This window comes from Chitinimonas viridis (assembly GCF_030409555.1).
Classification (GTDB): Bacteria; Pseudomonadota; Gammaproteobacteria; order Burkholderiales; family Chitinimonadaceae; genus Chitinimonas; species Chitinimonas viridis.
Genome location: NZ_JAUFPU010000005.1, coordinates 169,039 through 226,080 on the forward strand (window position 1 = coordinate 169,039; position 57,042 = coordinate 226,080).

Below are 57,042 nucleotides of genomic sequence, written 5' to 3' on the forward strand. Positions count from 1 at the left end.
GCGTCTCTTCGCTGCAGGCAACACCGTAGCGAAGCCCGAAGTGGGGGTATAGCTCAGCTGGGAGAGCGCTTGCATGGCATGCAAGAGGTCATCGGTTCGATCCCGTTTACCTCCACCAAAGAATACGATGTGTTGGTTCGCCAGCAGATCAAACGGCCAAAGTCCCCATCGTCTAGAGGCCTAGGACACCACCCTTTCACGGTGACTACCGGGGTTCGAATCCCCGTGGGGACGCCAGCTAAACCAGCTTGGCGTTAGTTAGCCAGGTTGGCACGATCAGATTGATCCACCAGGTTCTCTCTGATCGCAACGCCAGCGTTGCATGCAGTATAAAGCAGTAACTTGGGGGTATAGCTCAGCTGGGAGAGCGCTTGCATGGCATGCAAGAGGTCATCGGTTCGATCCCGTTTACCTCCACCAAGGAATACGATGTGCCGGTTCGCCGGTAGATCAAACGGCCATAGTCCCCATCGTCTAGAGGCCTAGGACACCACCCTTTCACGGTGACTACCGGGGTTCGAATCCCCGTGGGGACGCCACTACGGCAAGCAAAAGGACATCTTAGGATGTCCTTTTGCTTTTTCTGCTGCCGCTATCCGGCATGCTTACCCTGGCGCACGAACGGCAGGCTATCCTCCCACGCACACGATAGCCGCAACGGAGCCCTGCATGCCGCAACCCTCACTAAGTACCGCCATACAACTGCTGGCTCAACGCCGTCGACACGGCCACCAAGGCAGCGTGCTGCCAGCAGCCTGCCGCCCAAGCGACATCGACACCGCCCTCGCCATCCAGGCCGGCGTGGTTGCCGAGCTGGGCGACACCATAGGCGGCTGGAAATGCGGCATGCCCAGCGAGCACAAACTGGTAGTCGCGCCTATTCTGGGCAGCAGCCGACACCAGGCATCCCCCTGCCCCGTCTGGGCACCGCAAGGCCAACTCAAGATAGAAGCCGAACTGGCCTTCATACTGGCCACCGATCTACCCGCCCGCAGCCAGCCCTACAGCCCGGCCGAAATCGACACGACCATCGGCAGCGCCCATCTGGCACTGGAACTGATAGGCACCCGCTACACCGCCGACAGCGGCGCCAGCTACCTGGACCAACTGGCCGACGGCCTGTTCAATCAAGGCCTGCTGCTCGGCCCCGCCCTGCCCCTGGCAAGCGCCTATCAGGCCAGCACCCTGGCCCTGCAACTACAGATAGGCGACGCCACACCACAAGCCCATGCCGGCCAGCACCCCGCTGGCACCCCCTTGGCGCCGCTGTATTGGCTGATAGAGTGGCTACGCAGCCAAGGCCGGGGCTTGGTGGCTGGCGAGGCCATCATCACCGGCGCCTATGCCGGCGCCTGGACCGTCCCCCTAGATACGCCCATTACCGTCCAGTACGGCGACCTAGGCAGCATGGCCGTCACGTTCTATACAGCCCATGCAGGTTAGGCCTGCAGCAGCGCCCAACCCATTGCCCTAAGTACTGCTGTGAGCACTTCTATCAAACATCAGGACCCAACAATGGCATTCGACCTTGTCGTAGGCACGAGCATCGAGCACAAGGGGGCATCAGCCATCGTGGGCAGCATCGAGTTCAACGAGCTTCCCGCGATATCGCGACTCATAGCGCGAGTGGACTCCTTCTTTCTGCACCGTATTTCCAACCTTTTTGAAGACCAATCCTTCTCGCCAGAAGAAGTCGATCAAGCGCTGACGCATCTGCTGCCATTGCTAACCTCGGGGCAACTGCATCCGGATGAGAGAAGCATGCTGCACAAGCTGGTTGCCGCGCTGTCATACGCAAGATGGAAGCAACAGCCGCTCCACGGAATCGCGGACTAAGAGCCGCCAACAAAACCCGGCGCAGCGCTTCTAACCCATCATCCGTCGCTGAGCCTAGCCATCATAGGCTCAGCCGCATATGCCACCGATCACCCGCATAAGGCTTTATCGGATGCGCATAACCCCCAGCCAAGCACCATCACAGCAACCCATCACCCCCGCTGAAAACCCCGCCGATACTGCTCCGGCGTCGTCCCCGCCAAGCGCTGGAACATGGCGATAAAGGCCGAAGCCGTGCTGTAGCCGAGATCGAATGCGATCTGCTGTATGGTGCGGCCCGCCTCCAGCGCCTCGATGGCCCGCAGAAAGCGCAATCGCTGGCGCCATTCGCCCAGGCTCATGCCCAGCTCACGCTGGCAATGCCGGGCCAGGGTGCGCTCGGTGGCATGCACCTGGCGCGCCCATTCAGCCAATGAGCGGTTATCGCCGGGCTCGGCCTGCAGGCCATCCAGCACGGCGGCCAGTGCCGGCGTTTCAGCAAATGGCAGGTAGCGCACCTCGCTCCGCGCCAGCGCCAGCTGGTCCACCAGCACCTGGGCCAGCCGCAGGTCGGCATCGTCTACCGGCACTTTCACATCGCGCTCGGCAAAGTCTGCCAGTATCGCCTTCAGTATGGGGCTGATCACCAGGGTACAGGCCTGCTCGGGCAGGCCTACGCAATGAGGCAGCGCCAGGTAGACCGAGCGGTAGACCACGGCGTAGCGGTTGTAGCAACTATGCAGGGCATTTGGCGGTATCCAGACCGCGTATTGCGGCGGCGATAGAAAGCGGCGGCCGGCGATTTCCAGCTGCATCACCCCGTGGGCTACATAGTTGAGCTGCCCCCAATCATGGCTATGCGGCGCCGAATGAGTTTCAGCACCGAACTCATCATGGCGGAAATAAACCGGCGCAGGCAGCTCGGCAAAATCCGGCACCCGCAGATACTGACGCGTCATCACCCCACCCAACCGCATGGTCTGTCTTGAAATCATTGTATCCATCTACTCAGACACCATCGACCGGCTACAAATCCACACTCACTTAGTACCGTACAAACATATTACAAATAAATTAGAGTACAAGCTCAACGCTGAGCAGCCGTAGCAAACGTAGCCACGCTATACGACCACCACCACCTCAGCGCCATAAACTCAAAAATCATCTAAAAACATAGAAATACGTCAAACACAGCCGCCCAACGGTACCCTAATCGGGTATTTTTTGCGTCTATTTAGCAACAATCATAAATAACAGTACGAAAATTCCTCCACTGCGCTAGGGATATCCCATATATTCGCCCCGCATTGCGGGCACCGGATTTCCTAAGGTCATCAGGTAGCAGGCAGCAAAAGCCACAGCAAGTGGTAGCAAAAATGAAGTGCACGGTCTGAAACCAGCCTTGGACAGAATGCTTTCTGTTCATGGATACGTCTCTGATTAGATAGCACAAAAGAACGAATAATATATTCAAGAGGAACGAGGATGCAGTACGATTCCGCTCGCCCTGAGGATGCCATTGCGGCCCTCAGTACGGCTGCGACGGCAGCCGAAGTCTCGTCCAAGGCAACCATGGACCGCCTGGTTGATTGGGCTCAAGCGCCTACCCGATGCGAATTTCCCTATCTCGCCATCGTCGACGCCTACCATTGCGTCGGGAAGCACTTTGTGTCACCGGATTTGCTGGCCGCTCTCAACACTGCCCGCACCGTACTTGACCAACTCGACCCGCCGGCGGCCGCACCTATTCGCGCCTTCCTCAATATGGCGCTGGATAAGTACGACGGCACCTACGACTATCGCTCCTACATCGCGCTAGACCTGCTGCCCCTGCCGCGCGAAACCATCTTGCTGGACGAGCAGATCGATCCTCAGGCAAGGTTGGATCGCCTGGTATTCCTACTAGTGATTGATCTCGCACGCTTCGAGATCGACGCCTTTGAGGGCAAGGCGCGTTGGCTGCCCAAGCTACCGACCAACGAGCAGACCATGCAGACCCGCTGCGCGCGGACACTCAAGGCCTTGCAACCCTACCTCCAGCGCCTGGGCTTGGCCGATTTGGTTGAAAGCATTCCGCCCGCATCCCGGATGGCGACGCTGTGCAACCTCACCCAACAGATGATGAGCCCAGAAGAGCGCCTGTACCTGCAGCTCACCAATGTACCCGTATCACTTGTTCACGACGAGTACATGTTTATCCGCACTCTGCAGACCTTCGAGACCGTCTTTGTCTGGGTGTCGGCCAAATTGCGTCTCGCCATCGAGGTAGGGGTAAACAATCTCGACAGCGCCATCCAGTACCTGGACGATTGCGCGCGCCACCTGCAAGAGGCCGCCCCCTTCTTTCACGTGCTATCCACGCTGAAGGTCGAATCGTTTGCCGATTTCCGCACCTACACCGAGGGCGCCAGCGCCATCCAGTCGCGCAGCTACAAGCGCGTGGAGTCGCTATGCAGCAAACCCAGCCCTGAGCGCCTGCACTCCATCGCCTACGACTCGGTGCCCGATGTACAGCAACAGGTACAGGCAGGCGGCGGCACGCTCAACGACCTCTACCTGGCAATCCAGGCATCAGGCCGGAGCCCCGAAGATGCAACTCGCTTGGCCGATGCCATGCAGCGGTTCGAATCAACCCTGCTGCAATGGCGTCGTTCGCACTACGGTATCGCCCTGACCATGCTGGGCAAGGGTACCGGTACCGGCTACACCGCCGGCACCCCCTACCTCGACGAGGTCCGCAATCTACCCGTATTCACCGCACTCAATGCGGCGGCAAGCATAGAAGGATAAAGGTGGTGACCTTGACTAGCCATACATCGCGCGTGGGCATCGTTGGCGCAGGCCCTGTGGGCCTGACCCTGGCGGCTCGCCTTGCCACGCAGGGCATCCCCAGCATTGTGCTCGACAAATCGCCCCATTTGATGCCCAAGGGGTCCAAGGCTTGCCTGATCCAGGGTGACGTGCTGGAAGTACTCGACAAGATCGGATGCGCAGACCGCATCGCAGAAGAGGGCATCCATTGGAGAGTGGCCCATACCTATATCAAAGATGTAGAAATGATTACCCAAACCTACCCTGAGCGCGTGGGGTTTGGTCAGTTCGTCAATATCTCTCAATACCGCATCGAACAGGAGCTGCTGGCCTATGTCGAGCAGAGTCCGCTAACAGAGGTGCGCTGGTCGCACGAGGTAACCGCAGTAGCGCAGCATGATGGCTACGTTGGCATCTCTGTCACCACGCCCGAGGGAGACCAGACGCTCACCTTTGACTATCTGGTCGCCTGCGATGGCGTACGCAGCAAGCTGCGCGACCTCACCGGAGTCGAGTTCACGGGCTACACCCACCAGGATCGCTTCCTTATCACCGATATCCGCGCCAACATCCCACGCACCAAGGAGCGGCATTTCTTCTTCGACTCACGCTTCAATCCTGGCCGCCAGCTGGTAATGCATCCCCAACCGGACAATATCTGGCGTATCGACTGGCAGCTCGCACCCGGCGCCGACATCGACAAGGAGCAGGCCGATGGGCGCCTCGACGCCCGCATCCGCAAGGTCATCGGCGACATTCCCTACAAGATCGAGTGGCTGAGCACCTACCGCTTCAACCAGCGGGTAGTGGAGCGATTCAAGCTTGGCCGCATCTTTTTTGCCGGCGATGCCGCCCATTCTCTGCCTCCGTATGGCTCACGCGGCATGAACAGCGGCATCCAAGATGCTGACAACCTGTCCTGGAAGCTGGCTTACGTGCTCGATGGCAAGGCCGACGAGCGCCTGCTCGACAGCTATCACGATGAACGCTATCCGGCCGCGGTGGAAAACCTGCGGGTCACCGAGGCCACCATGAGATTCATGGCACCTCCCACGCGCTGGGAGCGCCTGCGCCGCAGCGCCATCTTCCAGTTGGCGGTCCCCTTCAAGGGCATACGCAGACTGGTAGATCACGGGAAGATGGCCGAACCATTTGTGTATGAAAACGGCACACTCTACTCACATGCCGCCAACCACCCTCTGGTTGGGCAGTTCGCCCCCGACGGCAGCATCTACCTGGATGGCACCAGGTCACGCCTACGCAAACTGTTTGGCGATGGGTTCGTTTGCCTGTTCTTCGGCACGCAGGCGGAGTCGGATGCGTTCTCGGCCATGACTCGGCAATTGCCAGTCCCGGTACCGCTAAAGTACGTGCTGACCCATACCAAGGGCACGCCCCCGCCTTCGGCAGACGATGGCACCACCGTAGCGGCTTACGACGACATCCTGTTCTACCGCAAGTTTTACACCGGTGAACCGGCCTGGTACCTGATACGGCCAGATGGCCACATCGCTACACGGGGCGCGCTGAACGACGCCTTGCGACTCAGAGAAGCTGTGCTGCACTCATCAGCTTGCTTGCCGACGACGCACTGACGACTGTTGCCGCACAACACAAACCAATAAATGACTGGAGGAATCCATGAGCGGAAACACCCCCGCTTATGCCTGGCTGAACGGCACCATCGTTCCTTGGGATCAATGCTTGATCCATGCGCGCACTCAAGGCGCGTTCTGGGGAGCGAACGCCTTTGAGGGCGTGCGCGCCTACTGGAACAACAGTGACCGGCAGCTCTATATCTACCGGCTGGAAGACCATATCGCACGCCTGCGTGCCTCCATGCATTGCCTGGACATGCCGCAAACCTATAGCGATACCGAAATCACTGCAGCCATCCTGGAGCTGCTCCGGGCCAATCGTTACGAAGAAGACGTGCATATCGTCATCGTTCCCTACTTCGCCATGGGTCGTAACTTTGATCCACTGTGCCACACCGAAGATACGGGCATGCACATCACCGTCCTGCCCATGCCCCGCTCGCCGCGCTATCACCAGGGGGCAAAGGCAGGTATCTCCAGTTGGCGCCGCATCAGCGACGACACCATGCCACCCCGCATCAAGACTGGGGCTAATTATCACAATAGCCGGCTGGCTCAGCATGAGGCGGTCCGCAATGGCCATGACACGGCGATCCTGCTCAACCACAGGGCAACCGTAGCCGAGTGTCCCGGATCCTGCCTCGCCATCTACCGTGACGGCGTGCTCTCCACGCCGCCGGGTACCAGCGGTGTGCTGGAGGGTATCACCATCAATGCCGTAGCACGGCTGACCGCCGAGCACCTGCCCCTGCGTTTTGAACGACGCGAGATCGACCGCACCGAGCTGTATCTGGCCGACGAGGTACTGACTTGCGGCACCTTGGCTGAGATCCAGCCCATTGTCTCTGTGGACGGCAAGGCCATAGGCAAGGGCCAACCCGGCCCAACCACCAGGATGCTTCAGGAGCTGTACGAGGCCGAGGTCAGGCTGAACCCGACCGAAAAGTACAGCTTGGCTGTGTACTGACCGTCGCCAACCAAGCGAAAGTGCCATGAAAAACGAACCGATACTGACCCAGTTGGCCAGCCAACTGACCCAGAAGCAAATCCGGGTAGTCGACCTGACAGCACCACTGTCTGCCGACACACCCGTCATTCGCCTGCCCGCCGAACGCGGTCAACCCTGGGCCTTCCGCCTTGACGTGATCAGCCGCTACGACGAGAAAGGACAAGAGGTGTATTGGAACAACATCTCCATGTCCGAGCATACCGGAACGCACTTTGACGCTCCGGTGCATTGGATTACCGGACGTGAGTACGCCGATGTATCACAAGTACCCGTACAGGATCTGGTCGCTCCTGCCATCGTGATCGATATGTCTGGGCAGATCGATACACCCGACTTCCTGCTTGAACGCCATCATGTTGAAGCATGGTGTGATAGGCACGGTCCCCTGCCCGAGGGTGGCTGGCTGCTCTACCGTACCGGTTGGGATGCACGGGATCACGACGTGGAAGCCTTCCTCAATGCAGGCCATACGCCGGGAATCAGCGTCGAGTGCGCGCGCTGGCTAGCGCAAGACACACCCATCATGGGCATAGGCGTAGAGACAGTGGGCACCGATGCCGGCCAGGCCAAACACATGAATCCTGCCTACCCCGTTCACTGGTTCATGCATGGCGCCAGGAAATATGGCTTGACCCAGCTCAAGAACCTCAAGCACCTGCCACCCACCGGCGCCGTTGTCGTGGTGTCCCCACTACCCATAGTCGGCGGTTCGGGCAGTCCTTGCCGAGCCTACGCCCTGGTCTCTGCCTAATCCCCTACCCAGATAGCGAATCCACCATGGTTGATCTCACCAAGATTCTAAAACCCGGCGTTCATTTGACCGAGCGCCGCAACTTCCGCGAGAAGCTCGCCACCCGCAAAGACTACCTGCGTCTCGATCTGAACGAGAACCTGAGCGAGCTTAGCCCGGAGTTGTTCAACGACATGATGTCGACAGTCCAGCCCGGCACCTTCACCGCCTATCCGGATCTGGGTCCCATCTATAGCCGTATGGCTACCCATGTCGGCGTCAGCGAAGACCAGATTGTGCTCACCAATGGTTCCGACATGGGTATCAAATCCATCTTCGACGCCTGCATCGAGCGGGGAGACCATATCGTCCTGCACGATCCCTATTTCCTTATGTACGAGCGCTATGCCCAGTTTTTCGAGGCAGAGCTTGAGGCCGTACCGGTCTGCCTGGATTGGCGCCCAGATTGCGAGGCCATGCTAAGCCGGGTGAATGAACGCACCAAGATGGTGGTGGTGGAAGAGCCCAGCGGCAATCTCGGCACAGGTCTGACCGCCGAGGAGCTTGAGCATATGGCCGCCGAACTGGCGCGCAAGAACGTCCTGCTGGTCATTGATGAAGCCTATATGTACTGCGAGCGCCAACACAGCCCTCACCTGCCCCTGTTGGAGAAGTACGGCAACGTCATTCTGGTACGCACCATGTCCAAGGCCTATGGCCTGGCCGGTGCCCGCCTCGGCGTCCTGATCTCCAGCCCGGCCATCGCCCGCGAGTTGTACAAGGTTCGCTCTCTGTACGAGATCAGTGGCATCACCGCCAACGTCACCGAATGGCACCTGAACCACCCCGAGGTATTGGCCGAGTACCAGGCAACCCTACGCGAGGGCAAGCGCTATCTGGAGAAGGAATGTGCCCGCCTGGGCATCAACTTCAAGGATACGCCTGCCAACTTCGTGATCATGGAGGTAGACCCAGGTCAGCACACCGCCGACTACAGCGCGCGCCTCAAGGAAAAACGCATCCTTATCGGCAAGCCTTATTCCTTGCCTCATCTGCTGGGCTGGGCCCGTATTACCGTGGGCACGCCTGCCCAATGCCGCCAGCTGGTAGAAGCCATGGAGGCATTGATACTGGAGCGCGAGGCAGCCTAGGTACCCCGCTTGCGCCCCAGCTATTCCCAATCAAGGGCCGGCCCAGCCGGCTCGAACACCACCTTACGACTGGAAAAAATATGTCCGAAATCAAGCGCTCCAACCCTGTCGGCATCAATCACCTCTCCCTGGAAGTGGGCAATATCGCCGAAGCCATCGCCTTCTACAGCGGCTTTCTGAACCTGAACGTGGTTTACGAAGACCAGGCTTCCACCCCCATCCCCCGTGAAGAACTGGCCTCACTGGAAATGGGTGACCAGTTCATTGCCTTGACGCGTGGCGACACCCGCGCCGCCGACCGCGACCGGCATTTTGGCCTGGTAGTGGACGATAAGGAATTGGTACGCGAAAACCTGGAACGCATGGGTGTGGAGATATTGCCAGGCTCAACCATGAGCTTTCTGGACCCATGGGGTAATCGCATCGAGATCGTCACCTACTCCAAGATTCTGTTCGGTAAGAGCGACCCCATCCTCGAAACCATGGGCCTGGGCGGCCTCGCCAAGAGCGAGCGCACCATCGAGCGCATGCGTGCCAAGGGCTTCCTGCATACCGAACCAACACCGAACTAAGTCCCACAGGGCTGACCACCAGCCCTGTGTCTGTACCAGGCTTACTGCTAGAGGCAGGCCTTGAACTCCTCACCGAATAGATCCGATGGCTAAGAGAATCGCATACATACACCCTTCGTTTTATGTCCCGTATATCTTCGAATCAGCCGAGCGCAACGATGTCGAGTTCGTGGTGATCCTGCCCCCGGGCGAAGTGGTACAGAACGAATATCCTTGCGTGACGGCTTATGAAACCCTGCCGCTCTATACAGACCCCGAAGCTGCCCATCACGGGATAGCCGAGCTACATGCGCGGTGGCAATTCGACGGCATCATGACCATCAAGGAATCCTGCATGGTCTGGACGGCCGAGGCCGCAGGTAGGCTAGGCCTGCCGGGCATCGACCCGGAAGCGGCCAAAGCGGCTCGGGACAAGGGCACAATGCGCCAACGCTTCAAGCAGGCAGGCTTGGTCACGCCGAAATTCGCCGTCATCTCCGGCATGGCGGAAATCGAACTATGCCGCGAGATGGCCTTCCCCTTCATCGTCAAGCCCGCTTCTGGCTATAACAGCGATGGAGTACAGCTGGTTGCCAATCAAGATGAGCTGGAAAAAGCGATCCAGGTTGTCGAGCGGCTCAATGCCGATATCTACCACAAGGTATCCTGGCACGACGGCCAGAACTTCTCCAATGTGGTAGTGGAAGAGTTCATCGAAGGCGGCGAGTACGTGGTTGAACTGTTTGCCCTGGACGGCAACGTGGTTGCACTCAACTGTGGCTACAAGGGCCATCCTGCCGGGCCATATTTCGAGGAGACGGTCTATCTGAGTCCTCCTGCCCTGCCACAGGAGAAAATCCGCGAAATCCAATCAGCTGCCATAGGCGGCATGCGCGCCCTGGGCTTGCAAAACGGCCCCGGTCATTGCGAGCTTCGCCTCAATCACCTGGGCCAGCCTGTCATCCTGGAGATAGGTGCACGCATAGGCGGTTCAGGTTGTGCCCATTTCAATGTCGAAGGCTCCACCGACATCGACTTCTCCAACCTTTGGTTCTCCTATCTTACCGGCGCACCCAAGTCCAGCTACTGGCCACCCATCGCGTCCAACACCGGCAAGGCCGCCAGTAGCTGGATCCTGCCTCTGGGTGGCAACGGGCTGCTGCATTCCATAGACGGGCTCGACCAAGTGCGTCAGCACCCCGACTGCGAACGGGTACTGATGTTCGCCCAGATCGGCAAACATTACCGACCCTACCCCAATTTCGACGGATTCCTGGCCATCGTCTTTGGCCAGCACGCCAGTACCCAGGCCGGTGAGGAGTTCTTCGACTTTCTTGAGCGCACCCTCAAGGTGAACTGGGATCCCGCACCAGCAGTGCAGCCGACCGAGTTGGCCGAGGCCTGAGCCACACCACGCGTACAGAGGAAACACCATGAAAACCATACTACTGCTTGGCGCAGGTACCGGCTCGCCCGACGCTGTGCTCAAGCTCAAGCGCCTGGGCCTCAAGATAGTCATGGTCGAGCTGCGCCATGTGTTCGACTTCAAGAAATGCGAGCCGGCTGACGAGATCATCATCAGCGACTACCGTGCGCCCGACTTCATCGACTTTGCCCTCAGGCTGCGCGAAAGCTGGCACTACGATGTTGCGGTATCCATCACAGAGGCTGGCGTCGCCGTCGCCGCCCGTATCAACGAGCGTATCGGTTCGCGCGGTGCCAACTTGAAGGCCATCGGCTACCTGAATGACAAGGCGGCCATGCGTGCCCTGTTGAAGGAACACGATTTCAGCCCGGTGGCTTCGCAGGTGATCAGACACGAGAGTGACCTGGCCGCAGTGATCGCTGAGGCCGGCTTTCCACTCATCGTCAAACCCGTGGACGGTGGCGGCAGCCATGGCATCCATTTAGCCCACGATACCCATGAGGCCATTACCGCAGTCGCTGCGCTACAGGCCGAGGGGCTGCTTCCACTGGCCGAACAGTACATCGACGGGCAGGAGTACAGCGTCGAATCGTTCAGCTTCAATGGTCACCACGCCATTGTGGCCATTACCGAGAAACTGGTGAACGAGCGCTTCATCGAAATCGGCCATGTGGTACCCGCCCGCTTGGACGAAGCGACAGCCGCCCAGGTCGCCCGCTTCATCGAAGATTTCCTGGGGCTGGTCGGGGTCACCAACGGGCCATGCCACACTGAAATGAAGATCAGCTCCAAGGGCATGAAGATCATTGAGTCACACAACCGTCTTGGTGGAGGCAACATCCCCAAGCTGGTGGAACTGGCGCGCGGCATAGATCTCATCTCCCTGAACGGTCAATGGGCTACCGGCATGGTCGAGGCCAACATACCCAGCATCCGGCCAAAGGGGGCCGCTGCTATTCACTTCTTCGTTTTCCCCGAGGGTGAAGTCATCGATCTTCAGGGCATAGATCAGCTCAGGTCGGATCCGAGCACGGTCGAGTACCGCTGCAGCTATACGAAGGGAGATACCGTCCCCCCCCTCGCCAGCAACAGTAGTCGTGCAGGCTATGTGGTCGTGCATGAGGCAGATGCCAACACGGCCATCGAAAAAGCACGACACCTTGCAAGCGGTGTCGTCGCGCTCACGCGATGAACGTCCCCCAACACGATAGCCCGGAGAATCCATGAACATACTCGTGCTGCAAAGCGTACGTTACGACCTCATATGCTATGACCGCGCCATCGATCACCATCGCCATCAGGTCGTCTACATCGGTACAGCCGAGAAGCACGCGCAGATTCCAGCAGGGCTGCCCTGCGAAAAAATCGAGCGCGAGGGGCGACGCCCTCTTTATGAGGAAGTGAGTGAAATCCTCGAGCGCCTGGACCGGCAGTTCGATTTCCTGATCGCCATATCCGAGCACGAACTGGTCGATGCGGCCCGCCTGCGTGAACGCTTTGGCATCCCCGGCCCCATGCCACTTCAGGCCCGCAAGGTACGCGACAAGACCTTGATGAAGCAATGCATCATCGACGCAGGCATCCGGGCCCCCCGTTACGCCGCGCTCGATCACTGGCTGGCCGGGCAGCAACTAGCGGTAGCCGATGACGCATCCATCATACTCAAACCGGTCGATGGTGCATCCTCGGTGGATGTCCGGCGATTCGACAGCCAGCAGACCCTGGCAGATGCCCTGAAGGCAGGCCGGACCGGCGTAGCCGCCCTGGACGACGGGACAGGCGATACCGCGCGCTACCAGGTGGAAGAGTTCATCGAAGGGCGTGTTGTACACATAGACGGGATCGCCAGACAGGGAACGATACAAATTCTGGTAGCCAGCCGCTACGTTGGCACGCTGATGGGATTCGCTCACGGCAAGCCAGCCGGCTCCATCCAGTTCGACACCACCGACGAGATGCAGCAATGGGTCAGCCGGATTCTGCAAGCTGTTGAAATTCGCGACGGCGCGTTTCACCTCGAGATCATCGAAGGCCAGGACGGTCCCGTCTTCCTCGAGATTGCCCATAGGGTGGGCGGCGCACGTATCACAGAAGCATTCGAGCGCAAGACCGGCATTCACCTTGCGATAGCCGACATCGGCACCATCGTCGACCCGGACTATACCCTACAGCCGAACTGGGATTCGTCAGCCTACTACGGCTGGTTCATCGTCCCTGCACATCAGTTGAACAAGCCCTACTGTCGCGTAAGCGGCTATGACGCGCTGCTGGCGTCAGGAACGGTGGAAACACTGAATGTGCTGGGCACAGACAAACCTGTGCCAAAGAAGATCAGCTACGCCGAAACACTGCTGCCGCTGGCGGGTCTCGTACGCGCCAATAGCTCGCAGGTGCTGCAGGACACCCTTGACACGCTGTTCAACGAGCTGGTGCTGGAAGGCCTGGATGAGTCGGCAGCGGCCTGAGATCGGTGTTGCCCGTAAGGAGGAAATAAACATGAAGAACTATGAAGAGTCAGTGTTGGCCGGTGACGGCCCCAACGACTACGTGAAGTACATGCGCACCAATGCCCTGCTCTCGCTACAGGTGCCGGAAGAACAGCGTCTGCATCGCGACGAACTGCTGTTCCAGATTACCCACCAGTCCACCGAACTGTGGCTCAAACTGGCCTGCAACGAGCTGGATGAAGCGACACGCCGACTCGCGTGCAGCGGCGTGAGCGATGCAACAGCGCTTGTAAGGCGCGCCCAGCGATGCGTTGAATTGATCACCGACCAGCTCGATATCCTCACCCACATGACCCCCTGGGACTTTCATCAGGTGCGTCCTGCACTGGGCAACGGATCAGGGCTGGAATCCCCAGGCTGGCGCGACATGCAGCGTGTCGGCAATGCCCTCTCGCGCGGTTTCGATGCCCTGTGCGAACTGGAGGACGTAGACCTGGTAGACGTCTACAAGGCCCAGCGCAACAGCCCCTTGTTCAATCTGGCCGAAGCCCTGATCGACCTGGATGAAGCGGTGGCGCTCTGGCGGACGCGCCACTACAAGGTCGCAGTGCGCACCATCGGCCATAGCACGGTAGGTACCAAAGGCATGCCTGTGGACAAGCTGGCCCGCTTGCTCAATCACAAGTTCTTCCCAGCACTCTGGGACGTACGCTCCCAGCTGTTTGGCGTCGAAGCGGCGTATTGAGCGATGACGCCTGAACGCTTCCGAGCCACCTACTTTCCTCAGCTGCTAAGCCAGTCCTACCTGGCTTCATGCAGCCTGGCGCCGCATTCACCAGTGCTTGAAGCCGCAATCCATAGCATGTTCGAGGCTATGCGGGGCGACGGACTCGCCTGGCCCATTTTTGAGGAAGAGGTGCATACGCTGCGACAGCGTATCGCCCAATTGATCGGTGCGAAACCGGAACAGATCGCACTGATGCCCAATGCGAGTACCGGCACCTATCAGGTAGCCTCGACTCTGGCTTGGTCTGATCGGCCCGGCCTGGTGCATGCCAGTCATGAATTCCCTTCCATCGCCCATGTCTGGCTGGCGCAGACTGCACGTGGTGCGCAGCCGGTTAGTGTGGATTGCACCGACGGCCACGCAGCGATCCTTGCCAACTACCTCACTGCGATCGGCCCCGACACGCGGCTGGTATCTGTGCCTCTGGCCAGCTATGCCGAGGGCAAGCGTCTACCTGTCACCGAGATCGGCCTCGCCGCGCGCAACGCAGGTGCGCGGCTGTTCGTCGATGCCTATCAGGCACTGGGTGTAGCTGACGTGAATGTCGATGCTCTGGGCTGCGACTACTTGGTCGGTGGCTGCATGAAGTATCTGCTAGGCCTTCCGGGTGTCGCCTTCCTATATGTACGCGAGGCCTGTGGCAATGATATTGACCCGCAGCTTACCGGCTGGCTGGCTCGCCGCGCGCCCTTCGACTTCAACCCAAGCCTACTCGACTATCCAGATACGGCCACCCGTTTCGAGACTGGCACACCACCCATTCCAGCCATCTACGCCGCCAACATCGGTTTGTCTCTATTGTTGCAACTGGAAGTCATGGCCATCGAATCCCACGTGGCCAGCTTGGTGGAGTACGCCACCCGACAGTTGCTGGCCATGGGCGAGTGCCTGACCTATCAGCCTCGGCCGGGCGAGCACGGCGCGCACCTGGCACTGTATGACCCGACACCCACCCGGCTAACTGCCTTCTTGCAGGAACATGCCATCACCGTCAGCCCAAGGGGAAAGGCCGTAAGAATCTCCTTTCACTACTTCAACCTGATGGCAGACGTTGACAGGCTATGCAGTGTCCTACGGCGGTACAGGGCGCAACGAGGAAATGAAGCGACACGCCATACAGAAGCGGTCATGGCCGCCGGAGCCACGAAATGAGTCACCTCTTCTTGCCGCTGAAGTCGGCGCAGTTTCGCAAGTATTCTGCTGCTACGGTGTTGAGCGCCATAGGCAATGGTATGCATTTCGTCGCCATGTCCTGGTTTCTCTATCAGCATACCGGCGCTGTCACCTCCATAGGCCTGATGCTCATCACCAGCATGTTACCGGCCATGTTCCTGTCGCCCATCGCGGGCGTTCTGGTTGATCGTTGGAACGAGAAATGGATATGCGTAGCAGTTGATACACTGCGCGGGCTGATCTTTGCCTGCTTGGTATTGGCGCTCTACTACGACCATTGGGTGTTGCCGGCGATCTATATCTCTGCCTTCCTGGTAGCAACTTGCAATCTGTTCTATTCGCCCGCCTTGAGCGCCATGGTTCGTGACATCTCAACCAAGGAAAACCTGCTCAACGCCAACGTCCTGGGTAGTACCAGCCAACAGGTTGGATTGTTATGCGGTGCCAGCCTCGGCGGTTTCCTCGTAGCGGAAGCAGGCGCAGTTAACGTCATCCTGCTCAACGCCGCCTCCTTTTTTGTCTCGGCCATGCTCATCGCTTGGATACGCAAGACCTCGCATGAGCACAGCAAATCCGCCCCACGTTCGCGCCATGCATGGGGCGAGCTCCGCGAGACATTGGAATATGTGAAACAGCACCGCTTCATCATATGGCTGGCCGTGGTACAGATGCTGGACACCGTCGTCCTGTGCGTCACCAACACCATACTGCCGGTCTTTGTCAGCAAGGAACTGGCAGGCGGGCCCGAAGCCTTCGGTCTCATCGACGCAGCATGGGGCGGTGGAGCCATCCTCGGAGGAATACTGCTTTCCTATCTGGCACGGCATGTTGATCGGCATAAGATCATGATCATCGGGCCAGCAGCCCTGGCTCTGCTACTGATGGTCTTCCTCACATCGCAAAACACGGCCCAGGCCATCGTTGGCTACTTTCTCCTGGGGCTCTGTGTCTGCGCGGTCGGCATCAACACCAATACGGTACTCGTGGCCGATGTGGATCCTGCTTATTTCGGCAAGATCAAGTCGGCCATTGCCATGTTCATCTCCTACATCAGCCTGGCCGTATACGGACTCTTGAGCTTGTTTGGAGACCTCGTCTCCTCTCGATGGATCTATGCAGCGCTAAGTGCGTTTGTCATGGCCGGCGTTGTTGTCAAACTCGTGCGAATGTATCGGCAGGGTAGTCCTGGTCAGCGTGACCTGCAGCCCGCCGCAGAAGACAGCGCCGCCTGAGCGGCTCAACTAGGAAAGCGACATGAAATACGAACAGCTAGACCCCATGGCCGATGACTTCGCGCGCTTGGCCGAAGATGCAGGCATCTTGCCCATCGGCGCAGAGGTGATCATCGACGGCCCGCGTGTCAAGAAAAGTGATGTGGACGAAGCTGCCTACGCGACCTATCGCCTGCTGATCGCCTTGCACGATATTTTCAAGCAACGTTACGGTGGCTCCCTTGAAGCCTTTGGCCACGCCCTGGGCCATACGTCGCACGACCTTGAGGTCTACCTATGGGATCAGGGCACCTTCACGCCCGAAGTCTTCACCCGCGCCGACACCGTACTTACCGATGAAGGCTTCAAGTTTGTCGAGTTCAATGTCGGCAGCTCGGTAGGCGGCATGGTGAACTCATCGCTGGCCTATCTGCTGGGCTTCCCGCAGCAGGATGTCCCGCTGCAGGCCTGGGCCCAGCATGTCGCCAAGCGCATACCGTCCGGCAGCCTGGGCATATTGGTAGAGGACGAAGGGCCGCTGGACAAGATGCGGCGGGACCTCAACGTCATGGCCCAGCAATTGGAGCAGGCAGCGGGTGTCACCGCCATCGTGTGCAGCCAGAAGGAACTGAGCTGGGATGGTGAGCAGTTATGTATAGGTGGTCGCAAGATAGACTGGGTATACCCGCTGTTCTTCCCCAACAACGTGGCCGCCGACCCAGAATCCTATAGTGCGTTGCGTGCTGCCCTGTGCGAAAACCGCGTATTCATGCCCATCACCCGCCGTGCCAACATCTTCGGCAGCAAGATGGCCTTGGCCATGCTGCATGACATTGCTGCCACGGAATCCGTCGACTCCCCTTTCCGCCAACTGGTGGAACGCTGGGTAGCCTGGACCACCCGCTTGGACGAGGGTCGCTTGTCCTTCGCCATAGAACACCAGCAGTATCTGGTACTGAAGCCGGTACTGGGCTTAGGCGGCAAGGGCGTGGTGATTGGTCGCGAGACAGATCCCGATAGCTGGCGCCAGGCGTTGACAGGTGCACTGGTGCAGCAGCAGGAGATGTTCATCCTGCAGCATTTCTACCCCCCCGCGGTGGAAACAGTCACCACCAGCCACAGCCAGCATGGTCGCCGCAGCTATGAGGCCCGATGTGTGTGGGGCATCTATACGCTAGACGGCCACTCTGGCGGCACCCCTTTCATGCGCAGCAGTCCTGTCCTGCGCACGGCCGTCATCAACTATGCCACCGGCGGGTCCGTAGGTGCGCTGCCCATGCGATAGGTCGCTCCACCACGCGGAGCCGCCCCCTGTGTCGGCTCCATGCTTTCTTCGTCTTTTATCCAGTCCCTTTCTATGCCCAATTTCAATGCGCCCGTGCCGAAGGCATTGGCACTCCTCTTTCTGTCTGCGCCCAACCTAGCCTACGCAGAGGCTGCTACCGAACCCGTACCCGCTGAGAGTATCCGTGTCACTGGTTCACAAATCTCCCGCCGCGCCAACGATGTCACCGCCAAGGTCGTGATAGCCCGCGAGGAGCTGCAACGCTATGGTGATGCCAACCTGGCGGATGCGCTGCGTAGGCTGCCGGGCGTCACCGTGTCTGGCGGTATCCGGCTGCGCGGACTGGGCGAGGGCTATACCGAGATCCTTATCAATGGTGACAAGGTACCGCAGGGGTTCTCAATAGAATCACTCTCGCCCGATATGATAGAGCGGGTTGAAATCCTCCGGTCCGCCACTGCCGACAGCAGTGCACAGGCCATAGCCGGCACTATCAATATCCTGCTGCGCAAGTCGGTGTCCAAGAAACAGCAATCATTGAAAGCCAGTGCCGAGCGGATAGGTGAGCGCAATGGCGGCAGCTTGGGCTTCCAACTGGCCGACAAGCAGGATGACCTGTCCTACAGCCTGGTGGGTACGCTTCGCCGCCTGCAGACAGAATCGCTGCCCCGCATAGATCAATCCGGCTTCGATGCCGATGGGCGAGAGAACCTGCGGCGACATATACAACAGATCAACCGCGAGACCACCGACAGCATCTCGCTCACGCCTCAGCTCAATTGGGCGCAGGAAGCGGATAGTACGCTGACTTGGCAAGGCTTCATCGACTACAAGCAAAACCAATACAGCTCGGACAACCGAACGAACACACAATTTGGCGCACCCAGTGTCTACCCGCACTTTCACGAACGTTCCAGCTCGGACACCACGCTACTGCGCAATGATCTGATCTGGTCACGCAGCTTTGAGACGGGCCACAAACTGAATGCCAAACTCTCCCTGAGCCACCTCGACCGCAAGAAGAACTACGATTTCCTTGGTTACGATACGCTGGCTACGCTAAGGGATCTGCGCCATGTCGACTCCACCCTGGCAGAGAGTGGCCTGGGCTCCAACGGCAAATACGCAATGCCCGTCGGTAGCGATCATCAGCTGGCATTTGGCTGGGAGTTGGCCCATGCGGTGCGCAAGGAAAGCCGAAGCGAGACCGATAGGTTGGAATACGGCAGCGTGAAGGAAGAGATTGATGAGCGCTATCGCGCAACGGTACGCAAGGCAGCCGGCTTTATACAAGACGAGTGGCAAGTGACGCCAAACTGGCAAACCTATATGGGTGTGCGCTGGGAAGGACTCTATACCCACAGCGAGAGCAATATCTCGCAGCAGATAGACACGCGCTCGTCCGTCTGGAGTCCTGTATTCCAGACGCTCTGGAAGATTCCGGGCATGCCTAAGGATCGCGTGCGCTTCGCCTTCAACCGCAGCTACAAGGCTCCCACAACGGCCAGCCTGGTACCACGCCGCTACGTGGAATACAACGACAACAGCCCAACCAACCCCAGCCGCCAGGGCAATCCCAAACTGCGGCCCGAACTCTCATGGGGCGGTGAATTCACCTACGAGCATTATTTTGCAGGCAACGGACTGCTTAGCCTCAATGCCTATGCCCGCACCATTGATGATGTGATGGTGCAGCATCTGTTTCAAGATGAGGCTGGCAGCTGGATCAGCACCCTCAACAACAAGGGCAAGGCAGATATCCATGGCGTAGGCCTGGAGTCCAAGCTGCCCCTGAGGACGCTATGGGCCGATGCTGCGGCAGTGGATATCCAACTGGACATGAGCTGGAACTGGTCGCGTGTGCATGAAGTGAAGCGACCAGACAATCGTCTGGACGAGCAAGTACCCTTCAGTGCAAACCTGGGCCTGACCTGGGCCGCCAGCGACCAACTGACCCTGGGGGGCAACTTCAACTACAAGCGCGGTGCGTCTGCTGCCATTTCCGACTTCCTGACCAAACATTCAGAGACGGCCCGTATCCTTGACCTCTATGCCACTTGGAAGGTGAACGGCCAGACCCAGCTGCGGCTAACCCTTGGCAACCTGCTGGGCCAGGACGCAAAGACATGGATACGCAGTGCCAACGCTGGCGCGAACTCATTGCGTAGCTTCACCACACCGAGCGATCGCACCATCAAGTTGCTGTTGGATCAGAAATTCTAGGCAGCTACCGCATTGGCACGATCACGCCAGGAGCCGTGCAAGCTGGCTCCTGGCGATCACTCACCGAGGTCGGTCAGGCACTGTCCCTGCCGCCAACTATCACGCACGTCACCGGCACTGCAGGCTCTAAGTCCGTCCTGCTGGATGACCTGTCTTAAATTCACTATATCCGCTCCTGCAGACAAGGCGACAATGTCGTCATAGAAGGAGCCTCACCATGCTGCAATACGCTTTTCCCCTGCTGGCCGTACTGATCTGGGCCGGCAATACTGTCGTCAACAAGCTGGCCGCCGGTGCCATCTACCCAGCCGAGATCGGTTTCTACCGCTGGCTACTGGCCGGCCTGTTGTTCACCCCCTTCATGCTGCGCCCCGTCCTGCGCAACTGGCCCGCCATCCGCCCCCACCTGGGCAAGCTGGTGGTGCTGGGCATACTGGGCATGGCCACCTACCAGAGCCTGGCCTACTACGCTGCCCACCTCACCACTGCCACCAATATGGGCATCATCCTGTCGCTGATGCCCCTGATGGCATTGGCACTGTCGATTGCCATGTTGGGCCAGCAACTGACCCTGGGTGCGCTGGCGGGCGCCGTGGTCTCGCTGCTGGGCGTGCTGCTGGTCATCAGCAACGGCCGGCCCGATACCTTGCTATCGCACGGCATAGGCCGAGGCGACGCCATGATGCTGGTCGCCACCCTGGCCTACGCCATCTACAGCGTGCTGCTGAAAAAATGGCAGCTCAAGCTGCCGCCGCTGCAGATGCTGTATATCCAGATCCTGGTCGCCATCGTCGGTCTGCTGCCGCTGTACCTGGCTTCGCCCAAGACCGGGCTGACCGCCACCAATATCCCCATGATCATATTTGCCGCCGTATTTGCCTCCATGCTGGCCGCCCTGGCCTGGATGCACGGCGTAGCGAGACTGGGGCCCAGCCGCACGGCCCTGTTCTTCAACCTGCTGCCACTTTTCACTGCCCTGATCGCCGCTGCGGCGCTGCACGAGGCCCTGGCCCTGCACCATCTGCTGGGCGGCATATTGATACTGGGCGGGGTACTGATCGCCGAACGCTGGCTGACGCCCTGGGGTAGTGCCCAGCCTACCAAGACGGCGACTTAGCGTCGCTCAAGCCAAGCGCTCAGGGTGGGTATAGACCGTCATCCTGTCCTCACGAGCAAATCCCACCAGGGTGATACCCGCCTCCCCAGCCAGTTGCACCGCCATGGCGGTGGGGGCTGAGATCGCCGCCACCAGCTCCAGGCCGGCGCTGGCTGCCTTATGTACCAGTTCATAAGAGGCCCTGGACGTCAGCAGCACGGCCCCGCCAGGATGGGCCTGCCGGTGCATTGCACCTATCAGCTTGTCGAGCGCGTTATGGCGGCCTACATCCTCGCGCACCAGCAGACCGCCGCTGGCATCCAGCAGTGCTGCCGCATGTACGCCACCGGTCTGCCAGTTTAACGGCTGCAGACTGACCAATTGCCGCAAGCCGGCATGCAACTGGGCAGCCGTCATGCGCAAGCCGTCGCCCACATGGGCAATCGGACTGATGGCGGTGTCCAGTGCCTCCGCCCCACACAGGCCGCAGCCGGTTCGGCCTGTCAGCTGGCGTCGCCGCGCTTTCAAGCGCCAGAAGCAGGCCTGGGCCAGGGCTATCTGCAGGCTCAGGCCGCCGGCCTCAGGCACAATCTCCACCGCACGGATATCCGCCGGCTTGTCGGCGATGCCCTCGCTCAGGCTGAAACCCAGGGCAAAATCCGCCAGGTCCAGCGGGCTGGCCATCATCACCGCGTGCGATAGGCCGTTGTAGACCAGCGCTACCGGCACCTCCTCAGCCAGTTGTTCGGCCACGACCTCACGGCCATCGCCTCTCAGCTGCAACGCCTGGACCTCGCCCCAGCCGTGGTTCAGTCCTGGCATAGCGCACGCGCCTTGTCTGTCAGCCACAGGCGCAAGCGGCCACGCTCTTCGGTGCTGCGCACCAGATCCAGCCCCTGCAGTTGTGGGTTGTCGCCCAGGCCGGCCAACAAGCGCTTGAGTTCGCTCAGGCTCAGCCCCAGGCGCTTGCAGGCCTTGTGGATGGATAGCCCGTCCTCTTCCAGCAACAGCTGCAACAAGGCCAGCGTCATCGCCTCTTCATCTGCCATCAGGCTGCCTCGCTCGGGCTCAGCCGCACCCGGATGGACTTGGCCGTCGGCGTGCGGGCACGGTCGGCATAGCTGCCTAACGGCAGCAGGGTATTTGTTTCCGGAAAATAGCTGGCCAAGCAGCCGGCCGGAATGTCGTATTCCACCAGCAGGAAACGCTTGGCCACCCGCTCACCATCACGCCAGACCGAGGTGATGTCCACCCACTGCCCGGCTTGCAGTTGCAGGCGCTGCATATCGGTACGGTTGATAAAGCAGACCCGCCGATGCCCGCTGACACCCCGGTAGCGATCATCCAGGCCGTAGATGGTGGTGTTGTACTGATCGTGCGCACGCACTGTCATCAAGGTGAACAGCGACTCGTCTGTGGGTTCTGCCTGGCGCGCCGGCAAGTCATGCACCATGAATCGCGCCCGCCCACCCTGGGTGCGCCAGCGCTGCTCGCGGGCACTGTTGCCCAGGTAGAAGCCTCCCGGCTGCTGCACCCGCTGGTTGAAATCGGCAAAGCCCTCGACCACTTCGGCAATCTTGTCGCGTATCCGGCTGTAGTCCTGCACCAGCCACAACCAGGGAGTCTTGCTCTGCGGCAGGGTGGCCGCAGCCATACGGGCCACGATCATGGGCTCGGCCAGCAACTGCGGGCTGGCGGGCGGGTTCATGCCCTGCGAGGCATGCACCATGCTCATGGAGTCCTCTACCGTCACCGCCTGCGGGCCGCTGGCCTGCAGATCAATCTCGGTGCGGCCCAGGCAAGGCAGTATCAGCGCCTCGCGGCCATGCACCAGGTGGGAGCGGTTGAGCTTGGTGGTGATATGCACGGTCAAGCCGCATTGCCGCAACGCCTGCCATGTCATGGCCGTATCCGGGGTGGCGGCGGCGAAGTTGCCCCCCAGCGCCAGGAACACTTTCACCTTGCCGGCCAGCATGGCCTCTATGCTGCCCACCACGTCGTAGCCTGGCGCTCGTGGCGGGGCAAAGTCAAAGGCCTGCCCCAGCCTGTCCAGAAAAGCCGCTGCCGGCTTCTCGTTGATACCCATGGTGCGGTCGCCCTGCACATTGGAATGCCCGCGCACCGGGCAGGCGCCCGCACCTGGCCGCCCCACATGCCCCCCCAACAGCAGCAGGTTGCCTATCATCTGTATGGTGGCCACCGAATGCTTGTGCTGGGTAATTCCCATGCCCCAGGTGCAGATGGTGGCGCGGCTGCCGGCATAGATGGCGGCCGCCTCACGCAGCTGCTGCTCGCTCAGGCCGGATTCCACTACCAGTGCCGGCCAGGTGGTATCGGCGATATCGCGCACCAGCTCGGCATGGCCACTGGTATGGTCGGCGATAAAGTCCTGGTCACCGTAACCTTGCTCCAGCAACGCCTTGAGCATGCCTTTCACGGCGGCCAGATCGCCCCCTATGCGCAGGGGATAGTAGGCGCTGGCAATCTCGGTACTGCCGCCGCTCAACATCTGCCAGGCATCCTGCGGATGGGTAAATCGCTCCAGCCCCCGTTCGCGCAGGGGGTTGAACACCACGATACGACAGCCCCGGCGAGCCGCATCACGTAGCGTTTCCAGCATGCGAGGATGGTTGGTGCCGGGGTTCTGGCCAAAGATGAAGATGGCCTCGGCCAGCTCGAAATCATCTAGCGTAACCGTACCCTTGCCTATGCCCAGTTGCTCGCCCATGGCCACGCCCGACGGCTCGTGGCACATATTGGAACAATCCGGCAGGTTGTTGGTACCGAACTCCCGCACAAACAGCTGGTACAGAAACGCCGCCTCGTTGGAGGTACGGCCCGAGGTATAGAAGGCCGCCTCATGCGGGCTGGCCAGTGCCTGCAGATGGTGGCCTATCAGGGCGAAGGCCGCATCCCAGCTAATTGGCAGGTAGCAATCGGTGGCAGCATCGTAGCGCAAGGGCTCGGTCAACCGGCCCAAGGCTTCCAGGCTGTAATCATCCAGCTCGGCCAGGCGGCTGACACTGTGCTGGCCCAGGTAGTCTGCCGTCAGCCGCCGGCTGGTCGCCTCGGCCGCCACCGCCTTGACGCCGTTTTCGCAGAATTCGAAGGTGGAATGGAAATGCTTGTCCGGCCAGGCGCAGCCTGGACAATCAAAGCCATCAGGCTGGTTGGTGCGCAACAACGTAGGCAGGCCCAGGCCTGCCACCTGCTGCTCGCGCAAATGCTGCAAGGAACTCTTGAGGGCGCCCCAGCCACCGGCCGGTTGCTGGTACAGACGTATGCGCTGCTTCATGGCGGTTTTCCACGGATAACTGGCCAGATTATGGTGCCAGCGGCCACCTAGGTCGATTGCAAGACGATCTCTACCAGTCCTCCGCCCCACTCGCTGCGTGCCAAGGTCAGTTGCCCACCATGGGCGGCAACGATGTCCGCCACCACGGTCAGGCCTATGCCATGGCCGGGCACCTGCTCATCCAGCCGCACGCCACGTTGCAAGGCCGCATCCGCATCGCTGAAGCCAGGACCGTCATCCTCTATGCGTACGGTCAGCCTGTTGCCCTGCTGCACGGCTGTCACCCGCACGCGCCCCTTGGCCCATTTGGCCGCATTGTCCAGCAGATTGCCGAACACCTCGAAGGCATCGCCTTCATCCAGCCGCCAGCTGAGCTTGGACGGGCATGCCACGGCATATTGCAGCTGACGGTCGGCATAGACCTTGGCCAGGGAATCCACCACCCGCTGGAATACCGGCAGCAACAGCAGCGGCGGCGCAAACCGGGCCGCACCACTGGCTGCCGCACGTCCCAGCTGGTGCTGGACAATGCCGTCCATGCGCGCCACCTGCTGGCTCACCGTCTGCGCCAGCTCTGCCGGCTCGTTCAGCGCGCCGCGCAAAACCGCCAAAGGCGTCTTGAGACTATGGGCCAGATCACCCAGTGCGTCCTTGTAGCGGGTCTGCCGGGCGCGTTCCTGTTCGATCAGGGTGTTCAGGTTGCCGGTCAGGCCAGCGATCTCGGCCGGGTAACGCCCCTCCACCCTGGCCTGCTCACCGGTTTCAACGCGGCGTATCTCCCTGGCCACCCGTCGCAGCGGTGCCAGGCCCCAGCCCAGCAGCAGGGTCTGCGCCAGCAGCAGCAGCACGCCGGCACCACCCAGCCAGGTCCACAGGGTACGGCGGAAGCTGGCCAGTTCGCGGCGGAATGCCACGGTGTCTTCCAGCACCGAGAAGGTCAGCGGCATGGCGCGCGGCCCTTCGGACCACTTCACGCCATAAGCCGCCGCCAGATAGGTCTTGCTGCCGCGCTCCAGTTCCTCATAGCGCCACTCGCCCGCATCCAGCCTACGCGGAAAAGGCGGGGACAGCCCCAGGGTGGACGGCGACTGCCACTCTTCGCGGTGATTGGGGTTGGAGATATTGGCGTACAGGCCAGACGAGGGCAGAGCAAGGCGCGGCTCTGGCAGCGAATAAGGCATGATCAGGCCGCCATCGGGGTCCAGCTCGGCACGGGCCAGCAACAGGTAGATGGTCGATTGCAGCCTGTCATAGCGGGCCAATCGCACGCTGTCGGCGTGTGCCCGCTCCAGCGCCCAGCCAGCACCAACCAGAAAAGCCACCAGTACCACGGCAGCCCCCAGTATCAAGCGGGTACGTATGGAGCCCGCCGGACGGACAGCGGGTGGCGCCGTCAGGTTTGTCGTCATGCCAGGACGAAGCGGTAACCACGTCCGCGCAAGGTCTCTATCGGTGCCAGGCTGCCGTCCGGATCCAGCTTGCGGCGCAGCCGGCCTATCAGCACCTCCAGCACATTGCTGTCGCGGTCTTCATCATGCGGGTAGAGATAATCGGACAGCTCCTGCTTGCTCACCACCCGCGCCCGCTCACGCACCAGCAGTTCCAGCACGCGGTATTCAAAGGTAGTCAGCTCGATGGGCGTGTCACCCAGGCTGGCCTGCTGGGCCGAGAAATCCAGCGACAACGGGCCTATGGTCAGGACATCCGAGGTCGCCTTCAGGGCACGGCGCAGCAGGGCCTTCACCCGCGCCGCCAGTTCGGGGTATTCAAAGGGCTTGACCAGATAATCGTCGGCACCGGCCTCCAGCCCCTTGACCTTGTCCTGCCAACTGCCACGGGCCGTCAGTATCAGGATGGGCAGGCTGCTGCCACCGGCACGCAGCTTCTCTACCACAGTCAGGCCATTCATGCGTGGCAGGCCCAGGTCGACAATGGCCAAGTCTATAGGGTACTCACTGGCCTGGAACAAGCCGTCCTCGCCATCGGCCGCTTCATCCACCCGGTAGCCATCCGCTTCCAGCTGCTTCTTCAGGCCCTGCCGCAGGGCAGTCTCGTCTTCAATCAACAACAGGCGCATGGTCTGCTCACAAAGTGCGGCCGCTGGCCACGTCGATATAGATGATCTTCACTTCGCCTTGCGCCGTCACCACCTTGACGCGCCAGGCAGCCTTGCCCTCACGCTCGCCCTTCTCTACCGACAAGACCCGGCCGCCGCTCTGGCGCTGCGCGGCGGCAGCGGCGTCATCACGGCTGACATCAGCCCAGGCGGGCAGGGAGAAGGCTAGCAGCAGGCTGCACAGCAAGGCATAGGGTTTCATCATGGCGTGTCCTGTCAGGGTGGTTCCCGATATTGTATTACGGCTCAAGCGGTTCGACCGAGACTCGCACAGACATGGTCTTGCCGGGATTGTCGCGGGTAAAGGTGGTGTATTGCTGGCCACGGTACTCGTAGTTGACACGATAGCCAGTGATGCGACTCTCCCAGTCCTCCACCGTGCGGCAACGCTTGATCTCACGCGGCACTTCCTCGTACCGTTCGTGGTTGTCACGGTTGTCTATACGGTCACCGGCCAGCGCACCGACCACGGCGCCCAGGGCAGTGGCAGCCTCGCGGCCATGGCCCTTGCCGACCTGGTTGCCGATCACGGCGCCAGCAATGCCGCCCACCACCGCGCCACCATACTGACGCTCGCCGCCAACGCGACGGGTCTCGGTCACCCATTCGCTGCTGCACTCCTTGCGCGGCGTGCTGTAACGCTCGTATTGCGGCTCCACACTCTTCACACGGGCCGTATCATTGAAGCTGTCTGCGTGGGCAGCCAGGAAGCTGGTGGCAATCAGGCTAAAGAGGGCAAGGTGTTTCATGGCGTGCTCCTTACGTTGGGGTATGGAACGCACTATGCGCCGGGTGCAGTGAACCAAAGCTGAATGCTCCATACCTCGCCATGACACAAAAAAAGACCAGCCGCCGGGCTGGTCTTTTCTGCTGCAGCTGCAGCCAGGCAGGTCAGAATGCCTCTGGCAGCTTCTGCAGAATGATGAGCCGGCGGTTCTCGATACGCACATACCCGCCAAACACCAGTTCCTTCATGATACGGGCCACCATTTCGCGGGATGAGCCCACCCGGTCGGCAATGGCCTGCTGGGTCATATGGCCCTCGATCTGCAGTACGCCTTCCAGTTCCACCGCCAGGTCTTCAAACAACAGCCTGACGCGGCTATAGACATCCTTCAGCGCCAGGTTCTTGACTGCCTCGGTCAATTGCCGGGTACGCCGGACCAAACTGACCAGCACCTTGAACTGGATATTGGGATGGTTGTGCAGCAGCGCCAGGAAGTCCTCCTTCTGGATCACCAGAAAGGTACTCTGTTCCTCGGTTTCCACCGATGCCGTGCGCGGCTCGTCATCCAGCAGGGCCAGCTCACCCACATACTCGCCCGGCCCCAGCACGGCCAGCACGTATTCCTTGCCGTTGGAGTCGCTGACGAACACCTTGAGCCGCCCCTGCATCAACAGGAACATCGAGCTACCGGCGTCCCCTTCGTTGATGATGATGGCGCCCTTGGGGTAGGTCTTGGCGGCGGCGGATGCCTCGATATGGGACAGCTCCTCATCGGAGAGTCCGTAGAACAACGGGATTTGCTTCAGCGTGGCGATCATGCGACACCAAGTGGTTGATACGGTGTTGTTCAAGCGCCGGCAGCAGTAGTTGCCGCTGCCGGCTTCTCGGTGACAGGGGTCGAGCTGGTTTCGCTCGCCGCCTCATCCGCAGGCTCGGTGCCCCCGCCTATCTCCACCGAGGTCACCGGCCCTTTGGGCGGCTGGTCGGGGGGTGGCGTGATGACATCGAGCTTGTTCTTGGTCATATATTCGTTCATCTCTTTCCAGCCGGCAAAAATATCGGCTTTTGAGACACGAACGTTGCGCTGAAAGCAGTCCTCCAGCGCCCGACCGGAATGCCGGCAGGCAGCACCGATTGCCCGGCCATTGAGCTTGGCCTGGTTGGCCAGCTCGGTCAGGCGCTCACAACCGGAGAGTCCCAACACCATCATGGCAAGCAAAAACATGCGTGTTGTCATTGTGTTCCGGCGCTTTATTAATCCTGTTTACGAATTGTAAGCCAGATTCTGGCATTACTCACATAGGGTTAATCGGCAGTAACTCACTCTATCTTGAGGGCAGGGTTGGGAATCTCGCCAAATCTTTCTGGCGCGTACAGGGCTTCGACCCGTGTTGGCGGCAGGGCAAAGTCGCCACGGGTGTTCAGTCGCACGGTGTATTCCACCGTATGGCTACCCTTGGGCAGCCACTCGTAATAGGCCTTGTAGGCGGTTTCACCCTTCTCCTCAAAGGTCGGCCCGGCACCCGAGCTTTCCTCGTTGCTTGCCAGCAACTTCGAATCAGTGGCAAAACCACGGCCCAGCAACTGCGCACCAGCCGGTATCGGGTCATTGATGGCAACCCAGCTCATGTCAGCCTGAGCGTGTATGGTCAGGCGCACGCGCCAGACATCGCCCCTGGCCTGGCCCTTGCCGCGCGCCTCCACTGCAGTCCACTGCTTCTCCACCCGGTAGCCCGAAGCCAGCGGCGCCTTCAGGGGCAGTGCCGCGCGGGCCTGTATCACAGCCCAGGGCTTGCCGCTGCCCTGATGACTCAGGCCCAGGCTGCCGGATTTGACAGGCCAGGCCAGCTTGAGGCTGCCGCCCTTGGCCGATTTGTCCCAGTCCAGGCTTTGCTCGCCAACCAGCTTGGCCACCGTACGTCCGGTGGGCTGGCCGGCTTCCACTTCGGCGGCAAAGCGTCGTAGTGCCAGCGTGCCCCAGACATTGGCGACCGTGGTATCCCAATGGCCGCGCTGCTGCCGTCCTACCAGGCCACGGGCGATACGGCCCAGGTCTGCCTGCTTCTCCTTGCGATCCAGCGCCGCAATCAGGATGCGCGCTGCATCAGCATCCTGGCTGTCCATCATCCACCAGCCTTCCCAGCGTTCCGTCCCAGAGAAATTCAGGGTCGTGCCAGACAAATCCAGCCGGGCATTCAGTACCTGCCTGGCCTCCTTGATACGCTCGGCCCGCTGCGGCAGGTCGGTCACCTTGTCCAGCACTGCCATCCAGTCCAGCAAGGTCGCGGTAGACCAGCGATTGGGCTCCAGCACCAGGCCATCGAGCATGGCCGTGCGGGCCGCGCCGTGGCGCGCCAGCGCCGCAATGGCATCGAGCTTGTATGCGGCACGATTGGTACTGTTGCTGCCCGACGGCGTAATTGCCAGACGCCCCTGTACATACGCGGTCAGGGCGGATTTCATGCGTTCCCGGCCGGCATCCGGCAAGGCCCAGCCACTTTCGGCCGACAGGGTCAGCAAGTGGGCGGTCAATACCGGGCTACCACGCGACAGGCCAGGGAAATACATCGCCAGTCCATCGCTATCGAGATAGGCATCCAGCTGGCCGACCACAGCCTGCCAGCTAGCCTGATCATTCAAGCCAAAGGCGCGGGAAGTCTGCTGCTCCAGGCAGGTATAGGGGTAGCGTCGGAAATAGCCTTCCACCCCATCCAGCGCTGCAGCCAAGCTGGGCGACAAGGTCACCTCCAGGCCGCCACGGCCCTGCAGGGCATCGGCAGGCCGCGCCACCGGCAGGCTGTAGTCGGGTGCCAGCTGGGCCAGCGTTGCTTGCAGCACCCGCACCGGCACGGCTTCCAGCACCGCCTGGGGCTGGCTGATGGTGTCGTACAGCTTGCCGCTGTCGCTGGCCACCTCCACCGTCCACTTCAATTCACTGGCATCGCCCGGCACCGTGACTGGCCACAGCAGTTCCTGCGCGGCACCGCCCGCCAGCTCCACCTGCTGTGGTGCCAGCGCAGCCAAGCCCTGCACCTTGGGCCGGACCACCAGCTTGAGTGCCTGGCTGGTGGTATTGCGCACGGTGAAACCCGCTTCGAAGCGATCGCCCTGGCGCACACTGCGGGCCAGACCAGAGAACAGCATCACATCCTTGCTGGCGCGTATGCTGGTCGAGCCTGTTCCAAACCGGTCGGCACCCGCATTGGCTACGGCAACGATACGGAAACTGGTCAACGAATCATTCAGCGGCACCTCCACCATGGCTTCACCCTTGGCATCGAGTACCACCCTGGCCTTCCACAGCAGCAGCGTATCGAACAGCTCGCGTGTGCCGTTACGGCCACCGCCACCGCCTGCCGGCACGGCTTTACGCCCATAGTGGCGCTTGCCTATGACCTGCCCCTGGGCAGTCGCCGTGTTCAGGCCATAGGGCCGCTCACCCAGCATGGCCTCCAGCAGTTTCCAGGAGTCATTGGCACGCAGCGCAAGCAGGCCCTCATCCACCGCCGCCAAGGCAACCTCTGCGCCCTTGGCCGCTGGCTTGCCATCCGGTGTCTTCACCGCAATGCGCACCATCGCCTTGTCACGTACCTGGTACAGCGCCTTGTCGGCCGTCACCTTCACATCCAGCTTGTAGCCCTTGATACCCACCGGCAGCTTGATGATGCCCAGCTTGTAGGCCGGCTTAGCCAGGTCAACCATGGCCGTGGCGGCAGGGTCCATCAGCCGGCCGCGCACCACCAGCACCGAGACATAGACATTGGGCCCATGGCTGGCTTTCAACGGCACCTTGACCACCGGGTTGGCCGCAGTCAGGTTCTGGGTGCGCCACTCCAGCACCGATTCCCGCTCCACCGCGATCAGCGCCGTCGCCTCGCGGAATGGCATCTGCACCCGCAGCGTGGCCGTTTCGCCCGGCTCATAGGTTTTCTTGTCGGCAATCAGGTCGATGCGGTCGCTGTCACTACCACCCGACCAGCTCGTCCCATCACCGTAGGCGTACACCTCGTCATAGGTGTAGGCCGTCTTGCCTGCGTCGTCCTGGGCGGCTACCCGCACCACGATCTCGCCCACATGCTTGGCCGGCAACAGGCAAGGCATACGGCCACGCGCATCGGTCCGGCCACTGCACAGTTCACCCAGCGCCTTGTAGCGGGTGGTGCTCTCATAGCTGTAGAAGCCCCCCACCAGGCGCTTGCGGTGGCTGAATACCTGCCGCAACCAGGCCTCCGCCTTTACCGTCCGGCCAGCCAGCGGCTTACCCACCAGGCTGGCCAGGGCCAGTTGCATGGGTGTGCCGTTGGCCCCCATCTCCTCGACCTTGAGCCCGGGCTGCAAGGCCGCAGGCCACAGCGCCGTGGCGTTGGCCGCCGTCTGCACCTCGCCATTGGGGTCACGGTATTCCAGCTCGGCGCGCAGCCACATTGGCCGCGAGGGCATGGGCCAGCCACTCAGCGCAAGGCTGGCACCGCCTGCCTTATCCAGGGTGGCGTCCAGCACGCTCAGCACCTGCTCGCCACCCTCTCCTTCACCACTCAGGCCCAGCACTTCAGGCGATACATCGCCGCGCGAGAAATAGAAGCCCTCGAAATCATCGAGGCTGCGCCCGCCCATGGGCGCAACCGACGCCCGCAGCTTCACCTTTTCGCCCGCAGCAGGGCCGCCTGCCAGGTATTGCACCTGGGCCACGGCATTCACCTTGTCGCTGGCCACGGCATGCGGCGGCAGTTTCAGGGCGCCCCGCATCAGCGGCACCCGGAACTCCGCCACATTGAAATCACCGGCCGAGCCCAGGCTATCCACCTGCTCGCCCCGCTTACGCTCCATCACCACATCGTAGCTGCCCAGCTTGGCCGCTTCCGGCACCTTCCAGCTCAGGGTGGCGGCACCGTTCTTCCAGCTCACCGGCAGCACCACGCTGTCGTCCGAACCACGGTGCGTCAGCTTGATCTGGTTGGGCAGTTTGGCATCGGCCAGCCAGCCAAAGCCACCCGCCGTCTTCTCGCGGGCGAACACCTTGATGGCAACGGTTTCGCCGGCACGATATAGGCCGCGATCAAACACTGCATGAAAGGTACGGCGATAGTCACGGTCGTATTCCGTGTTCAGGCCAAAGCGCCACGACTCGATGCCTTGGTCCCACTCCGAGGAGACAAAGCTGACATCATCGCCCAGGCGGGCAAAGGCATAGATGGGGCAGTCATAGCGTGAACCCGGCAGCGGCTGGGCATGGCGCCATACGCCCTGCTTGTCGGTCTTGCCGCTGGCCAGCAGCTTGCCCTTGCAATCAAGCAGGCTGACACTGGCCGCATTGACCAGCCAGCCCTTGTCCAGCGTGGTCACCCACACCAGGGCATCGTCGAAACCACGACGGAAGTGCACGCCCAGATTGGTCACCAGGCCGCCTGCGGCTATCTGCATGGGCGCCACCGGCTGCAACAGGCGCTGCCCCAGGCGGGTGCTCTCCACTTCCACGATGGTCAGGCCCGATTGCGGCAGCGGTATGCCTATCACTTCGGCGGCCTTGTCGTCGTTGGGCGCCGGCAGTCGATAGCGTTTCACATCGGCCACCCCCTTGAGCAGCGACGCCGCCCGGTAGTCCTGGTTTTCGCTACCGTTGGCGCCACGGCGCAGGCGCAAGTACCAATTCAGTATGTCTGCCTCGCGGGTCAGCGTCAGTTGCCGGTACACCAGGCCCAGGCTGGCCTGGTTGGGCGCAGCATTGCCAGTGGCGGCCTTGGCCAGGTCCACGATCTTGTCCAGCACGCCCGTCGCAGCGGGTTCGTTGGCGCGCGCGGCCTCGCCGACATTGCGCACCGTCACCGGCAGCGCCCCTACCGACCGCTCGACAATACCGAAGCTGGCCGCGAACTTGGCCAGGGGCGGGAAGCTGTCGAGTTTGACGGCCAGCGGAAACTCCTTGGCATTGGACAAAGGACGGTTGAACTCATCACGCAGATTGGCAGGCAGGCTCAGGCGCAAGGTGCCGCCTTCGGGGAACAAGGGCTTGAAACGCACCCCCTGCACTGGCTCCATGCGCTTGCCGTCTTCGTCTTCCAGCGTGCCCGGTTCGTTGATGATGGGCTCGGCGGCCCAGCGCTGCTTGCCGTCGCTGCTGCTCAATACGATGGCGCGGGCCGTGGTCGCGCTGACCGAGGCACTGAAATACAGCTCGATCGGGCTGATGGGTACACAACCTGCCGTCCCACGGGTGCGCTCGCATGTCAGCGTCGCAGTAAAGTGGGGGCGCACCTGATAGTCAAAGCTCATGGGCTCGCGCAGGCTCAAGCCGTTTGCGGTGGCAAGGCCGGCGTCGAATACCAGTTTGATGGCCGTATCAGCCGGCAGGGGACGCTGGCAGCGCAGCGCCACGCCATTGTCGGGCCAGCCCGCTGGCGCGCCGAATACCGCCTTGAACAGCTTGTCCCGCTCGGCTGCAGCCAACACCACCACGGGCAGACGCTCACGCAGGCCAGCAACTTCACAGCGGGTCTTGGCCAGCAGGCTTTGCGGCGTAGGGGCGACGTCAAAGGGAATGATGAAGACCTGATTGTCGGCCACCCAATCGCCACTGCTGGGCCAGGTACGGCCATATCGTCCACCCGGCTCAGGCCCGCCGGTGCTGAAGTCATAGCGCACGGCAGCCAACGCCTCACCCTTCAGGGTCTTGGTCCCCGGCTTGAGCGAGAACTGGCATTGCTTGCCGTCAGGCAGGTCACGCACAAAGTCATAGACCCAGGTCTTGTCGTCTATCCAGCGGCCACTGCCCTGCTCATCACCACACGCGATACTGAACGGGTCGGGCAGGCGTGGATCGCCAAACCGCACCATGGCATCGCTGAATATGGCCTTGGCCTGGCGGATATTACGTACCGCACCTTGTGGTGAAAATGATTCGACTTCGGCAGCGGTGGCCAGGCCGCACAACAGGGCGGCAAACAAGGCTGGACGCATGGGTAGACCTCCGGGGTAGCTCTGATTTTGCTACATGGTAGCAGGCCGCCCCGCATATGCCGTAGGAATGCCCGATGACAAGCGTGCGCTTGACCGGGCGATTGCGTATAAAATACCGCATCGTCTGGACACATCAGCACCTACTAGAAAAGCATCATGACCACACAAGAAGAGAAGACACGACGGGCCGAATTGATCGCAGCCGCCAGCCGGCTGTTCAAGGAGCAAGGTTATGAGCGCACCACCGTGCGTGACCTGGCCCAGGCGGTTGGCATGCAATCGGGCAGCCTGTTCTACCACTTCCGCACCAAGGAAGAGATGCTGGTCGCCGTGATGGCTGCCGGCATAGGCGATCTGACCGATCGCCTGGAAGAAGCACTGGGCCAGGCCAAGACGCCGATGGACAAGCTGCGCACCGTCTGCCGTGTCCACCTCGACACCCTGCTGGGCGATGACAAGGGCGCCCTGTCGGTGCTGCTGTACGAATGGCCCAGCCTGTCGGACAAGGCCCGCGCCGAACTGATCAAGCTGCGCGACAGCTACGAGCGCGACTGGCAACAGGTGCTGGACGAAGCCGCCGCCGCCGGCTTGGTACACGAAGACACCCGCCTGCTGCGCAAGGTACTGCTGGGCGGCCTGCACTGGACCATCATGTGGTATCGCCCGGAAGGTGGCGGCACGCCATCCGACCTGGCCGACCGCATACTCGAGCTGATCATCCGCAAAAAGTAATCCGCCACGGTAAGAACAACGCCCTCCCATACAGGAGGGCGTTGTCGTTTGTGCCGTCGCCTATCCACCGCCGCTAGCGAGGCTCTCGCGCGGCGGCGAGTGCGGGGGGATACAACCAGGAGAGCGCCTGCGGGTTCAGCTTGCGCTGCTGTTGAGCGCCAGTATTGCCCTGTCGCCTGCTCCGCCGCCCACCCGCTATCCCTTTGGGTTCATAACAGGCGCTAGCGCTCCAGCGTACGCACCCGCGTCACGTAATACATGGTCTCGCCAAAGCAGGTGGTGGGCACACCCACATGCTGCTCGTAATAGAGCGTCACCTTCTTGCCCAGGCTGTCATTGATGGCCTGTACCAATTTTTCGTCATGCACGGTAAAGGTGAACTTCTCGGTCAAGGTCCCTGGGATATTGATCATGGCCAGTTCGCCCTCCCAGGTCTTGCAGATCCAGCCCTTCTTGGACAGCTTCTGCACAAAGCCCGCCCGCTCGCCCTCGGCATAGCTCCAGCTGGTCACCACCCAGAGATAGCCCGCCAGCGAGAGCCCAGCCAGCAGCAACAAGCCCAACAGCCAGCGGCCCCAACGTAGATTGGCGAACGGGTTTTGCATGGTCACAGCTCTCGATAGCGGTCATGAACGGCCGCAATCTTAGAACCGTGACGTGGAATAGGCGAGTGTTTCCGAATGTGTCCCTATCTTGCACACGCTTGGGCGCGAACAGAATCGCAAACAGCACCGTGGTCCAGATGCTACTCCGGCGGCAGATAGTTACTCAGATGCCGCTCCAGCCGCCCCTCTGACAAAGCTTTTGCAATAGCCTTATCCATCCGTGCCACCAATGCCGGGTCGGTATCCGGTGGATAGACTGGGTAGAGCGCAATCGGCGGCACCGGTATTTTCACCAGGCGATACTGCACCGAGGCAATAGGCCGAAAAAAAAGCGGGGTCAGGGGGTTGGAAAAATACGCCGCATCGATGCGGCCCAGCCGCAGCTTGCCCAGGTTGGCCAGCTCCCACTCGGGCACCCCGGTCCTGTCCATATTGATGCCAGGGTTATCGAGAAAATCCGGGCTTTTGCCGCCCACTGTCCAGCCTATGGTAAAGCCAGCCAGATCCTCCGGGCGGTTAAGCTGCTTGAGCGGCGATGCTGGTAGTACCGCCAGGCAAGGCTCGAAACGGGTAACCAAGGTGTTGCCGAACCGTAGCTGCTGCAAGCGCTCCGGGGTACGTGTCAGGATGGGGGAGAACTGCAGCTTGCCCAGCCGCAGATCCTCCACCAACCGGCTGACTGTTACCGCACCATGCCAGCGCAAGGTCACACCGGCACGGGGCGCCACGTCCTGGTTGTAGAAATCCACCAGCGCCCCGCTCACCTTGTCGTTACCGGCGGCAATGATCCAGGGCGCTACGGAAAACGCCCCCACCTCCAGGGTCTCTGCCTGCGCAACGCAAAGCAGACACAGGGCCAGCAAGCATCGGTACATGGATAGGGTGTCTCCAGTGGGCATGCACCCAGTCTAGATCACCCCCCAGGCTGTGTCAGATTGCCTCGGTACGCTGCAGCAACCAATCGCGCGCTGCGCCCTCCACCAAGGGCAGCAAACGGCTGCATACGGTGGCGTGGTAGTCATTGAGCCAGGCCAGTTCATCGGCACGCAGCAGCGCCTTGTCCACGCAACGGGTGTCGATAGGGCACAGGGTCAGCGTCTCGAACGCCAGGAACTCGCCAAACTCGCCGCCGCCGGCCGATACATTCAGCAGCAGGTTCTCGATGCGCACACCCCACTGGCCCGGCCGATAGATACCCGGCTCGTTGGAGGTGATCATGCCCAATTCCATGGCGGTATGCGGCTCGGGCGGGCTATGGGGCGAGATGGACTGCGGCCCCTCGTGCACATTGAGGAAGTAGCCCACGCCATGGCCAGTGCCATGGCCGAAATCGATATTGGCCGCCCAGATGGGCGCCCTTGCCAGGGCATCCAGCAGCGGGCTGCGGGTGCCTTGCGGAAAACGTGCCATCGACAGCGCAATCATGCCCTTGAGCACCAGGGTGAAATCGCGCTGCTGCGCCGGGCTGACCTGGCCCACCGCCACCACACGGGTGATATCGGTGGTGCCACCCAGGTACTGGCCACCGGAGTCGATCAGCAGCAGGCCGTCGCCCTCTATCACGGCGTGGCTTTCGCGGGTGGCGCGGTAATGCGGCATGGCGCCGTTGCCATTGAAACCGGCAATGGTGGCAAAACTGGGGCAGACAAAGCCGGCACGGCGCTGGCGTGCGGCAGTGATCTGCTCGTCTATGGTCAGCTCGGTCACCCGCTCACGCCCCAGCGCCTGCTCCAGCCAGCTGAAGAACTCGCACAGCGCAGCGCCGTCCTGCTCCATGGCCTGCCGCACAAACCCGGCCTCGGCCTCGCTCTTGCGCGACTTGGCAAAGGTGGAGGGGTTGATAGCCTCGATCACCCTGACACCTGCCGGCACGGCCTGGCGCAGGCCCAGTGTGATGCGGCGCGGGTCGATCAACAGGCTGGCGGCTGCCGGCAGCGCCGCCAGGGCGGCGGCTGCCTCGGCATACTCGGCCACCTGCACGCCATCCCCCGCCAGCTTGGCGGCCAGGGCCGCATCCACCTTGCCGGCCGCCACAAACAGGGTGGCGCCATGCTGGCCGATCAAGGCGTGGCCGACGAACACCGGGTTGTAATTCACGTCGGCCCCGCGCAGACTCAGCAGCCAGGCCAGATCGTCGAGGGTAGAAACAAAGTGCCAGTCGGCGCCCAAACGTCGCATCTCGCCACGCAGCTGGGCGAGCTTGTCGGCCCGGCTCACCGTGGCATAAGGCGCTTCATGCTGGTAGATGGCGGCATCGGGCAGGCTGGGGCGATCGGTCCAGACGGCTTCCAGCAAATCCAGTTCGGTGCGCAGCACGATGCCTTGGGCATCCAGCGCAGCTTGCAGCGCACGGGCTGCCGCCAGGCCCAGCACGGCGCCATCGACGCCCACGCTGGCGCCCGCCGCCACATTGCCCGCCAGCCAATCGAGATGCGCCGGGCTGCTGGCCACCGCAATCTTCATCAGCGCAATGCCCGACCCAGCCAGCTCGGCCTCGGCCTGGGTCCAGTAGCGGCTGTCCACCCACAACCCTGCAAAATCGGCGGTCACCACCAGCGTGCCCACCGAGCCACGGAAACCCGTCAGCCAACGCCTGCCCTGCCAACGCCCCGGCAGGTACTCGGACAGATGCGGGTCGGCCGAGGGCACAATATAGGCTGCAAGGCCTTGCGCCTGCATAGCGCTACGCAAGGCAGCAATACGGGCGACGACGGGATTCTGGCTGGAGGCGTTCATGGCGATTCCTGTACGGGATAGGAAAACGACCGGCCTGTGGGGCCGGTCGCGACAGCAGTTCGATAGGCGCGGCAAGGCGCCACTTTAGGCAGCGCAGCCCCCGCTGTATAGATACAGCCGGGGCACGCCGGCATGGGATCAGCCCAGCAGCTTTTTCAGGTAGTGACCGGTATGGCTGGCCGGGTTGGCCGCCACATCCTCGGGCGTGCCCGTCGCAATGATCTGGCCACCACCTGCCCCACCCTCGGGCCCCAGGTCTACCAGCCAGTCGGCCACCTTGATCACATCCAGATTGTGCTCAATCACCACCACCGTGTTGCCATGCTCGGTCAACCGCTGCAACACCGTCAGCAGCAGGTCGATATCATGGAAATGCAGGCCGGTGGTCGGCTCATCCAGGATGTAGAGCGTGCGGCCGGTATCGCGCTTGGACAGCTCCAAGGCCAGCTTGACCCGCTGTGCCTCGCCACCCGATAGCGTGGTGGCGCTCTGCCCCAGTCGGATATAGCTCAAGCCCACGTCCATCAGCGTCTGCAGCTTGCGGGCTATGCTGGGCACGGCATCGAAGAATTCGCGCGCCTGCTCCACCGTCATCTCCAGCACCTCGGTGATGTTCTTGCCCTTGTACTGCACTTCCAGCGTCTCGCGGTTGTAGCGCTTGCCGTGGCAGACATCGCAGGGCACATACACATCCGGCAGGAAGTGCATCTCCACCTTGATCACGCCGTCGCCCTGGCAGGCCTCGCAGCGGCCACCCTTGACGTTGAAGGAGAAACGCCCCGGCCCATAGCCGCGTTCGCGCGACATCGGCACCCCAGCGTACAGGTCGCGTATGGGGGTAAACAGCCCGGTATAGGTCGCCGGGTTGGAGCGCGGCGTGCGGCCTATGGGCGACTGGTCCACATTGATGACCTTGTCGAACTGATTCAGCCCCACGATCTCGTCATGCGCGGCCGGTTCCTCGTTGCTGCCATAGATAGCGCGGGCCGCAGCGGCGTACAGGGTGTCGTTGATCAGGGTGGATTTACCCGAGCCGGACACCCCGGTGATGCAAACCATCATACCTAGCGGCAGGGCAAGGTTCACGCCCTTGAGGTTGTTGCCACGGGCGCCTTTCAAGGTCAGCCAACGGTCTGGCTGCGGCTGGCGCCGCTGTGCGGGTACCGCAATCTTGCGCACGCCGGAGAGGAACTGGCCGGTGATGGAATCCGGGTTGGCCATGATTTCCTCCGGCCTGCCCACCCCCAGCACCTGGCCGCCGTGCTCGCCGGCCCCCGGCCCCATGTCTACCAGGCAGTCGGCAGCGCGTATGGCATCCTCATCATGCTCCACCACGATCACGCTATTACCCAGGTCGCGCAGGCGCATCAGCGTCCCCAGCAGGCGGTCGTTATCGCGCTGGTGCAGGCCAATGGAAGGCTCATCCAGCACGTACATGACGCCAGTCAGGCCCGAGCCTATCTGCGATGCCAGCCGTATGCGCTGGGCCTCGCCGCCCGATAGCGTGTCGGCCGAACGATCCAGGCTGAGGTAATCCAGCCCCACATTGACCAGGAAGCCCAGCCGGTCGCCTATTTCCTTGACGATCTTCTCGGCAATCTGCGCCTTGTTGCCCTGCAGGGTCAGCTCCGCAAAGAACTTGCTGGAATCACGCAAGGCCAGCTGGCTGATCTCGAATACATTCTTGTCGGCAATGCGCACATGCCTTGCCTCCAGCCGCAGGCGGGCGCCATGGCAGCTGGGGCAAGGCTGGTTGTTCAGGTACTTGGACAATTCCTCGCGCACCGCGACCGAATCGGTCTCGCGGTAGCGCCGTTCCAGGTTGGGGATGATGCCCTCGAAGGGGTGCGCCCGCTCGAACTTGGTGCCCCGCTCGTTCAGGTAGATAAAGCGTATCTCTTCCTTGCCCGAACCATGCAGCACCACCTTCTGCACTTCCGCCGTCAGCGCATCCCACTCGGCATCGACATCAAAGCCATAGTGCTCGGCCAGCGCCTGCAGCATCTGGAAATAGAACTGGTTGCGTTTGTCCCAGCCCTTGATGGCACCGGCTGCCAGGCTAAGGTGAGGCAAGGCCACCACCCGCTTCTGGTCGAAGAACTGGATGGACCCCAGGCCGTCGCACTTGGGGCAGGCCCCCATGGGGTTGTTGAACGAGAACAGGCGGGGTTCCAGCTCGGGCAGGCTGTAGCTGCAGACCGGGCAGGCAAACTTGGCAGAAAACCAATGCTCCTTGTTGCTGTCCATCTCCACCGCAATGGCGCGGCCGTCAGCGTGGCGCAGGGCCGTCTCGAAACTCTCGGCCAGCCGCTGCTTCAGGTCTGCCCGCACCTTCAGCCTGTCCACCACTACCTCGATGGTGTGCTTCTTGTTCTTGTCCAGCTTGGGTATGGCATCAATCTCATGCACTTCGCCATCCACCCGCACCCGCACAAAGCCCTGGGCGCGCAGCTCGTCGAACAGATCCAGGTTCTCACCCTTCTTGCCCATGATCACCGGCGCCATGATCATCAGCTTGGTGTCCTCGGGCAGCGCCAGCACATGGTCCACCATCTGGCTCACGGTCTGCGATTCCAGCGCCTGGTTGTGATCGGGGCAATAAGGCGTACCCACCCGCGCATAGAGCAGACGCAGATAGTCATGTATCTCGGTCACCGTGCCCACGGTGGAACGGGGATTGTGGCTGGTCGCTTTCTGCTCGATGGAGATCGCCGGCGACAGCCCCTCGATCAGGTCCACGTCCGGCTTTTCCATCAATTGCAGGAACTGCCGGGCATAGGCCGACAGGCTTTCCACATAGCGCCGCTGCCCTTCCGCATAGAGCGTATCAAAGGCCAGCGACGACTTGCCCGAGCCAGACAGGCCGGTAATCACCACCAACTGGTGACGCGGCAGATCCAGATTCACATTCTTCAGGTTATGGGTGCGGGCACCCCGTATGCGTATCAGATTGTTCGGGTCGACAGGATGGTAGCTCATGGCCGGGCTCTAACTGGGCGGGTAAGGCAATCCGCGAGTTTACCGGAGTTACACGGCAAAAGTTCTGCTGCCGCACGGCACTACTGCACGCTCCTGCCAAACCTGCCCCAGGCCACACCGGGAGTACCGCAGCCATCAAGGCTTGCCGGCCGTAACACCCGCCACAGCAGCCCCGCCCTCCTGCCATGGCATAAGTTAAATCAGCACACCAGGCGGGGATATCGCGGCAGATTTGCTAGAATCCCGCCTTTCGCATTCCGGCAACACCCTCCAGCCCCCCAAGCACCATGTCCCCGCTAGAACTCCGCGCCTCTGCCGGCTTGTCCGGCCTTTACGCACTGCGCATGCTTGGCATGTTCCTGGTGCTGCCGGTGTTCGCCCTGTATGCGGCCAAGCTGCCGGGGGGAAACAACCACACCCTGGTCGGCATCGCCATGGGCATCTATGGGCTGACCCAGGCATTGCTGCAACTGCCGCTGGGCATGCTGTCCGACCGCATAGGCCGTAAGCCCGTCATCTATGGCGGCCTGTTGATGCTGGCCGTAGGCAGCGTGATCGCCGCCATGGCCGACAACCTGCTCTGGCTCACCATAGGCCGTGCCCTGCAGGGTGCCGGCGCCATCTCGGCCGCCATCACCGCCCTGCTGGCCGACCTGACGCGTGAGGAAAACCGCACCAAGGCCATGGCCATGGTCGGCGGCAGCATAGGCATCACCTTCTCCATCTCCCTGGTCGCCGCCCCTGCCCTGGCAGACAGCATAGGCCTGTCGGGCATCTTCCTCCTGACTGGCGGGCTGGCGTTGGCGGCCATCATCGGCGTCTGGCAGATTATCCCCGACCCCTCGCAAAGCCGCTTCCATTCCGACGCCGAAGCCAACCCCAAGCGCCTGGGCGCCGTGCTGCGCGATCCGCAGCTGCGGCGACTCAACTATGGCGTATTTGCCCTGCATGCCGCCCAGATGGCCCTGTTCGTCACCCTGCCGCTGGCACTGGTGCAGACCGTGGGCCTGGCCGCAGGCGAGCACTGGAAGGTCTACCTGCCGGTCATGGCCATCGGTTTCATCCTCATGGTGCCCGCCGTCATCGTGGGCGAGACCCGCAACAAGCTCAAGCAGGTGTTCACCGCCGCTGTCGCCCTGATGCTGGTGGCCCAGTTGGGCATGGCCAGCGGCTTTGGCACGCTGACCCAGATCATGGTGTGGCTGGGCCTCTATTTCATCGCCTTCAATATCCTGGAGGCCACCCAGCCCAGCCTGATCTCCAAGATCGCCCCCGCCGATGCCAAGGGCACCGCCATGGGGGTTTACAACACCACCCAATCGCTGGGTTTTGCCGTGGGCTCGGCGGCTGGCGCCACCCTGTACCAGCACGGCGGCGCCCTGACCGTCCACCTGTTCTGCGCCGCCCTGATCGGCATCTGGCTGGTGGTCACCTTAGGGCTTAAACCCCCTATGCCGGTGCGCACCATGATGTACCATATCGATGATGCGCAACTGGGCAACGCCACCGAGCTGGCCCGCCAGCTATCCCAACTGGCCGGCGTAAAAGAAGCCGTGGTGATCGCAGAGGAAGGCGTGGCCTACCTCAAGGTCATGCGCGAGGGATGGGACGAAGCCGGCGCGCATGCGCTGCTCGGCATCGCCTGAGCCCAGATACACCCGCGCTGGTATGCCCGCGCTGGCAGCAGTTTTAGTTATTCAGTAAACACATACGACGGTGGCCGGCAAATCCAGTGCCGCGCCACCTTATCCATTGGAGAAAACGCAATATGGCATCGCTCAACAAAGTCCTGCTGATCGGCAATCTGGGCCGCGACCCCGAGATGCGCTACATGCCGGATGGCTCGGCCATCTGCAACTTCAGCATCGCCACCACCGAAACCTGGAAGGACAAGAACAGCGGCCAGAAGCAGGAAAAGACCGAGTGGCACAACATCACCATGTACCGCCGCCTGGCCGAAATTGCCGGCCAGTACCTGAAGAAGGGTAGCTCGGTCTATATCGAAGGCCGCCTGCAGACCCGCAAGTGGCAGGACAAGACCACCGGCCAGGATCGCTACACCACCGAGATCATCGCCGACGAAATGAAGATGCTGGGCGGCAAGTCCGGCGGCATGAGCAGCGGCGCCGAGTACGATCAGAGCGCCCCCAGCTACAACGACGCCCCCTCGGCCCCACCCGCCCAGCGCGGCGGCGGTGCCCCAGCAGCCGCAGGCGGCCAATCGCGCCCTGCGCCGCAAAAGCCGCAGAGCTTTGACGACTTTGAGGACGATATTCCGTTCTAAATGGAATCGGCACCGTTTTGCCAGCAAAGGCCCGCACTCCAAAAGGAGGCGGGCTTTTTCTATCCCAGGCGGTTTCATAAATACCCGGCGGCCCGCATCTAGCTACTTTGGTGGGATGATCGCTAAGCTGATCGAACCCTTGTTGCAGGAGTTCAGTCATGCTCGCAGCCCCTCAACGCGCCATCATCACCAACCAGCCCGGCGATATGCGCCACTCCATCGACGGACTGGCACTACTGGCCGAAACCGTACTAAAACGCTCGCGACTATCCGGTGAGTTGTTCGTGTTTCTCAACCGCACGCGCGATACGGTGAACAGACCACACGAACGGACAAAGAACAAGGTAGAACGGCGAACCTCGGGTTGGTCTTTTCATTCATTCCTACTACGTTGAAGAAGAGTCCGCTTGATAAGTGCAAAGCACAACTGGGCAGTCGTCATAAGGAGGAAGCATGTCTACCGCCTGCGCGTTGATCTCAATCGCGCCATTGCGCCGCTCGTCAGTAGGTACCGGTCATGCCTAACCTTGACCGTGCGGACTGGTATGCAATCGAAATTCCTGCAGCAACAGAGTACGTCGATGTATTACGTGCGATGGCGCTCTGCCAACGCAGTATGCTCATACGTGACAAAAGCGAGGTTGGCGGACAGCTGGTCGAAATAATGGCTACAACTCCCCAGGAAGCTGCCGACCGTGAAGTTGTGTTTCGTCAAATCTTGACGGACCAGATACTCCGTCGGCAGATCGCTCAGAAGGCTGATACCACCATTGGTGGCATTGCCGACGCCATTTTGTACAAGGCGGGTGCATGCTGACCGACGCATATCCCACTACCCTCTACCCGTTTCGTTTCCGTCGACTTGCACCAGACAACATCGTCGCTGTAAGCGAGACAGGTGATCATATCTTCCTGAACGATTCCACCCTATCAGATTTAGTGCATCGCTTTGCCAACTTCTCTGCTCCACAAATTGCCGAACTTAAATCTAAATTCTTCTTAGGCCCCCCGGGTGGAACACCCGGCCTACGGCGTTTGATCAGCTCCCGCATCGCAGCCAAGCATGAAACCGTCCTAAGCGGCCCTTCACTACATATCATCGTCCCGACACTACAATGCGCACATTCTTGTCGCTATTGCCAAGTCAGCCGGGCACTGGATGATGAAGGCCATACCATGTCGATGGATGACTTGGATGCTGCTTGTGACACCATCTTCGAGAGTCGCGCCCAAGCCCTGACTGTCGAGTTTCAAGGCGGTGATCCGTTACTCCGGTTTGATCTTATTCGGCATGCCATAGAGCGTATTCAAACAAGGAACATTGGAGAACAGCGTCACCTGCGATTTGTTGTGACCTCAACTCTGCATCAGCTTACAGAGGAGATGTGTCAGTTTTTCAAGGCTCATAAGGTTTACCTCTCGACTAGCATTGATGGGCCAGAGGAGCTGCATAATCGAAACCGACCACTTCCCGGAAAAGACGGCTACGAACGCACGCTCAAAGGTATGTCACTTGCAAGGAGGATCATCGGGGTAGATGCCGTCGCAGCACTGGTTACCGTCACCAGGAACTCACTCGAATACGCTGAAACCATTGTTGATCAGTATGTTGATCTAAAACTACACGATATCTTTCTGCGGCCGTTGAGCAACTACGGCTTTGCTGTGAAGAATGCGCATGCCCTTAGTTATTCTCATGCAGAGTTTGCCGCGTTCTATGCTCAAGCGTTCGAGCGGGTTATTTACTGGAACCGGCAAGGCTATCCATTGCGAGAGGTCGGAGCGTCCATCGCATTAAACAAAGTGCTCTCAACGCATGACGGAGGCTACGTAGATTTGCAGTCTCCCAGTGGTGCAGGCTTGGCCGCGATTGTTTACAACTACGATGGTTTTATCTATCCCAGCGACGAAGCACGAATGCTTGCGGAAATGGGTGATTTCGGGTTACGGCTCGGTAAGATTGGCCAACCGCTAGCCCAGGTGCTGAAAAGCCCTGTACAGCGAGATTTGATTCAAGCTAGCCTGGGTCGATATGTACCCGGCTGTGATGAGTGTGCTTATCGCACCTATTGCGGCCCCGATCCGGTGAATACCTACGGCCGCTTCGGCACCACACGTGCGCCAATTTATTTAACTGACCACTGCCAACGCCAAATGTGGCTTTTTGATTATCTATTTCAAAAGCTGCACGGTGAGGATGAGGACTTCCTCAATCTGGCGTTCGAATGGGCGAAACCCAACGGGGGATAGCGTATGCGTAAGGTGCACGCACGATCGCTAGGTATCGGAGACCGGACCGTCATGCGGGTCATACCGCTGGGTGAGTTAAGCCATGAATGGACTCCGGAACTGCAGTACCTGGTCCCCGTCGCCGATGCTCAGGACGCTCAGGAACTGCGTCAGTTATGCACCGGTGGGCTGCACAATCTCTATCCATTGTTATCTGAATCGCTTTGGGAAACGTCCTGGCAAAACAACGCTGTCGTCGGGGATGTAACGCTGCTGGAGGCTGGCGACGTCGTGGTGTCTCAGCCGCATCGTAATGAAATCCAGGTCCAGTATCGGCCGAGCGACGATCATCACGCCATCTTCCTGACCAATCGCTGCAATAGCTACTGCTTAATGTGCTCACAACCGCCGACGCCACAAGACGACAGTTGGTTGGTTGGAGAGGCAATTGAAATACTCCGGCACATCTTACCCTCCCCTGCTGTGATTGGCATGACAGGTGGAGAGCCTCTACTACTCGGCCCCAAGCTACGGGAAGTATTCGATATAACAGCCGAATTGCACCCCACCAGCCGCATCGACTTGCTCACAAATGGCCGCCTGCTGGCCAACCCAGACTGTGTGAAGCAACTATTGGGACAATTGCGCGCGAATGTGTGTTGGTTAGTTCCGCTGTATGGCCACGCTGACTTCCTACATGACTTCGTCGTGCAGAGTCACGGTGCTTTCCACGAGACGTTAGCAGGCCTGTTAAACCTGCAAAGCTATGAACAAGCTATCCAATTGCGCATTGTCTTGATTGAACCTGTCCTTGAAATCCTGCCACAACTATGCGCCTTCATAGGCCGTAATCTGCCTTTTGTACGTGAAGTGGCCATTATGGGATGCGAGCCCATCGGTTTTGCATTGGCTAACCGTGCTCAGTGCGAAATGGACTTAGGAAACTGGCATTCGGAGCTGCTTGCCGGCATAAGTGCACTGGATAGAGCTGGTATCCCTTGCATCCTCATGAACACCCCGTTATGCACGTTACCTTCAGCATTATGGCGGTATGCCCATCGCAGTATTTCGGATTGGAAGCGTGTGTATGTGGGCGAGTGCGAGCAATGCTTGGTCAAGGATGCATGCGGTGGCCTTTTTGCTTGGCAGGAGAAAGGTTGGCGACCCGGTGCAATAGTCCCCATTCGGGAGGTAATGACGACATGAGCAAATTCAAAACAACAATGGCACTTTTTTTGGCTGGCGTGCCCTTTGGCACCGGCAAAGCCACCGCTATCGATACGAGTTATGTGCCTCCACAATTGGATCAAGACGCTGGTCCAGTTTCCTTGCAAGCGTTGAATCGGCCAGGCGATAACCTCTTCGCGGGTCATCGGTCTCATTCATCCCATCGAAGTCACAGTTCTCACCGCTCTCATAGTTCACACTACTCAGGCTCAGGAGGGGGTAGCAGTTATAACCCTCCGGCTTATGTACCGCCAGCACCAGCCTACACCCCGCCCCCCTCCTCCGCGCCAAGCTTTGCTCCATCCTCTCCGGCAAAGAAGGCTACAGGGACGGATCTAGGAGCTGATCTTGAGGCATCCACACCAACACCGACACTCAGCAGACCGGAGAAGCGCGTACTGCAGATCATGAGAGTTCAAATCGCGCTAACCAGACTAACACTCTATGAAGGGCCTATAACCGGGGTTTTGGATGACCCAACCAAGGAGTCGCTGACCTTGTTCCAGCGCCTGAAATCACTTCCAGAGAACGGTTTAATGACGACTGAGACACTTAACGCACTTGGGGTTCCTGCGGTGAAATAAATATGGTGTGACTGTTGGCAACAGGGGCCTAGCAGGCATAAACCATGGGCTCTTGCATTTTGCATCACCTAAACAGCCCTGGAGCGCAAATAACAACCACCTTGATTGTGCGGGGGTCAGGTCAGTTCAATTGACCAACTGACCCGCACCCGATGCAGGTCAGTTGTCATGCGCTCAGCAGATACTCCCGCACCAGTTCGCGAGCCCGGTGCAGCCGGCTCTTCACTGCGCCGGGTTGTTCACCAAGACGCTCGGCGATTTCCGCAATCGTCAGTTCTTCAAAGTCCCGCAGCAGCACAACCTCAAGGTAGTGCGCAGGCAAGGATTCGAGCGCGTGCGCAAGGTCGACTCTCAAGGCATCGTCAGTGCGGCGGGCCAATTGCTGCTCTGCCATCTCGTCCTCAAGCGACTCATGCTTGAACAACATACGTCCGAGCTTGCGGCACTCGCGCTTGATGATAGTAAACAGCCAGGAGGAAAAGGCCACCGTCGCCTTCAGGCTTGTGACCTTACGCGAAATGATCAACAGCGATTCCTGTACGGCGTCATCCACGTCGCTGACATGGCAGTGCCTGCGCGCATAGCGACGCGCGTCTGCCTGGCAGACCGCGAGCAGACGAGCAATCGCTGCCTGGTCGCCTGCCTGGGTTGCCAAGATGAGGCTATCCCGTTCGATCACGCTGTCGACCATGGCTCAGCGCACCTTGCCGAGCTTGCGGCCAACCAGCGCGCACATAGGGCAAAAACCCACCAAGCCGGTCATGGCCATCACGGCGCCCATGATGCCCATGCCTACGGCGAGATTCGATATCCCCCAATTCATCGCGGCGAACACGAGCGCCATTGCGCCCATAACGATACGCAGGATGCGTTCCCAGTTGGGGACATTCTTCACGTAGAACATTGCAAGCTCCTTTGACTATTGCTGGTTCGAGGACATCCCTCACTTGCTAAGAGGAACCGAGCCAGCAAAACGGTTCGCAGGCGACTAAAAGAATTTGCGCACCATCCACGTCACGTCTACTCGTCCAAGCTGCATTTACGCCCCTGCGCCGCGCCGCATCCTGCCCGGTGCCGTACCAAACCAGCGCCGCACTGCCCGGCTCAGGCTGCTGGCATCGTGATACCCCAGTTGTCGGGCCGCTTCGTCCAGACCGGTGCCGGCCATGATCAGGCGTTGCGCCTCCTGCTTACGGGCTGTATCGAACAAGGCAGTCCAGCTACTGCCCTCCTCCGCCAGCTGGCGCTGCAGGGTACGTACCGTGGTGCCCAGCTGGGTTGCTACTGCTTCGGCACTAGCCTCGCATAGCGGGCGGGCGGCCAGCCACTGCGTAATAAAGCCGGATAGGTAACCTGCCGGTGGCAGTAGGGCCAGTTGTTCGTCTATCAGGCGGCAATGCATGGCACACAGGCCGGCGTCGGCATGCGGCAGCGCCTGGGCAAGGTCCGCGCGTGAGAAGGTGATCGAATGTACCGGGGCGCCAAACACAGGCAGTACGCCGAGGATGGAACGGTATGCGTCGATAGCCCCCTGCGGCGCATGGCTGAAACTCACGGCGCGCGGCTGGGCGTGCGAGGCCGATAGCCAGCCTGCCATGGTGACCAGGCCGGCGACGATGGCCTCGATCTGCTGTGGGAGCAGGTGCAGCCGCATGGCGCGTGGTGTGTACACGATGGTGACCGAATCACGGATGGCTGTCGCATCAGAGGTCAATACGCCGCCGTCGCTAACCAGGCGCTGGTAGCGCAGCATCAGCTGCATGGCCTCGCCCAGCGTGGCGCTACTCATGATCGCGTGTCCCAGCACATAGAAGGTCGATGGCCGCACCTGACTGCCAACCTTCAAGCCGAACAAGGCATCGCCAGACAAGGCAATGGCGCGCTTCCAGAGCTGCTGGGCGACGCTCAGGCCCACGCGGTTGCCTGCTGCGGCGAACTCCCGCTCGGTGATGGGCAAGCCATCGAGCAATTCCTCGCGGGCAATGCCCGCCGCCTCGGCCGTTTCCAGCAGGCTGCGCAGATAGCTGACAGCAACGGTATAGGGTTCCTGCATCACAGCCTTCCATGGGCGCCGCTACGGCAACAGCCTGGCTTACATTGGCGTGAAATGTCAATTTTTGCTCCGTGCCGTGTCAATGCGCTCCCAGGCCATCGGCGCTACAGTCGACGCCAACCTAGGAGACCGCATGTCCAAGATTGCCCATATCGAGCTCTATCACGTTGCCTATCCCTTGAAGCGTGCGTTCTACCCGAGCTGGATACCCGGCTATCCGCAGACCGAGAACCGCTTCGACCTGATACGGGTGATTACCGAATGCGGGGCGGAGGGCTGGTCTGCCGGCCCCGCCATGGGCAGGGAACGGCGCGGCTTTGGTGAGTTGATCGCGCCCTACCTGATCGGGCTGGATGCGACTGACATCCCCTTGATCCAGCAGCGCTTGCGCGAGATGTCCTACCTTGGCCTGCGCAATGCCTGGATAGAACCGGCGTTCTGGGACATCAAGGGCAAGCTGGCCGGCAAGCCGGTCTACCAGCTGCTGGGCGCCGAGGCAGGCAATATCCGGCTGTACGCCTCGACCGGCGAGGTCAAGTCGCCGGGCGAGCGGGTGGAGGAGGCACTGGCGCGCCATCAGGAAGGTTTTTCTGCCATCAAGCTGCGCGTGCATGATTTTGACGAGCGCCAGGATATTGCGCAGGTTGAGGCCGTGATCAAGGCGGTGGGCGACCGCATGAAGGTGGCGGTGGATGCCAACCAGGCTTGGCGCGTGACCGCCATAGCCGATGCCCCGCTATGGGACCTCGCCCGTGCCAAACGCTTTGCCGACGCCTGTGCCGATCTTGGCGTGGCCTGGATAGAAGAGCCGCTACCCATGGACGACTATGCCGGCCAGGCAGAACTGACAGCCTACAGCCGGGTGCCGATCGCCGGCGGCGAGCTGCATACCGGTGGCCTGGCAGAACTGAAGATGATGATAGAGCGCCGTTGCTATGCTTACTTCCAGCCCGACGCCATGTTCACCGGCGGGATTGCGCAGACGCTGGAAGTCATCCGCCTGTGCAAAAACGCCGGCCTCAAATACACGCCCCACACCTGGACCAATGGCATCGGTTTTGCGGTCAACCTGCAGCTGATGGCTGTGGGTGGCAACCGCGAGCAGGGCCTGCTCGAATATCCGCTCAACCCGCCCTCGTGGACGGTAGAAGCCCGCGACGCCATACTGACCGAGCCCTTCATGCACCATCGGGGTGAGCTTGCCTTGCCCACCACGCCCGGCCTGGGTTTCGACATAGACCGGCGGGCGCTGCGGCGCTATGGCCGGCGATTCTTCAGCATGGGCAGGCTGGGCCTGATGCTGCACACGGTGCGCCAGAAGGGTTTCAAGACCGCACGCGAGATCGACACCACCCGTCGCCTGCACGGCGTCAAGGCAAAGGAATTGGCATGATACTTTGCATCCTCCCCTCCCTCGATTACGACCCGACCGAGAGCGCCGTGCCCTGGCAGGCGCTGCAGCAGGCCGGCGTGCAGGTACGCTTTGCCACACCGACAGGCGCACCGGCCCATGCCGACCGGCGGCTGACCGATACCGGTTTCTCCATCATGTCGCCGGTATTCATGGCCAGGCCCACCGAGCTGGCCATCTACCGGGAGATGGCGAAGGACCCGCATTTTCTCTCGCCACTGCCCTATGCAGACGTAGACCCCGACGCCTTCGACGGTTTGCTGATCCCCGGCGGCCATGCACCCGGCGTCAGGACCATGCTCGACTCGGACGAAGCCAAACGGATCACGCTGGGTTTCTTCCAGGCCGGCAAGCCCATTGCCGCCGTCTGCCACGGGGTATTGCTGCCCGCCCGCACGCTGGACCCCGCCACCGGACGATCGGTACTCCACGGCCGCAAATCCACCGGCTTGCCAGCCTTCATGGAACTGTTCGCCTGGTTTGTCACCGCGCCATGGCTAGGCCGCTACTACCGTACCTACCCCTGCTCGGTGGCCACCGAACTCAAGGCCGCGCTGGCCGACCCGCGCGACTACGCACACGGCCCGGTATTGCCGCTGCGTGACAGCGCAGACAATCACGGCAATGGCTTCGTAGTCGAGGATGGCAACTACCTGTCGGCACGTTGGCCTGGCGACTGCTACCGCTTTGCCCAGCGGTACAGCGAACTCGTGGTGCAGTACCAGGCCAATCGCGGGCAACGGTAAACACGGCTTGGCCCTTGCGCTACCATGTTGGCGATCAGGCTACGACCGCCCTCCGCCCCAACCCATCTGCGCCAGCCGGGCCTAGGCACCCCAGTCCGCACAGCGTCGCCTCTAACGACTCGTCCGGCGGCATGGATGGATGGCGTTAGGCATCGCCACGCACAACCCGCGCCACCTACTGGTGCTGCATCCCCTTATAAAACCAGCATCAGCTAGGCCACGCGCTTGCCAGCTGGAGAATACGCTTCAAACGGTTAGACCAGCCTAATTGATTGCCGTGGCCTGGGACCACACCGCTTGCCAAGTGCCATCTTGAAGCTCGTAGGTGTCCGTATGCCAGCAATGGATCACTCCAGACGCGAACTGGAGCTTTGCTTTGTAGCGGATGACAGCCATCGACGGTGAGAGTCGAACTTCGCAGGGACCGATTTCCCAGCCCTCATAACGCAGTGCACCTGACTTGATGTCTTCGAGATACTCGGTGAGCGAGTAGGTCCTGCCCCCTGGGGTGATCAATTGGTAATCCCGAGCGTGAAGTCGCATTGCCAGCGCTATGTCGCGTCGGACCAAGGCTTGTGTCCGCTCGCTTTCGAGAGTTCGGATGTAGTCGGCTGAGGGTGCTGAAGTCATTTCCATACATCGTAAAAAAACGTCTGTTTGTGTGGTCTAGCGTTCAAGGGAGTTTCCAGAGGTTTCGCTTTCGTCCCACTTGAAAATCGAGGCTTCCTTCAGTCTCCCCAAGTTAACCGGGTAGGCGCGCAAGCGTCAATTCTCCCAAGCTCTTGGTATCAACGCCGCCAGCGCACCAGGCCTCAAAGCAGGCTTGTTGCGCGATTCATACCATGCACGGACCTTCAATAAATCTGTAAAGAAATAATCTATAGTTTTCAGCAGGCCCATGACCACAGGCCTTGCTGCAGCGCCGTCTGCGCGTTGTCAGGACGTCATACCCAAGGAGCGCCAGATGAAGCTGAAAACCCGTGTGTGGCTGATTATCTCGGCCTCTGTCCTGGGCATGGCACTGGTGTCGGCCTTCAGCCTGATCGCCCTGCGCGACACCATGCTGGATGAACGCAAGATACAGATAGACCGTCTGCTCCAGCTTGCCGTCGGCATGCTCGATCACTATCACAAGCTGGAAACCAGCGGCGCCATGAGCCGTGACGAGGCGCAGGCCCGGGCCAAGGCTGCCTTGGGTGGGCTGCGCTCGGGTGATGACTATCTGATACTGCGCTCGATGGAGGACGTGCTGCTGGTCCACCCCGATCAAAGCCGTATCGGCAAGGTGGACAAGGGCGCCAAGCTGCCTGATGGGCGCCATATCTCGGACGAATACCGAGCCATCCTGGCCAAGGCCGACAGTGGCTTTGCCGAGACCATGGCAGCACGGCCAGGTAAGAAGGATGGCCCCAAGGTGGCCAAGCTCAACGGTATACGCAAGTTCGAGCCCTGGGGCTGGATGGTGGGTTTCGGCCTGTTTGTCGATGATATCGATGATGCCTTCTGGGCCCGTGCCGTGCAGTTCGTGCTGCTGAGCCTGGCCATCATCGGCGTGCTGGCCACGCTCTCGCTCACCATGTCGCGCAAGATACTGCAGCAGCTGGGGGGCGAGCCGCAGTATGCCCACGATATCGCCGTGGCCATCTCACAGGGTGATCTCAGCCAGACCGTGACCATCAGTGGCTCGGCCGGCGGCAACAGCATGCTGGGGGCCGTCAGCCGCATGCAGGCCAGCCTGCGCGATATGGTAGGCCGCTTCAACCAGGCCTCTTCCACGCTCGCAGGGGCGTCAGAGCAACTATCGGGGCGCATAGGGCAGATAGAGCAACGCTCCAGCGAAACCGCCAATACCACGGCCGCGACGGCGGCTGCGGTAGAGGAAATGACGGTCAGCATCGCCCACGTAGCCGACAGCACCAAGGCGGCCGAGGCCAGTTCGTCGAGTTCGGCCGAGTTGGCCCTTACAGGCCAGAAGCTGGCCTCGGATGCCGCGGCCGAGATACGCCATATTGCCGATGGCGTGCGCGCCGCAGTCGAGTTGGTGCAAGGGCTAGATAGTCGCTCTAAGGAGATCGACCGTATCGCCGTGGTGATCAAGGAGATCGCTGAACAGACCAATCTGCTGGCCCTCAACGCCGCCATCGAAGCCGCCCGTGCCGGCGAGCAGGGGCGCGGTTTTGCGGTGGTAGCAGACGAGGTACGCAAGCTGGCGGAGCGCACAGGGGTAGCTACCCAGAACATCTTTGAAGTGACCGGTGCGGTGCAGAACGATACCCAGTCCATCGCAGGCCGCATGGGCGAGGTGACCGGCCTGGTCAACGGCGGGGTGGAGCAGACCGAGCGGGCGGCCGAATATCTGCAGCGCATCAGTGGCAGCGCAGAAGCCACCTTGGGGCAGACGCGCGACGTCAACCTGGCGCTGTCGGAACAAAGCCAGGCCAGCGAGAGCATTGCCCGCAATGTGGAGCATATCGCCGAGATGACGGCCGAATCCGACCTATCGCTGCGTGAAATCAGCCAGGCGTTTGCCGAGCTCGACGTGCTGGCGCAGGAACTCAAGCATACCGCCAGCGGCTTCAGGGTCTAGGCGTGAAGTGGGTAGCGGCCACCAGGCACACCTACACGGTTAATCCAGATCAAGCCATGGAGTAATACCAAGCAACCGCTTTGGTGCCAAGGTTACCATTCAATATATTGCAACAATTGTTACGCTCAGGAGAGGCACGCCATGCTCAGAATTACCGTACTCACACTGGCAGCCTGCTGCGCCACTGCCGCGCCGGCCAGCCGTGAATACAAGATGATAGTCGACCCCTCGGCCTACGAGGCTTACGAACCCAGCGAAATCTCCTTCGTCATCGAGCGTAGCCTGCTCAATCTGGCCAAAGGCCCCATCAAACTGGAAACGCGGGGCAAGACTTCTCGCGACAAGACCCGGGCCGTGCGTTTTCTCGATACCCCCGGCGACTGCCTGCTGACCAAGGCCGGCTTGATTGTGCGCGACCGAGGCAACGAAAAGAAGCGCACCCTGACCATCAAGCTGCGCGGTGATGTGGATGGCAGCTGGACCAAGGGCGCCAAGGTCAAGGAGGAGGAAGACGTGGTGCCGCCGCTGCAGATCAAGCAGTCGCGTGCGCTGCAAGCCAAGCTGGAGAGCAGTGCCACGCTGGACACCATCAAGAGCCTGCAATCCTACCTGCCGGAACTCGAACGACTGGGCATACCGGCCGACAAGGCTGTGCAGCCGGTGATCAAGGAAAGCATACGCGAAGAAACCTTCACCCTGCCCGAGATCAAGCTGGGCAACAGCTGGGCCGAGACTGAGCTATCGATGTGGTACTTCGGCGATGAAGAGCGCCCCGCCCTGATCGAGGCCTCATTCCGCTATGAAATGGACGGCAATGCCGAGGCCAACGAAGCCACGGCCAAGGTGGCTGCCCAATGGTTCAAGCTGTGGCAAAGCCCTTCGGGCCTGACACCCGATCCCGTCGAGTCCACCAAGACCGCCTTTGTCTTCAAGCGCTCTGCCGACTTCTGCAAAAAATGAGCGCACACCCCATAGGACTTTGGAGTAACTGCATATGAAATCCCTCTACTGCGCATGTCTGCTCGCCGCCAGCATACTGATGCCCACCCAGGCACAGGCCGATGATCTGGACCTGATCAAGGCCAAGGGTGAAATCGTAATTGGGGTAAAGGACTCGTCCCCACCCTTTGGTGAATTCAATCCCAAGACCAAAACCGTCATGGGCTACGACATAGATATGGGCGTCGCCGTCGCCAAGCGCATGGGCCTCAAGCCTGTTTTCAAGACGGTGGAAACCGGCAACCGGGTGCAACTGCTGCTGGATCGCAAGATAGACCTGATCATGGCCAGCCTGGGCAAGACACCCGACGTGGCCAAGCAGGTGGACCTGAGCTACGGCTACTTCATGAACCAGACCAAGGCGCTGGCCTTGAAAGGCGTGATCCGCTCGTACGATGACTACTACACGGTCTCCATCGGCGTCACCGCCGGAGGACCGTTGGAAAAACTGATGCGCAAGCAGTTCCCCAGCGCCGAGCTGGTCACAGCGCCGGACAAGCCCGAGCTGACCGCCATGCTGACCAGCGGCAAAGTGCAATCCATTGTCGCGGCCGAAGCCTTGCTGATCAGCATCTGGAACGAGCTGCCCAACAAGCAGCGCTACGAAATGCCGGACTACCCCATCAACGTCAACCCCATCGCCATCGGCATGCGCAAGGGCGAGACCAAGCTGCGCACCGCCATCAACCGCGCCCTGACCGAGATTGAAGACAGCGGCGAAGCCGAGCGCATCTATGAGCGCTGGTTTGGCGCCAATACCACTACCCCCATACCACGTACTTTCCGCATCAATCGATATTGATACCCCGCAATTTATCCCATCAGGAAGAGAGCACTCCAATGAAACTACATGCAATTGCCGCCGCACTGGCCTTGGTCGGCACCGTGGCCTCGGCCGCCGATAGCAATGTCACCGTCTACGGCCGTATGGATATGGGCCTGGAGCTGCATGATGACGGCAAGCTCCGTCGCGTTGCCGTTCAGAACTTCTCCTCCCGCCTGGGTTTCCGTGGCGAAGAGGGCCTGGGCGATGGGCTGAGCGCTATCTGGCAGATCGAGAGCGGTGTATCGCCCGACGACAGCGCCAATAGTGGCTCATTTGCCAGCCGCAACAGCTTCGTCGGCCTGAAGGGCGAGTTTGGTACGGTGCTGATGGGCAACTACGATATGCCGTTCAAGACGCTGGACAAGAACGTGGGTCTGCTGTGGAACCAGGGCGACTCGGTCGAGCAGATCACCCACGGCAAGGCATCGGAGCTGAACTTCCATACCCGCCAGAAGAACGTGATCCAGTACCACAGCCCCAAGTTCAGCGGCGTCCAGATCAAGCTGGCCTACGGCCCGGATGAGGCCAAGGGCAGCTACACCGCCCCAGCCGAAGTGGGTTCCAACCGCCAGGTGTATTCGATGTCGGCAGAGTACGATGGCGGCAAGTGGAACATCGGCGCAGCCTATGACGTCAAAC

General features: G+C 60.8%; 50 protein-coding genes and 4 tRNA genes (1 of these 54 only partly in view). 35 read left to right on the forward strand and 19 right to left on the reverse strand.

Annotation, left to right across the window (positions count from 1 at the left end; all coding sequences use genetic code 11):
• Window positions 1–42: 42 nt before the first annotated feature.
• From QWZ03_RS07745 to QWZ03_RS07770, 6 genes are all read left to right on the forward strand, one after another.
• A tRNA-Ala gene (locus QWZ03_RS07745) sits at window positions 43–118 on the forward strand.
• A gap of 43 nt (window positions 119–161) precedes the next feature.
• A tRNA-Glu gene (locus QWZ03_RS07750) sits at window positions 162–237 on the forward strand.
• A gap of 107 nt (window positions 238–344) precedes the next feature.
• Window positions 345–420: transfer RNA gene (locus tag QWZ03_RS07755), tRNA-Ala, on the forward strand.
• A 43-nt stretch (window positions 421–463) separates the two neighbouring features.
• Window positions 464–539, forward strand: a tRNA-Glu gene (locus QWZ03_RS07760).
• A gap of 130 nt (window positions 540–669) precedes the next feature.
• A complete protein-coding gene (locus QWZ03_RS07765) occupies window positions 670–1,443 on the forward strand; it encodes a fumarylacetoacetate hydrolase family protein (protein WP_290332184.1) in 774 nt (257 codons plus the stop codon).
• Between the two features lie 72 nt (window positions 1,444–1,515).
• Entirely contained in the window at window positions 1,516–1,836 is a 321-nt protein-coding gene (locus tag QWZ03_RS07770; RefSeq protein ID WP_290332185.1) for a hypothetical protein, read from the forward strand.
• 152 nt (window positions 1,837–1,988) lie between these two features.
• On the opposite strand, the gene QWZ03_RS07775 is transcribed toward QWZ03_RS07770, so the two are convergent.
• A complete protein-coding gene (locus QWZ03_RS07775; protein WP_290332186.1) occupies window positions 1,989–2,819 on the reverse strand; it encodes an AraC family transcriptional regulator in 831 nt (276 codons plus the stop codon).
• Window positions 2,820–3,300: 481 nt separating this feature from the next.
• Between QWZ03_RS07775 and QWZ03_RS07780 the strand changes: the two genes are divergently transcribed.
• The 15 genes from QWZ03_RS07780 (at window position 3,301) to QWZ03_RS07850 (ending at window position 21,334) form a co-directional block, all read left to right on the forward strand.
• Window positions 3,301–4,605: a tryptophan 2,3-dioxygenase gene (locus QWZ03_RS07780; RefSeq protein ID WP_290332187.1), complete on the forward strand. Its 1,305-nt coding sequence runs from the start codon at window positions 3,301–3,303 to the stop codon at window positions 4,603–4,605.
• Between the two features lie 5 nt (window positions 4,606–4,610).
• Window positions 4,611–6,221, forward strand: coding sequence for an FAD-dependent monooxygenase (locus QWZ03_RS07785; protein WP_290332188.1), 1,611 nt, complete (start codon window positions 4,611–4,613; stop codon window positions 6,219–6,221).
• A gap of 46 nt (window positions 6,222–6,267) precedes the next feature.
• Complete coding sequence (locus QWZ03_RS07790) at window positions 6,268–7,191, forward strand: aminotransferase class IV (RefSeq protein WP_290332189.1); 924 nt, start codon at window positions 6,268–6,270, stop codon at window positions 7,189–7,191.
• A 25-nt stretch (window positions 7,192–7,216) separates the two neighbouring features.
• Complete coding sequence (locus tag QWZ03_RS07795) at window positions 7,217–7,984, forward strand: cyclase family protein (RefSeq protein ID WP_290332190.1); 768 nt, start codon at window positions 7,217–7,219, stop codon at window positions 7,982–7,984.
• A 26-nt stretch (window positions 7,985–8,010) separates the two neighbouring features.
• A complete protein-coding gene (locus tag QWZ03_RS07800) occupies window positions 8,011–9,114 on the forward strand; it encodes a pyridoxal phosphate-dependent aminotransferase (RefSeq protein WP_290332191.1) in 1,104 nt (367 codons plus the stop codon).
• Between the two features lie 80 nt (window positions 9,115–9,194).
• On the forward strand, window positions 9,195–9,686 hold the full coding sequence (locus QWZ03_RS07805; RefSeq protein WP_290332192.1) for a VOC family protein: 492 nt from the start codon (window positions 9,195–9,197) through the stop codon (window positions 9,684–9,686).
• Window positions 9,687–9,771: 85 nt separating this feature from the next.
• Window positions 9,772–11,070, forward strand: coding sequence for an ATP-grasp domain-containing protein (locus QWZ03_RS07810; RefSeq protein ID WP_290332193.1), 1,299 nt, complete (start codon window positions 9,772–9,774; stop codon window positions 11,068–11,070).
• 28 nt (window positions 11,071–11,098) lie between these two features.
• On the forward strand, window positions 11,099–12,283 hold the full coding sequence (locus QWZ03_RS07815) for an ATP-grasp domain-containing protein (RefSeq protein ID WP_290332194.1): 1,185 nt from the start codon (window positions 11,099–11,101) through the stop codon (window positions 12,281–12,283).
• A 31-nt stretch (window positions 12,284–12,314) separates the two neighbouring features.
• On the forward strand, window positions 12,315–13,556 hold the full coding sequence (locus QWZ03_RS07820) for an ATP-grasp domain-containing protein (protein WP_290332195.1): 1,242 nt from the start codon (window positions 12,315–12,317) through the stop codon (window positions 13,554–13,556).
• Between the two features lie 31 nt (window positions 13,557–13,587).
• Window positions 13,588–14,283, forward strand: coding sequence for a tryptophan 2,3-dioxygenase family protein (locus tag QWZ03_RS07825; RefSeq protein ID WP_290332197.1), 696 nt, complete (start codon window positions 13,588–13,590; stop codon window positions 14,281–14,283).
• A 117-nt stretch (window positions 14,284–14,400) separates the two neighbouring features.
• The gene (locus QWZ03_RS07830; protein ID WP_290332198.1) at window positions 14,401–15,477 is read left to right on the forward strand and encodes an aminotransferase class V-fold PLP-dependent enzyme; all 1,077 of its coding nucleotides are present in this window, start codon (window positions 14,401–14,403) and stop codon (window positions 15,475–15,477) included.
• Window positions 15,474–16,730, forward strand: a complete 1,257-nt coding sequence (locus QWZ03_RS07835) for an MFS transporter (RefSeq protein WP_290332199.1) — start codon at window positions 15,474–15,476, stop codon at window positions 16,728–16,730. Before QWZ03_RS07830 ends, QWZ03_RS07835 begins: the two co-directional genes overlap by 4 nt.
• A 22-nt stretch (window positions 16,731–16,752) precedes the next feature.
• Window positions 16,753–17,994: a hypothetical protein gene (locus tag QWZ03_RS07840; RefSeq protein WP_290332200.1), complete on the forward strand. Its 1,242-nt coding sequence runs from the start codon at window positions 16,753–16,755 to the stop codon at window positions 17,992–17,994.
• A 105-nt stretch (window positions 17,995–18,099) separates the two neighbouring features.
• Window positions 18,100–20,217, forward strand: coding sequence for a TonB-dependent receptor plug domain-containing protein (locus tag QWZ03_RS07845; protein WP_290332201.1), 2,118 nt, complete (start codon window positions 18,100–18,102; stop codon window positions 20,215–20,217).
• 217 nt (window positions 20,218–20,434) lie between these two features.
• The gene (locus QWZ03_RS07850; protein ID WP_290332202.1) at window positions 20,435–21,334 is read left to right on the forward strand and encodes a DMT family transporter; all 900 of its coding nucleotides are present in this window, start codon (window positions 20,435–20,437) and stop codon (window positions 21,332–21,334) included.
• Window positions 21,335–21,340: 6 nt separating this feature from the next.
• On the opposite strand, the gene fdhD is transcribed toward QWZ03_RS07850, so the two are convergent.
• The 10 genes from fdhD to QWZ03_RS07900 all read right to left on the reverse strand — a co-directional run bounded on the left by fdhD (window position 21,341) and on the right by QWZ03_RS07900 (window position 34,405).
• A complete protein-coding gene (gene fdhD, locus QWZ03_RS07855; RefSeq protein WP_290332203.1) occupies window positions 21,341–22,135 on the reverse strand; it encodes a formate dehydrogenase accessory sulfurtransferase FdhD in 795 nt (264 codons plus the stop codon).
• The gene (locus tag QWZ03_RS07860; RefSeq protein WP_290332204.1) at window positions 22,123–22,362 is read right to left on the reverse strand and encodes a hypothetical protein; all 240 of its coding nucleotides are present in this window, start codon (window positions 22,360–22,362) and stop codon (window positions 22,123–22,125) included. The genes fdhD and QWZ03_RS07860 overlap by 13 nt, the downstream gene beginning before the upstream one ends.
• Complete coding sequence (locus QWZ03_RS07865; RefSeq protein ID WP_290332205.1) at window positions 22,362–24,608, reverse strand: FdhF/YdeP family oxidoreductase; 2,247 nt, start codon at window positions 24,606–24,608, stop codon at window positions 22,362–22,364. The genes QWZ03_RS07860 and QWZ03_RS07865 overlap by 1 nt, the downstream gene beginning before the upstream one ends.
• A gap of 47 nt (window positions 24,609–24,655) precedes the next feature.
• Window positions 24,656–26,017, reverse strand: coding sequence for an ATP-binding protein (locus QWZ03_RS07870; protein ID WP_290332206.1), 1,362 nt, complete (start codon window positions 26,015–26,017; stop codon window positions 24,656–24,658).
• Complete coding sequence (locus QWZ03_RS07875) at window positions 26,014–26,685, reverse strand: response regulator transcription factor (protein ID WP_290332207.1); 672 nt, start codon at window positions 26,683–26,685, stop codon at window positions 26,014–26,016. Before QWZ03_RS07875 ends, QWZ03_RS07870 begins: the two co-directional genes overlap by 4 nt.
• A gap of 7 nt (window positions 26,686–26,692) precedes the next feature.
• Window positions 26,693–26,929, reverse strand: coding sequence for a PepSY domain-containing protein (locus QWZ03_RS07880; protein WP_284194752.1), 237 nt, complete (start codon window positions 26,927–26,929; stop codon window positions 26,693–26,695).
• A gap of 34 nt (window positions 26,930–26,963) precedes the next feature.
• Window positions 26,964–27,473 (reverse strand): glycine zipper 2TM domain-containing protein, encoded by a 510-nt coding sequence (locus QWZ03_RS07885; protein ID WP_290332208.1) that lies wholly within the window; start codon window positions 27,471–27,473, stop codon window positions 26,964–26,966.
• A 142-nt stretch (window positions 27,474–27,615) separates the two neighbouring features.
• On the reverse strand, window positions 27,616–28,269 hold the full coding sequence (locus QWZ03_RS07890; RefSeq protein ID WP_290332209.1) for a Crp/Fnr family transcriptional regulator: 654 nt from the start codon (window positions 28,267–28,269) through the stop codon (window positions 27,616–27,618).
• Between the two features lie 29 nt (window positions 28,270–28,298).
• Entirely contained in the window at window positions 28,299–28,676 is a 378-nt protein-coding gene (locus QWZ03_RS07895) for a hypothetical protein (protein ID WP_290332210.1), read from the reverse strand.
• 95 nt (window positions 28,677–28,771) lie between these two features.
• Window positions 28,772–34,405 (reverse strand): alpha-2-macroglobulin family protein, encoded by a 5,634-nt coding sequence (locus QWZ03_RS07900; RefSeq protein ID WP_290332211.1) that lies wholly within the window; start codon window positions 34,403–34,405, stop codon window positions 28,772–28,774.
• 156 nt (window positions 34,406–34,561) lie between these two features.
• Between QWZ03_RS07900 and QWZ03_RS07905 the strand changes: the two genes are divergently transcribed.
• Window positions 34,562–35,137 carry a TetR/AcrR family transcriptional regulator gene (locus tag QWZ03_RS07905; RefSeq protein ID WP_290332212.1) on the forward strand — a complete coding sequence of 192 codons (576 nt, stop codon included), beginning with the start codon at window positions 34,562–34,564 and terminating at the stop codon, window positions 35,135–35,137.
• A gap of 221 nt (window positions 35,138–35,358) precedes the next feature.
• Here the strand turns inward: QWZ03_RS07905 and QWZ03_RS07910 are convergent, their stop codons facing one another.
• The 4 genes from QWZ03_RS07910 to uvrA all read right to left on the reverse strand — a co-directional run bounded on the left by QWZ03_RS07910 (window position 35,359) and on the right by uvrA (window position 41,457).
• Complete coding sequence (locus tag QWZ03_RS07910; RefSeq protein WP_290332213.1) at window positions 35,359–35,742, reverse strand: DUF8785 domain-containing protein; 384 nt, start codon at window positions 35,740–35,742, stop codon at window positions 35,359–35,361.
• A gap of 140 nt (window positions 35,743–35,882) precedes the next feature.
• Window positions 35,883–36,617 (reverse strand): substrate-binding periplasmic protein, encoded by a 735-nt coding sequence (locus QWZ03_RS07915; RefSeq protein WP_290332214.1) that lies wholly within the window; start codon window positions 36,615–36,617, stop codon window positions 35,883–35,885.
• Between the two features lie 55 nt (window positions 36,618–36,672).
• The gene (locus QWZ03_RS07920; RefSeq protein ID WP_290332215.1) at window positions 36,673–38,478 is read right to left on the reverse strand and encodes an aminopeptidase P family protein; all 1,806 of its coding nucleotides are present in this window, start codon (window positions 38,476–38,478) and stop codon (window positions 36,673–36,675) included.
• Between the two features lie 138 nt (window positions 38,479–38,616).
• Window positions 38,617–41,457, reverse strand: a complete 2,841-nt coding sequence (uvrA, locus tag QWZ03_RS07925) for an excinuclease ABC subunit UvrA (protein ID WP_284194761.1) — start codon at window positions 41,455–41,457, stop codon at window positions 38,617–38,619.
• Window positions 41,458–41,744: 287 nt separating this feature from the next.
• Between uvrA and QWZ03_RS07930 the strand changes: the two genes are divergently transcribed.
• The 7 genes from QWZ03_RS07930 (at window position 41,745) to hxsA (ending at window position 47,781) form a co-directional block, all read left to right on the forward strand.
• Window positions 41,745–43,103, forward strand: coding sequence for an MFS transporter (locus tag QWZ03_RS07930; RefSeq protein WP_284194762.1), 1,359 nt, complete (start codon window positions 41,745–41,747; stop codon window positions 43,101–43,103).
• A gap of 122 nt (window positions 43,104–43,225) precedes the next feature.
• Window positions 43,226–43,741 carry a single-stranded DNA-binding protein gene (locus QWZ03_RS07935; RefSeq protein ID WP_290332216.1) on the forward strand — a complete coding sequence of 172 codons (516 nt, stop codon included), beginning with the start codon at window positions 43,226–43,228 and terminating at the stop codon, window positions 43,739–43,741.
• Window positions 43,742–43,899: 158 nt separating this feature from the next.
• Window positions 43,900–44,136: an IS66 family insertion sequence element accessory protein TnpB gene (gene tnpB, locus QWZ03_RS07940; protein ID WP_290332217.1), complete on the forward strand. Its 237-nt coding sequence runs from the start codon at window positions 43,900–43,902 to the stop codon at window positions 44,134–44,136.
• Window positions 44,137–44,258: 122 nt separating this feature from the next.
• Window positions 44,259–44,558 carry a hypothetical protein gene (locus QWZ03_RS07945; protein ID WP_290332218.1) on the forward strand — a complete coding sequence of 100 codons (300 nt, stop codon included), beginning with the start codon at window positions 44,259–44,261 and terminating at the stop codon, window positions 44,556–44,558.
• A complete protein-coding gene (gene hxsB, locus QWZ03_RS07950) occupies window positions 44,552–45,991 on the forward strand; it encodes a His-Xaa-Ser system radical SAM maturase HxsB (protein WP_290332219.1) in 1,440 nt (479 codons plus the stop codon). Before QWZ03_RS07945 ends, hxsB begins: the two co-directional genes overlap by 7 nt.
• A gap of 51 nt (window positions 45,992–46,042) precedes the next feature.
• On the forward strand, window positions 46,043–47,176 hold the full coding sequence (gene hxsC, locus QWZ03_RS07955) for a His-Xaa-Ser system radical SAM maturase HxsC (RefSeq protein ID WP_290332220.1): 1,134 nt from the start codon (window positions 46,043–46,045) through the stop codon (window positions 47,174–47,176).
• A 17-nt stretch (window positions 47,177–47,193) separates the two neighbouring features.
• Complete coding sequence (gene hxsA, locus QWZ03_RS20980; protein ID WP_373322388.1) at window positions 47,194–47,781, forward strand: His-Xaa-Ser repeat protein HxsA; 588 nt, start codon at window positions 47,194–47,196, stop codon at window positions 47,779–47,781.
• Window positions 47,782–47,947: 166 nt separating this feature from the next.
• Here the strand turns inward: hxsA and QWZ03_RS07960 are convergent, their stop codons facing one another.
• The 3 genes from QWZ03_RS07960 to QWZ03_RS07970 form a co-directional block, all read right to left on the reverse strand.
• Entirely contained in the window at window positions 47,948–48,472 is a 525-nt protein-coding gene (locus QWZ03_RS07960; RefSeq protein WP_290332221.1) for an RNA polymerase sigma factor, read from the reverse strand.
• A gap of 3 nt (window positions 48,473–48,475) precedes the next feature.
• Complete coding sequence (locus QWZ03_RS07965) at window positions 48,476–48,685, reverse strand: YgaP family membrane protein (protein WP_290332222.1); 210 nt, start codon at window positions 48,683–48,685, stop codon at window positions 48,476–48,478.
• Window positions 48,686–48,820: 135 nt separating this feature from the next.
• Complete coding sequence (locus tag QWZ03_RS07970) at window positions 48,821–49,834, reverse strand: AraC family transcriptional regulator (RefSeq protein WP_290332223.1); 1,014 nt, start codon at window positions 49,832–49,834, stop codon at window positions 48,821–48,823.
• 133 nt (window positions 49,835–49,967) lie between these two features.
• Between QWZ03_RS07970 and QWZ03_RS07975 the strand changes: the two genes are divergently transcribed.
• Together QWZ03_RS07975 and QWZ03_RS07980 are read left to right on the forward strand one after the other, a co-directional pair.
• On the forward strand, window positions 49,968–51,227 hold the full coding sequence (locus QWZ03_RS07975) for a mandelate racemase/muconate lactonizing enzyme family protein (protein ID WP_290332224.1): 1,260 nt from the start codon (window positions 49,968–49,970) through the stop codon (window positions 51,225–51,227).
• Window positions 51,224–51,991: a type 1 glutamine amidotransferase domain-containing protein gene (locus QWZ03_RS07980; RefSeq protein WP_290332225.1), complete on the forward strand. Its 768-nt coding sequence runs from the start codon at window positions 51,224–51,226 to the stop codon at window positions 51,989–51,991. The genes QWZ03_RS07975 and QWZ03_RS07980 overlap by 4 nt, the downstream gene beginning before the upstream one ends.
• Window positions 51,992–52,255: 264 nt before the next feature.
• Here the strand turns inward: QWZ03_RS07980 and QWZ03_RS20985 are convergent, their stop codons facing one another.
• Entirely contained in the window at window positions 52,256–52,627 is a 372-nt protein-coding gene (locus QWZ03_RS20985; RefSeq protein WP_373322387.1) for a nuclear transport factor 2 family protein, read from the reverse strand.
• 328 nt (window positions 52,628–52,955) lie between these two features.
• On the opposite strand from QWZ03_RS20985, the gene QWZ03_RS07985 reads away from it, so the two are divergent.
• From QWZ03_RS07985 to QWZ03_RS08000, 4 genes are all read left to right on the forward strand, one after another.
• A complete protein-coding gene (locus tag QWZ03_RS07985; RefSeq protein WP_290332226.1) occupies window positions 52,956–54,578 on the forward strand; it encodes a methyl-accepting chemotaxis protein in 1,623 nt (540 codons plus the stop codon).
• A gap of 141 nt (window positions 54,579–54,719) precedes the next feature.
• The gene (locus tag QWZ03_RS07990) at window positions 54,720–55,538 is read left to right on the forward strand and encodes a hypothetical protein (protein ID WP_290332227.1); all 819 of its coding nucleotides are present in this window, start codon (window positions 54,720–54,722) and stop codon (window positions 55,536–55,538) included.
• Window positions 55,539–55,572: 34 nt separating this feature from the next.
• A complete protein-coding gene (locus QWZ03_RS07995; protein ID WP_290332228.1) occupies window positions 55,573–56,379 on the forward strand; it encodes a transporter substrate-binding domain-containing protein in 807 nt (268 codons plus the stop codon).
• Between the two features lie 38 nt (window positions 56,380–56,417).
• Window positions 56,418–57,042: the 5' portion of a porin gene (locus QWZ03_RS08000; RefSeq protein WP_290332229.1), read on the forward strand. The gene runs 407 nt beyond the window's last position; only the first 625 of its 1,032 coding nucleotides appear in the window; it begins with the start codon at window positions 56,418–56,420; its stop codon lies off the right edge, out of view.

What these genes read in the sequence shown, in the direction of transcription:
- QWZ03_RS07865 (WP_290332205.1), bottom strand. Translation starts at nt 24,608, where the DNA reads ATGAAGCAGCGCATACGTCTGTACCAGCAACCGGCCGGTGGCTGGGGC.
- QWZ03_RS07890 (WP_290332209.1), bottom strand. Translation starts at nt 28,269, where the DNA reads ATGATCGCCACGCTGAAGCAAATCCCGTTGTTCTACGGACTCTCCGAT.
- QWZ03_RS07870 (WP_290332206.1), bottom strand. Translation starts at nt 26,017, where the DNA reads ATGACGACAAACCTGACGGCGCCACCCGCTGTCCGTCCGGCGGGCTCC.
- QWZ03_RS07980 (WP_290332225.1), top strand. Translation starts at nt 51,224, where the DNA reads ATGATACTTTGCATCCTCCCCTCCCTCGATTACGACCCGACCGAGAGC.
- QWZ03_RS07805 (WP_290332192.1), top strand. Translation starts at nt 9,195, where the DNA reads ATGTCCGAAATCAAGCGCTCCAACCCTGTCGGCATCAATCACCTCTCC.
- QWZ03_RS07825 (WP_290332197.1), top strand. Translation starts at nt 13,588, where the DNA reads ATGAAGAACTATGAAGAGTCAGTGTTGGCCGGTGACGGCCCCAACGAC.
- QWZ03_RS07915 (WP_290332214.1), bottom strand. Translation starts at nt 36,617, where the DNA reads ATGTACCGATGCTTGCTGGCCCTGTGTCTGCTTTGCGTTGCGCAGGCA.
- QWZ03_RS07995 (WP_290332228.1), top strand. Translation starts at nt 55,573, where the DNA reads ATGAAATCCCTCTACTGCGCATGTCTGCTCGCCGCCAGCATACTGATG.
- hxsC (WP_290332220.1), top strand. Translation starts at nt 46,043, where the DNA reads ATGCGGGTCATACCGCTGGGTGAGTTAAGCCATGAATGGACTCCGGAA.
- uvrA (WP_284194761.1), bottom strand. Translation starts at nt 41,457, where the DNA reads ATGAGCTACCATCCTGTCGACCCGAACAATCTGATACGCATACGGGGT.
- QWZ03_RS07985 (WP_290332226.1), top strand. Translation starts at nt 52,956, where the DNA reads ATGAAGCTGAAAACCCGTGTGTGGCTGATTATCTCGGCCTCTGTCCTG.
- QWZ03_RS07930 (WP_284194762.1), top strand. Translation starts at nt 41,745, where the DNA reads ATGTCCCCGCTAGAACTCCGCGCCTCTGCCGGCTTGTCCGGCCTTTAC.
- QWZ03_RS07790 (WP_290332189.1), top strand. Translation starts at nt 6,268, where the DNA reads ATGAGCGGAAACACCCCCGCTTATGCCTGGCTGAACGGCACCATCGTT.
- hxsB (WP_290332219.1), top strand. Translation starts at nt 44,552, where the DNA reads ATGCTGACCGACGCATATCCCACTACCCTCTACCCGTTTCGTTTCCGT.
- QWZ03_RS07815 (WP_290332194.1), top strand. Translation starts at nt 11,099, where the DNA reads ATGAAAACCATACTACTGCTTGGCGCAGGTACCGGCTCGCCCGACGCT.
- QWZ03_RS07850 (WP_290332202.1), top strand. Translation starts at nt 20,435, where the DNA reads ATGCTGCAATACGCTTTTCCCCTGCTGGCCGTACTGATCTGGGCCGGC.
- QWZ03_RS07875 (WP_290332207.1), bottom strand. Translation starts at nt 26,685, where the DNA reads ATGCGCCTGTTGTTGATTGAAGACGAGACTGCCCTGCGGCAGGGCCTG.
- QWZ03_RS07920 (WP_290332215.1), bottom strand. Translation starts at nt 38,478, where the DNA reads ATGAACGCCTCCAGCCAGAATCCCGTCGTCGCCCGTATTGCTGCCTTG.
- hxsA (WP_373322388.1), top strand. Translation starts at nt 47,194, where the DNA reads ATGGCACTTTTTTTGGCTGGCGTGCCCTTTGGCACCGGCAAAGCCACC.
- QWZ03_RS07765 (WP_290332184.1), top strand. Translation starts at nt 670, where the DNA reads ATGCCGCAACCCTCACTAAGTACCGCCATACAACTGCTGGCTCAACGC.
- QWZ03_RS07795 (WP_290332190.1), top strand. Translation starts at nt 7,217, where the DNA reads ATGAAAAACGAACCGATACTGACCCAGTTGGCCAGCCAACTGACCCAG.
- QWZ03_RS07905 (WP_290332212.1), top strand. Translation starts at nt 34,562, where the DNA reads ATGACCACACAAGAAGAGAAGACACGACGGGCCGAATTGATCGCAGCC.
- QWZ03_RS07775 (WP_290332186.1), bottom strand. Translation starts at nt 2,819, where the DNA reads ATGGATACAATGATTTCAAGACAGACCATGCGGTTGGGTGGGGTGATG.
- QWZ03_RS07820 (WP_290332195.1), top strand. Translation starts at nt 12,315, where the DNA reads ATGAACATACTCGTGCTGCAAAGCGTACGTTACGACCTCATATGCTAT.
- QWZ03_RS07970 (WP_290332223.1), bottom strand. Translation starts at nt 49,834, where the DNA reads ATGCAGGAACCCTATACCGTTGCTGTCAGCTATCTGCGCAGCCTGCTG.
- QWZ03_RS07965 (WP_290332222.1), bottom strand. Translation starts at nt 48,685, where the DNA reads ATGTTCTACGTGAAGAATGTCCCCAACTGGGAACGCATCCTGCGTATC.
- QWZ03_RS07830 (WP_290332198.1), top strand. Translation starts at nt 14,401, where the DNA reads ATGTTCGAGGCTATGCGGGGCGACGGACTCGCCTGGCCCATTTTTGAG.
- QWZ03_RS07935 (WP_290332216.1), top strand. Translation starts at nt 43,226, where the DNA reads ATGGCATCGCTCAACAAAGTCCTGCTGATCGGCAATCTGGGCCGCGAC.
- QWZ03_RS07990 (WP_290332227.1), top strand. Translation starts at nt 54,720, where the DNA reads ATGCTCAGAATTACCGTACTCACACTGGCAGCCTGCTGCGCCACTGCC.
- QWZ03_RS07800 (WP_290332191.1), top strand. Translation starts at nt 8,011, where the DNA reads ATGGTTGATCTCACCAAGATTCTAAAACCCGGCGTTCATTTGACCGAG.
- QWZ03_RS07885 (WP_290332208.1), bottom strand. Translation starts at nt 27,473, where the DNA reads ATGAAACACCTTGCCCTCTTTAGCCTGATTGCCACCAGCTTCCTGGCT.
- QWZ03_RS07975 (WP_290332224.1), top strand. Translation starts at nt 49,968, where the DNA reads ATGTCCAAGATTGCCCATATCGAGCTCTATCACGTTGCCTATCCCTTG.
- QWZ03_RS07895 (WP_290332210.1), bottom strand. Translation starts at nt 28,676, where the DNA reads ATGTTTTTGCTTGCCATGATGGTGTTGGGACTCTCCGGTTGTGAGCGC.
- QWZ03_RS07945 (WP_290332218.1), top strand. Translation starts at nt 44,259, where the DNA reads ATGCCTAACCTTGACCGTGCGGACTGGTATGCAATCGAAATTCCTGCA.
- QWZ03_RS07840 (WP_290332200.1), top strand. Translation starts at nt 16,753, where the DNA reads ATGAAATACGAACAGCTAGACCCCATGGCCGATGACTTCGCGCGCTTG.
- QWZ03_RS07900 (WP_290332211.1), bottom strand. Translation starts at nt 34,405, where the DNA reads ATGCGTCCAGCCTTGTTTGCCGCCCTGTTGTGCGGCCTGGCCACCGCT.
- QWZ03_RS07780 (WP_290332187.1), top strand. Translation starts at nt 3,301, where the DNA reads ATGCAGTACGATTCCGCTCGCCCTGAGGATGCCATTGCGGCCCTCAGT.
- QWZ03_RS07770 (WP_290332185.1), top strand. Translation starts at nt 1,516, where the DNA reads ATGGCATTCGACCTTGTCGTAGGCACGAGCATCGAGCACAAGGGGGCA.
- fdhD (WP_290332203.1), bottom strand. Translation starts at nt 22,135, where the DNA reads ATGCCAGGACTGAACCACGGCTGGGGCGAGGTCCAGGCGTTGCAGCTG.
- QWZ03_RS07910 (WP_290332213.1), bottom strand. Translation starts at nt 35,742, where the DNA reads ATGCAAAACCCGTTCGCCAATCTACGTTGGGGCCGCTGGCTGTTGGGC.
- QWZ03_RS07960 (WP_290332221.1), bottom strand. Translation starts at nt 48,472, where the DNA reads ATGGTCGACAGCGTGATCGAACGGGATAGCCTCATCTTGGCAACCCAG.
- tnpB (WP_290332217.1), top strand. Translation starts at nt 43,900, where the DNA reads ATGCTCGCAGCCCCTCAACGCGCCATCATCACCAACCAGCCCGGCGAT.
- QWZ03_RS07880 (WP_284194752.1), bottom strand. Translation starts at nt 26,929, where the DNA reads ATGATGAAACCCTATGCCTTGCTGTGCAGCCTGCTGCTAGCCTTCTCC.
- QWZ03_RS07860 (WP_290332204.1), bottom strand. Translation starts at nt 22,362, where the DNA reads ATGGCAGATGAAGAGGCGATGACGCTGGCCTTGTTGCAGCTGTTGCTG.
- QWZ03_RS07810 (WP_290332193.1), top strand. Translation starts at nt 9,772, where the DNA reads ATGGCTAAGAGAATCGCATACATACACCCTTCGTTTTATGTCCCGTAT.
- QWZ03_RS07835 (WP_290332199.1), top strand. Translation starts at nt 15,474, where the DNA reads ATGAGTCACCTCTTCTTGCCGCTGAAGTCGGCGCAGTTTCGCAAGTAT.
- QWZ03_RS20985 (WP_373322387.1), bottom strand. Translation starts at nt 52,627, where the DNA reads ATGGAAATGACTTCAGCACCCTCAGCCGACTACATCCGAACTCTCGAA.